Below are 57470 nucleotides of genomic sequence, written 5' to 3' on the forward strand. Positions count from 1 at the left end.
AGCATCAGATGACTGAACCAGCCAACCCGTCGGCCCCGGAAGTCCTCGGCGGCGTAATCGCCTATCTGAACGTCGACGGCGCCGTCAAAGCCGCCGAGTTCTACCAGCGCGCCTTCGGTGCCAAGGAGGTCTTCCGCCACGATGTGGATGACAAGGGCCGCACCATGCATATCCATCTCCACATCAACGGCAGCTCCGTCATGCTCAGCGATTTCTACCCCGAGCATGGCTTCGGGAAGGTCCCGTCTTCAGGCTTCTCTCTGCTGATTCCGGTGACGGATATCGACGCTTGGTTCAAGCGGGCCGTCGATGCCGGTGCCGAGGTCGTCATGCCGCCGGAAATCATGTTCTGGGGAGACAAATACGGCCAGGTCAAGGATCCCTTCGGCGTCGCCTGGGCCTTCAACCAGTCCATGTGCGGCAGTTCATGACGCGGCGGGTCGCGATTGCTGCCGGACCCGAAGCATCGGACGGGGCAATGGTCTGGCCCGCCGCTCGGCTTGACCAGCCCCCTCCTGTCACCCTAACCTTTCACCCAGAGAACCTGCGCAGCGGAGGTGTCGGATGAAGGGAGAGGACCGCGGCAATTCATTGGCATCCGCGCTCGTGCCCCTGGAGTCCCTGACGGTCGACGTCATCACCGACAATGTCAGCGACACCTATGTGACGAAGACCCTCTCTGCGGTCTCTGAATTCGCCAACGTCATCCGCGCCGGCGCCGAGATCATTTCAGGCGCCAGCCTTCTCTCGGCCAATCTCGGCTACGGACTGCGATTGACCTCCAGGGCGGACGGCGTGGAGCATCGCCTCCTCTTCGACACCGGTCCCGACGGCCCGACCTATTTGCGCAACTGCACGAATCTCGGGATCGACCTCGGCCGGATTGAGGAGATTGCCATCACCCACGGCCACTGGGATCATATGGGCGCCCTGCCCGACGCTCTGCAGGCCATTCGACTCGGCGGCGGGCGCAGCCCCACCGTCCACGTCAATCCCGGCATGTTCAACGAGCGCGCGGTGCAGCTCGGCGACGGATCGATCATCCAGGTCGCCAACGTACCCTCGCCGTCGGAAATGCAGGGCCATGGCGCAAAAGTGGTGAACGATCCCGCCCCGCGCCTGCTCCTCGATGGCCATTTCTACTATAGCGGTGAGATCCCGCGCCTCACCCCCTTCGAGAAGGGCCGCACGGACCACCTCTGCCGGCCCGGCGCGAACGATCCCTGGCAGCCGGATCCGCTGCTGATGGACGAGCGCATGGTGCTTGCCCATGTGCGCGACCTCGGACTGATCCTCTTCAGCGCCTGCTCCCATGCCGGCATCGTCAATGTCTGCACCGAGGTTCGCGCCCTCTTCCCCGATCTCCCGATCTTCGCGCTGATGGGCGGCCTTCACCTCGGCGGCGTCATGGAACGCATCATCCCGGACACCGTCGCCGGCCTTGCCCCCTTCTCCATCAGCCACATCATTTCCGGCCACTGCACCGGCTGGCGCGCCCTGCATGCCATGGCGGATGCCTTTGGTGATGCAGTCAGCGAGTCTGCCGTGGGCACGACCTACACGTTCGATCAACATCTCCGTCTGGCCGGATGACGACCGACATTCCTCGCCTCCCGGTGACCATCGTCACGGGCTTCCTCGGCAGCGGCAAGACCACGCTCCTCAACCACATCCTCGCCAATAATCGGGGTCTGCGCGCCGCTGTCCTGGTGAACGAGTTCGGCGAGATCGGCATCGACAAGGATCTCATCATAACCGCTGAAGGCGATACGGTTGAGCTGTCCAACGGCTGCATCTGTTGCTCCATCAACGACGATTTGGCTGCGGCCGTCTCGCGGGTTCTGGAGCGCGCGTTCGAACTCGATTATCTTATTGTTGAGACGACGGGCATTGCCGATCCCGTCCCCGTGGCACTGACCTTCCTGCGCCCTGAGTTCCGCGCGCGCACCCGCATCGATGCCATCATCGCCCTGGCGGATGCCCGCAACTTCGACCCCGGGATGTACGCGTTCAGGTCGGCCGAGAACCAGCTCCGTCATGCCGACATCATCCTGCTCAACAAATGCGATGGCCGCGACGAGACCGAGCTTGTGGACATCGAAACCCGCCTCCGCGAGCTCGCCCGCCATGCCCGCATCGAACGCACCGTCGGCGCCCGCGTCCCTCTGGACCTGATCCTCGGCCTTGCCACGGATGACCCGACGCACTTCACCCCTGCCGATCACGAGCACCGTCACGGTTTCGAGTCCGCATCGTTCCACAGCCCCAGCCCCATGGATCTCGATCGCTTTCAGGCCTTTCTCGACCTTCCCGTCTTGCGCAATGTCTATCGGGCCAAAGGCTTCCTGTGGATCGCCGAGACCGACCGCCGCTACCTCTTCCATCTCGTCGGCAACCGCTTCACCATCGATGATGCCCTGGAGCGGCCGCGTGAGAATCGACTTGTTTTCATCGGCCGGAAACTGGATTCTGCCGAACTGAAGCGGCAGCTGACCCTCTGTCTTCGAGCCGCCTGAGCGACCGGAAGCGACCAGGGACGCCAATGTCCGCCTACGCCCCTCGGACCCATCTCGAAACGCACGAGGTTTCGAACGTCCCGACCGATTTCGCCGGACGCAATCTCTTTGCGGTCGATCGTCCCTTCCGGGAAGCGGCCCTGCGCGAGGGGGGCGAATGGCTGCGCGAGCCGTTGATGGCCCTGGGTGAAGCCGCCGGATCGGAGCATGTTCTCGCTCTCGGCGAGGCTGCCAATCGCTATCAGCCGGAGCTCGTGAGCTTTGATCGCTACGGCCGCCGCTTGGATGAGGTCCGCTTCCACCCGGCCTATCATGAGCTGATGGAACTCGCGATGGACCATCGCATCCATGACATTGCCTGGACCTCAGGCCGCCCCGGTGGCCATGTGGCCCATCTTTCCCTTCTCGCCCTGTTCACCCAGGCGGAAGCGGGCACCATGTGCCCCGTCAACATGACCTATGCCAGCCTGCCCGCGCTGCGCATCCAGCCTGAGATCACGCAGCCATGGATCGACCGCATTCTGGGCGGCCGTTACGATTCACCCCTGGGCCCTATCGCCACCAAATCCGGCATCACTCTCGGCATGGCCATGACCGAGAAGCAGGGCGGCAGCGACGTCCGCGCCAACACGACCCGCGCCTATCCGCTCGAGTCAGCGGCTCGGTCCTTCCGCCTTGTCGGCCACAAATGGTTCTGCTCCGCGCCCATGAGCGACGGCTTTCTCACTTTGGCCTACACGGATGCCGGCTTGAGCTGCTTCCTGGTCCCCCGCATTCGGCCGGACGGCGAGCGCAATGCCATCCATGTGATGCGCCTCAAGGACAAGCTCGGCAATCGCTCCAATGCCTCCGCCGAGATCGAGTATCACGACGCCTATGCCCAACTTCTCGGCGAGGAGGGCCAGGGCGTGAGGGTGATCATCGACATGGTGCATCACACCCGCCTCGGCACCATCGGCAGCACACTCGGTTTGATGCGGGCAGCCCTCGCCCAGGCGGTCCACCACGTCTCCGGCCGCCGCGCCTTCCAGAAGACGCTGATTGATCAGCCCGCCATGCGCAACGTCATCGCCGATCTGGCTCTCGACTACGAGGCCGCCATTTGCCTTGCCATGCGGATTGCCGCTGCCTTCGATGCCCCGGATCCCGACGGCCGGGCCTTCGCACGCCTTGTCGTGGCCCTCGGCAAATACTGGCTGACCAAGCGCACCCCCAACTTCATCTACGAATGCATGGAGTGCCATGGTGGCATAGGCTACGTCGAAGAAACGCCCATGCCGCGCCTGTTTCGGGAATCCCCCGTCAATGCGATTTGGGAAGGCTCGGGCAACGTCATCGCCCTCGACATCCTCAGGACCTTGGCCCGTGAGCCCTCGGCCCTGGAGGCTTTCCGCGCAGAACTCTCCGCGACACAGGGCGCCAATCCGCATTTGGACCGATATGCCGATGATGTTTTGAGCCGCCTGTCAAAGGGAGCTCTCACTGAAGCCGACGCTCGCATCATGGCCGAGAGGATGGCTCTCCTGCTTCAGGCATCGCTCCTCGTCCGCCACACCCCTGCAGCCGTCTCCGACACTTTTTGCGCCACTCGGCTGGGCGCCAATGGCGGCCTTTGCTATGGCACACTGCCGGCCACCGCCGATATCACCGGCATCCTGGCGCGTCAGCTCCCGGGCTGACGGGCTCGAAGCCTAGAGCAAGTCCAGGATAAGTGGACACCGGTTATCCGTCCGGACTTGCGCGAAAACAAAGAGCAAGTCCAGGATAAGTGGACACCGGTTATCCGTCCGGACTTGCGCGAAAACAAAGGCCTCGAGCCAAGATCCGATTCCGTCGGGAACGGATCTGCTCTAGGCTCCCCGCACCCTCGGGAAGGGTCGATATTGATACAGCCACGTCTCCGACATCACCCTGTCGCCGACCTTGAGGTAAAGCCGCATCTCCACCGGTTCCGAACCGGACGCCGCCAAATCGAACTGCGCCCTCCAATGTCCTGCCTCGCCATTCGGGACGGCTTCCGTGAACACATAGGAGAAGGTTCCCCGCGACGCCCACAGGACCGGCTCCGGCAGCACCCCGAAAGGCAGGTCCTTCAACGGGCCGCCGCTGAATTCGACCATGAACTTCCGCACCCCGTCCGGTCGCACCGTCCCCGGCTGTCCGCCATTGCCCAGCCGCGTCGCGACGCAGCGTGCGAGCTCCGTCGGGAACGGCTCGTCGGCCTGCCAATAGAGCTTATATTTGAGCCGGAACTGCGCTCCCGCCTTCACCGGCTCAGCCGGAACCCACATGGCCACGATATTGTCGTGGATCTCGTCATCCGTTGGAATTTCCACGAGTTGAACGCTGCCGGCGCCCCACTCCTCCAGCGGCTCCACCCACAAGCTCGGCCTCAAATCGTAGCGGACCCCGTCCAGATAATGGTCGAAATTATGATCGCGCTGCAGAAGGCCGAAGCCGCGCGGATTTGTGTCGCTGAAGGCCGATGCCGTGATCTCGCGGGGATTGTTGAGGGGGCGCCAGATCCGCTCCCCCGATCCTGTCCACATCGATAGACCATCGGAATCGTGGATCTCCGGCCGCCAGTCGATGCCCTCGGCCTTGCGCGTCTCTGAATACCAGTACATCGAGGTCGCGGGCGCGATTCCGAACCGCTCGACGTCTTTCCGCAGGAACAGGGCCTGCTCCACATCCATGATCACGGCCTTGTTGCGCGTCATGGCGAACTTGTAGGCGCCCGCCAGGCTGGGCCCTTCGAGCAGGGCATAGAGCAGCACGGTGTCGCTGTCGTTCTCGGGCGTGGCGAAATAGAAATTCGTGAAGCTCGGGAATTCCTCGGCCTTGCCGGGCGCCGCCACGTCGATGGCGATCCCGCGCGCCGATAGCCCATATTGATACATGTCCCCGATGGCGCGGAAATAGCAGGCCCCCAGAAAGGCCACCCAGTCATTCTGCTTCCAATTGAGTTTCGCCTGGTCTCCCAGCCGGCTCTCCTGGTATCGGAAGCCCGCAAAGCCGCTGTTCTGCGGCAGTTTCCGCGCTGGGCTGTCCTCCGGCATGGTGAAATAGGAGGGATCGTACTCGATCTCTCGCGAGCTCTGCCCGGCCACCACATGCATGCGCACGGGGTTTTGGAAATACCGTCCCAGATGGAAGAAGGTCACCGGAAACTGTCCCGGACCATCGGCGAACAGGGCGTCATCCGCTTTGAATTTGATCTGGCCATGCGCCGCATAGTCGATCGCATTGAGGATGTCTTGCGGCAGCGGCGGCGGAGCGGCATAGGGCGCCTTCGCGATCGCCTCGGCCTGCCGCACCAAATCATCGAAGGAGAAGGCCTGCGTCTCGCCCATGCGCAGTGCTTCTCGCGCTTCCGCAGGGATGCCGATGAGGGCCAGAATGGACGCAAATGCGCCAGCCTCAAGAATTTCGCGTCGATTGATCATGGCTTTACTTTGGCTCTGTCGATTGCAACCGTTGCCTACGACCACACTTGGCCGACAATAGGGCATCTTCTCTTTTAATATTGAAAGAATGCTCAGCAAGGCAATGCGGGATAAGCGGCCAGCCTAAAGAACACGAAGCTCCTAGACCTCGTCAGACGCCGTCTTTTCTCTTGGCCTTGGCCAGGGTCTCGCGCAGCCGCTCCAGCAGCTTCTGCGGATGGAACGGCTTTCCCTCGATGGGGCCGATCTCGCACAGCTCGTTCGCCGTATTGACGCTCCGCACGATCCCGGAGGTGAGGATGACCGGCAGCTCGGGCCTGTTCCGTCTGATCCAGGTCGCGAGCCCGAAACCGTCAACGTCTCCCGGCATCTGGACATCGGAGAACACCAGGTCGATGTCTGCATCGGCTTCGATCACGGCGATGGCCTCTGCCGCACTCGCCGCCTCGATCACCTGGAACCCGCACTCCCTGAGGAAGTCCGACAGGTCCATGCGGATCAGCACCTCATCCTCTACGAGAAGGATCGTCTCGACCTTCTTCAGGTCCTCGGCCTTCACACTGAGCATATTATGATTGTGGTCCCAATGAATTGTAATCTTCCCGTCATATGCAGGAATTCGGCCACCTTTGAATCGTTCCCGATAATCGTGACTGCGGCTCATCCAGGACGCCGCAACGGCGAGCCCTGTCAGCGCGATCATGCCCCAATTCGGTAAAGAGATTGACTTCGCAGCCCTCGGTCTTGGCCCCCCACAGGCGCGCGAAGCCCGTCAAGCACCCGTTCCTGACCAATTGATTGGCGATGGGAGCCTCCATGTCCTATCTCATGCATGTGAGCGACGTCGGCGATGGCTCTCCATTGTCGATGCGTGGCCGAAAAACCAGAGGCCCGCGAACTGGGCTCGTAACCAGCACTGGAAGGGGTGGTGAATGAACAGGAATCCGATCGAAGAACTGAAGATGGGCGCCTTCGAGCCATCGGCCTTTCGCGCCATGGTCACTGCCTATGAGCAGGCCTGCAAGAGGGCGTATCCCGGTGATGATGAAACCACCCGGCTTCGCCTGGCCCATGCCATCATCGCTTTTGCCCATCAGGGAGTGACTGATTCATCCCAGCTTCGGGATCAGGCATTGGCGCAGATCTAGATCGGTGGGGCGACTGAAGCGAAACGAGTCGTCTCGGCACAACTTCGCCTCGTGATCGACTAAGTCTTGATCTGCCTGCATACTGTGGGTCACCATCTCTGCGGATAGCTTTGTCGGACTTGCCATGACTCAAAACATGTTGAAGGCGCTTGAGACCAAGGCCCTGTGGTTGTCATCTTGGACGATTCACAACGCCAATCATCTGCGAGACAAGCCGGATGGGCTGAAGGTCGGGGGCCACCAGGCCTCCTGCGCCTCCATGGTGACGTTGATGACCGGCCTCTACTTCTCGGTCCTTCGCCCCGAGGATCGGGTCGCCGTGAAGCCGCACGCCTCCCCTGTCTTCCATGCCATTCAGTATCTGCTCGGCAATCAGAGCCTGGAGAAACTGAAGTCGTTTCGCGCCCTCCATGGCGCCCAGTCCTATCCCAGCCGCACCAAGGACGTCGACGATGTCGATTTCTCCACCGGATCCGTGGGGCTGGGCGTCGCCATCACGGCCTTTGCCTCCCTTGTTCAGGATTACGTTCGCGCCAAGTCCTGGGCCAAGCCGACCGGACCCGAGGGCCGGATGATCGCCCTCGTCGGCGATGCCGAGCTTGACGAAGGCAATATCTACGAATGCCTGCAGGAAGGTTGGAAACACGGCCTTCGCAACACCTGGTGGATCATAGACTATAATCGACAGAGCCTCGACGGCGTCGTCCGCGAGGGCTTGTCCGGTCAGATCGGCGGCATTTTCGAAGCCTTTGGCTGGCAGGTGGTGCTGCTGAAATATGGCGCTCTGCAACGCGCCGCCTTTGCCGAGCCCGGCGGCGAGCGCCTGCGCGAATGGATCGATGCCTGTCCGAACCCGCTTTATTCCGCTCTCACCTTTCAGGGCGGCGCCGCTTGGCGCAAGCGCTTGATGGACGAGCTCGGCGACCAGGGCGACGTCACCGCCCTCCTCGAGCGCCGCACCGATGACGAATTGGCCGAACTCATGAACAATCTCGGCGGCCATTGCCTGGAGACCGTCGTCGACGCCTTCAACGCCATCGATCACGATCGTCCCGTCGCCTTCATCGCCTACACCATCAAGGGCTGGGGCACGCCCCTTGCTGGCCACAAGGACAACCATGCCGGCCTGATGACCGTCCCCCAGATGGAAGGCTTCCAGCGCCTGATGAAGGTTCGCCCGGGCCATGAATGGGACAAGTTCGAGGGCCTGGACGCGGACCCCGACACCCTGCAGGCCTTCCTCGACGCCGTCCCCTTCAACGCCCGCGGCACCCGCCGCTATGCCGCCTCCACCATCGAGACGCCCGGCATCCAGGTCATCGAGGATGAGGTGATCTCCACTCAGGCGGGCTTCGGCAAGATCCTCGATGCCATTGCCCGCACCGACACCGATGCCGCCCGCCGCATTGTCACCACCTCCCCCGACGTGACCGTATCGACCAATCTCGGTCCCTGGGTGAACCGCCGCGAGCTCTTCGCCCACGCCGCCATTGCCGACACCTTCCGCGACGAGCGTGTGCCGAGCGCCCAGAAATGGCGCTTCTCGCCGGCAGGGCAGCATATCGAGCTCGGCATCGCCGAGATGAACCTCTTCCTCCTCCTCGGTGCCGCCGGTCTGTCGCACTCGCTCTTCGGCGAGCGCCTGCTCCCCATCGGCACGCTGTACGACCCCTTCATCTCCCGCGGCCTCGATGCCCTGAACTATGCCTGCTATCAGGACGCCCGCTTCCTGCTGGTCGCCACGCCGTCCGGCGTTTCGCTCGCACCGGAAGGGGGCGCCCATCAATCCATTGCCTCTCCCTTGATCGGCATGTCCCAGGACGGTCTCGCCTCCTTCGAGCCGGCCTTCGTCGATGAGCTGTCCTTGATCATGGATTGGGCCTTCCACTACATGCAGCGCGACGGTGAAGGAGATCCCGACGAGCGCACCTGGCTCCGCGATGAGACCGGCGGCTCCGTCTATCTCCGCCTCACCACCCGTTCTCTGGAGCAGCCCCGCCGTCAGATCGACGATGCCTTGGGCCAGGCGATCATCGACGGCGCCTATTGGATGCGCGAGCCAGGACCGAATTGCGACGTGGTCATCGCCTATCAGGGCACGATCGCGACCGAGGCCATTGCCGCAGCCGGCATGATTGGTGAGGATCGCCGCGACGTCGGCGTCCTGGCCATCACCTCGGCCGATCGCCTCAATGCGGGCTGGCAGGCGGCCCAGCGGGCGCGCATGCGGGGCCGGGTCAATGCCCGCAGCCACATTGAGCGCCTATTGGCGAACCTGCCGCGTCATTGCACCCTCATCACGGTGATCGATGGCCACCCGGCCACGCTGTCATGGCTCGGCGGCGTCCGCGGCCATCCGACGGCGGCTCTCGGAGTGGAGCATTTTGGCCAGACCGGCACGGTCCAGGATCTCTATCGCCATTATGGCATAGACGCGGAGGGAATCGCTCACACCGCATCCGCCATGGCTCCAGGACGCCCGGTCCGGAACATCGGCACCGCTGCTTAGCGCCGCGTCTCTTGTCGCAGCTGTGAGGCGAGAGGTGCGGAAGAGACGTGTACAGCGACGCCTCTCGGGCGCCGCTGTAGCCTGCGTGATATCAACTAGCGGATAACAACAACGAATCCAGGGGGAAGGCCGACGGTCCACCACGGCTGAGCATAGTAATACCCACCATAATAATAGCCGTACCCAGGACGCTTGTATTTATACCGGGGGCCGTACTTATTGCGGTTGTAGTAAACAGTTTTGCTTCTCTTGTACCTGTTGTTTTTGTGGTAGTATTTATTGTTGTTACCGTGATATTTATTCACGGTTTTGGTCTTATATTTTTTGTTGTTGCCGTGGTATTTTTTGTTTTTATTGTTGTTCGAATGGTACTTATTTTTATTGGAATTTGAGCTCTTTTTATATTTTTTGCTATCGTCAACAAGAATTACATTATCGACGGTCTGGCTCTGTATTTCTAAATCTGGAACATGTACGGGGGCCGCCTTGGCATTCCCTGTGAAAGTCCCCAGCAAGCACCCCATAAAGGCGAGGGACAATACAACCCTTTTTATCATATTTTTCTCCAGTGATTTGCCCCCAAACCTCTAAAATACATTCTTTAATTCCTTTATCAAAGAGAGAAATCATTCGAGAATTCTAGCGGATATTTTACTCTTGAAAATCGACAGCAACCGGCACGCCTTCCCCCGAGCCACAGCAGCCTCTCCGCTGGACCGCCGGGTACCATTTCCTGATAACTTCGGTTGAAGCCTAATTCGCGAAGCATTACAGCTTCCGGAAACTGACGATGGCCTCCGCAACCGATAGCGATGCTGCAGCCCGATGACGCTCACCCAGGAAACGCCTCTCCCCACCCGCACGGGTGGCTTCAAGAAGCTCCGTGTCGTTGCGAAGGTGCGCGAGAGCCGCACCATTACCTCGTTTCATCTGGAACCCCTCGACCCCGCTGACTGGCGGCCCTTCGAAGCCGGGCAGTTCCTGGTGTTCAAGTTGCCCTCCGAGACCGGCCGGCCGATACCCCGGTCCTACAGCCTCTCATCCGCGCCCTCGGCTGAGGGCACCTACCGGATTACCGTCAAGCTGGAGATCGCCCCTGCGCCGGATCTCCCGGAAGGGCTGGGTTCGACCCACCTTCACCGGGCCATCGAGGTAGGCTCTATCGTCGAAGCATCCGCGCCGCGCGGCGAATTTATCCTGGACCGAACCAGCAGCCGCCCGGTGGTCCTGCTGAGCGGCGGCGTGGGCCTGACACCCTTGGTGTCCATGCTCCATGTCCTCAGCGAGGAAACCCACAGGAAAGTTCACTTCATCCATGCCTGCGACAACGGTGATGTGCATGCCCTGCGCGACGAAGTCCGCGCGATTGCGGCAGCCAAGCCGCACATTTCTGCCCACTTCGTCTATCGCTTTCCCTCCGAGGACGACCACGCCGCTCAGCACTTTCACAGCAGCGGTGTGATCACCCGCGAACTTCTGCAAAACCTTCTGCCGATGGACGACTATGACGTCTACATGTGCGGCCCCGCCCCCTTCATGCAGGCCGTTTTCGCCACCTTGCGCAGCCTTGGCATCCCCAAGGAACGCATTGCCTACGAATTCTTCGGGCCCGCGACACTCCTTCAGGAACATCGCGACGCCTAGCCCTCGACGGGCCGGCACCGGGCTCTAATACCCCTTGCCTATGGACAGTTCCTTCGCCCCAGATGCACACTCGTTCAGTAAATGAACCGGGAGGCGCAAAAATGCGAATGAGCTCAATGCGCGGCATGCTGGCCGCGACGGCTGTCATCTTCGGGCTGATGGGACCGGCGGCGGCTGATACGCCGAAGGACACGCTGGTCCAGGCATGGCAGATTGACGACATCATTTCCCTCGACCCTGCCGAGATCTTCGAGCTTTCGGCTGCCGAGATCGCTGGCAACACTTATGAGCGTCTGATCGGCTACGATATCCAGGACGTCTCAAAGCTCCATGGCGAGGTCGCCGAAAGCTGGACCGTCTCTGCCGATGGCAAGTCCATCACCTTCAAGATCCGCCCGGACCGGAAATTCGCCTCAGGCAACCCGATCACCGCCGGCGATGTCGCCTTCTCCCTCCAGCGCGCCGTTCTCCTCGACAAGTCGCCGGCCTTCATCATCAACCAGTTCGGCATCACCAAGGACAATGTGAAGGAGATGATCAAGGCCAATGGCGACGGCGAGCTCGTCTTCTCCATGGACAAGCCCTACGCCGTCTCCTTCGTCCTCTATTGCCTTACCTCCACCGTCGCCTCCGTCGTCGACCAGAAGCTCGCCATGGAGAACGAGAAGGATGGAGACTTCGGCTATGAATGGCTGAAGACCCACTATGCCGGCTCCGGCCCCTTCAAGATCCGCGACTGGCGGGCCAACGAGGCGGTGGTCTTGGAGCGCAACGAGAACTATTCGGGCGATGCTCCCGCCTTGGCGCGCGTGATCTATCGCCATGTCCCCGAAACCGCGACTCAGCGTCTGCTCCTGGAGAAGGGCGATATCGACGTTGCCCGCAACTTGGGGCCCGAGGAGATCGATGCTGTCGGCAAGGACGGCAAGATCCAGATCGTGAAGGCGCCCAAAGGCACCCTCTATTATTTCAGCCTGAACCAGAAGAACGAGATCCTGGCCAAGCCTCAGGTCCGCCAGGCCATGAAGTATCTGGTCGATTATGACGCCATCGCCGATACGATCATGAAGAACCTGGGCGAGACCCATCAGAACTTCCTACCCAAGGGCTTCCTCGGCGCCGTCAATGACAACGCCTTCAAGCTCGACGTGGAGAAGGCCAAGGCGCTGCTGACCGAGGCCGGCTATCCCGACGGCTTCGCGATCACCATGGACGTTCGCTCCACCCAGCCGGTCACGGGCATCGCCGAGGCCGTCCAGCAATCGCTCGCCAAGGGTGGTATCAAGATGGAGATCATTCCCGGCGACGGGAAGCAGACCCTGACGAAGTATCGGGCCCGCCAGCATGATCTCTATATCGGCCAGTGGGGCGCCGACTATCAGGACCCCCACACCAACGCCCAGACCTTTGCCTCCAATCCCGACAACGCCGATGACGGCGCGTCCAAAACTCTGGCTTGGCGCAATGCGTGGGCCACACCGGAACTGAATAAGGAAACCGATGCCGCGATCCTCGAGAGCGACACCGCCAAGCGCGCCGCCCTCTACGAGAAGATGCAGAAGGAGGTCAACGACACCGGCCCCTTCGTGATCATGTTCCAGCAGACCGAAGTGGCCGCCGTGAACGACAATGTGAAGAATTACGTGCTCGGCCCCTCCTTCGATACCAACCTCGTCGCACCGATCACGAAGGAGTGAGCACCGATTGCCGCCCTTGACTGCTCCTGGGTCATTCCACGCCCCACGTTGTCATCCCACGCCCCACGACGTCATCCTCGGGCTTGACCCGAGGATCCAGGGGCCAGGCTTTCTCCAGCCGTCCCGGATCCTCGGGTCAAGCGCGGGATCCCAACCAGAGCCTCATCCTGAGGAGCAGCCGTCAGGCTGCCTCTCGAAGCCTCATCCTGAGGAGGCCCGTAGGGCCGTCTCGAAGGATCCGCCATAGGAACCGCAGATAGCCACACCCGCCCTCACCCGCAGCGCCCGACCCACCGCCCTCGCCTTCCGCTTCGGCGCGGGCGCCCTTCGCTTCGCCATGATGCTGGCCATCACCTTGCTCGGCCTCCTGGCCATGACCTTCGTCATCGGCCGCCTGGTCCCCATCGATCCCGTGCTCGCGGTGGTCGGCGACAGGGCCTCTGCCGCCGTCTATGCCCGGGCCCGCCAGGAACTCGGCCTTGATCTCCCCCTGATTCAGCAATTCTGGATCTACTGTCAGAAGGCCGTCACCGGCGATTTCGGCCGCTCGGTCCTGACCACCAATTCTGTCCTCCAGGACATCATCCGTTTCTTCCCCGCCACCATCGAGCTCGCCACTCTCGGCACCATCCTTGGCACCCTCATCGGCGTTCCCTTGGGAGTTTTCGCCGCCGTCCGCGCCGGCAGCCTTCTTGATCATATCGTCAGGGTCATCGGTCTGGTCGGCTATTCCGTCCCCATTTTCTGGCTCGGCCTCATGGCGCTTCTGCTCTTCTACGCAAGGCTCGACTGGGTGGCCGGCCCCGGCCGCCTCGACATCTCCTATGACTATATGGTCACCCCCGTCACTGGCCTCCTCCTCGTCGACAGCCTGATGCAGGGCCAGTTCGACGTCTTCTGGAACGCCGTCTCCCACATCACCTTGCCCGCCTGCCTGCTGGGCTACTTCTCGCTCGCCTATATCAGCCGCATGACCCGCTCCTTCATGCTGAACGAGCTCTCTCAGGAGTACATCGTCACGGCACGCGTGAAAGGCCTCTCCGAACGCCGCGTCGTCTGGGGACACGCGCTTCGCAACGCCGCCGTCCCCTTGGTCACCGTCATCGTCCTGTCCTACGCGACGCTGCTCGAGGGATCCGTTCTGACCGAGACCGTCTTCGCCTGGCCCGGCCTGGGATCCTATCTCACGAACTCTCTGCAGAACGCCGACATGAACGCCGTCCTGGGCGCCACCTTGATCATCGGCGTCACCTTCGTCGCGCTGAACCTGATCTCCGATCTGCTCTATCGCATGCTCGATCCGAGGACTCGTGCCCGATGACCGATCTCGCACCCACTCGAGCCTCGACCTGGAAGGCCTGGCTGCTCTCCCCGGAACCCGCCTCCCGCAACCAGGCGCGCCTGGGCAGGCTTTACCTCGGCTGGCGCACCTTCGTCGGCAACCCTCTCGCCGTGATCGGCCTCGCCATCGTCCTGGCCCTCATCTTCGTTGCCCTCTTCGCCGATCTCCTCGCCACCCATTCCCCGACCGTCGGGGGCGACCTGCGCACGCAGCGCCTGCTCCCGCCCAGCGCGGAGTTCTGGCTTGGAACCGATGACCAGGCCCGCGACATCTATTCCCGCATCATCTACGGCTCGCGACTGACCCTCATGGTGGTGGCCCTCGTCTCGGTCATCGCCATGCCCATCGGCCTCTTCGTCGGCACCGTCGCGGGCTATTTCGGCGGCTGGATCGATTCCGCCTTCATGCGGCTGACGGACGTCTTCCTGGCCTTTCCGCGCCTCATTCTGGCCCTCGCCTTCGTCGCGGCCTTGGGGCCAGGCATCGAGAACGCCATCATTGCCATCGCCATCACCGTCTGGCCCCCCTACGCCCGCATCGCCCGGGCCGAAACCCTCACCATCCGCAACAATGACTACATCCACGCAGTCAGGCTCCAGGGCGGCTCCTCCGCGCGGATCATTCTGAAGCATGTCGTGCCCCTGTGCTCCTCCTCCGTCATCGTCCGCGTCACATTGGATATGGCTGGCATCATCCTCACCGCCGCAGGCCTCGGCTTCTTGGGGCTCGGCGCCCAGCCGCCCTCTCCCGAATGGGGCGCCATGATCGCCTCGGGTCGTCGCTTCATCATGGATCAATGGTGGGTCGCGGCCATGCCCGGCCTGGCCATCTTCATCGTCAGCCTGGGCTTCAACCTCCTCGGCGACGGCTTGCGCGATGTCCTCGATCCCAAGGCATCCCGATGACCGGCAAGCCCCTCCTCGAAGTCGAGGACCTCCGCGTCCGCTTTCATCTCCGCCGCGGCATCGTCGAAGCGGTGCGCGGCGTATCCTTCACCCTCGGCCGCGAGCGCCTCGGTATCGTGGGAGAGTCTGGCTCTGGCAAGTCCCAGGCGGGCCGCGCAATCTTGGGCCTGACCCCGCCTCCTGGTGAAGTCACCGCCAGCAAGCTCGCATTCGACGGGACCGATCTCCTCACCGCCTCTCCCAGACAGCTCCGCAACCTGCGCGGCAGCCGCATGACCATGGTCATGCAGGATCCGAAATACTCCTTGAACCCCGTCATGCCCGTCGGCCGCCAGATGATCGAGGCCTATCGCGCCCATGCCCGCGCCGCCACGGCGGAGGCGAGAGACAAGTCTCTCGCGATGCTGGAGGCCGTCAAGCTTCAGGACCCGTCGCGGGTCATGTCCCTCTATCCCCACGAGCTCTCCGGCGGTATGGGTCAGCGGGTCATGATCGCCATGATGTTGATCACCGACCCGGACCTCCTGATCGCCGACGAACCCACCTCCGCCCTCGACGTCACGGTCCAGCTCGAAGTCCTCCGCATCCTCGACGCTCTGGTGAGTAATCGCGGCATGGGCCTCATCTTCATCAGTCACGATCTGGAGCTTGTCGCCTCCTTCTGTGATCGTGTCCTCGTCATGTATGCCGGCAAAGTGGTGGAAACCCTGGACGCCAGGGACCTCCATTCTGCACGCCATCCCTACACCCGGGGCCTCATTGGCTGCCTGCCGAAGCTGAGCGGCGATCAGCATCCCCTCCCGACGCTTCACCGTGATCCGGCTTGGGCCGAGTGACATGGCCTTCCTGACCCTCGACAACATCAGCATCACCTTCGGCACCGGCTCGAAACGATTTACGGCGGTCGACAGCACGAGCCTTGAGCTCAGCCAGGGGGAATCTCTTGGCCTCGTCGGCGAATCGGGCTCGGGCAAGTCCACCATCCTCAGGGCCATCAGCGGTCTCGCACCTGTGTCTCAGGGAAGAATCCTCCTCGACGGGCGCCCGCTGCCCACACCCCGTGACATGGCCTTCTTCCGCACCGTGCAAATGGTCTTCCAGGACCCCTACGGCTCGCTCCACCCCCGCCACACCGTCGACCAGATCCTCGCCGAACCCCTTGCCATCCACCGCATCCCTGACCCTGAGACCCGGATCCTGGCTGCCCTGCGGGAAGTCGGCCTCGGCCCCGCCTTCCGCTTTCGCTATCCCCACCAGCTTTCCGGCGGTCAGCGTCAGCGCGTGGCCATTGCCCGTGCGCTCATCTTGCGGCCGAAGCTCATCCTGCTCGACGAGCCCACCTCCGCCCTCGATGCGTCAGTCCAGGCCGAGATTCTCAATCTCCTGGAAGCTTTGCGGCGCGACCATGGTTTGACCTACATCCTGGTCAGTCACGATCTCGCCGTCGTCGCCCATCTCTGCGAACGCATCATCATCATGCGCCGGGGAATCGTGGTCGACAGGACCACTGCGGACGCCCTGCGCCGCGGGGAAGTTTCAAACAGCTACACTCTTGCCATGCTTCAGGCGGAACATGGCTTCACGAGAGCCGAAACAAGGATCGAGAATGTCTGAGGAAATCACGTTCTACCACAACCCGCGTTCGCGCGCGCAGATGGCCCATTGGATGCTGGAGGAGGCCGCCGCCCCCTACAAGACGATCATCTTGGATTTCGAGAAGGGTGAGCATAAGACGCCGGAGTTCCTGGCCATCAACCCCATGGGCAAGCTGCCCACGATTGTCCATCGCGGCACGGTCGTCACCGAGACGGGAGCCATCATCGCCTATCTCGCCGACGCCTTTCCCGAAGCCGGCCTGGCTCCTGCGATGGGCGACGCGGCTCGGGGGACGTATTTCCGCTGGCTTTTCTTCGGCGCCGGCTGCCTTGAGCCCGCCATCCTGGACAAGATGCTGAAGCGCCCGGACGCCGAGCCCAAAGCGGCCATCGGCTATGGATCCTACGAAGACGTCTTGAGCACGCTGAAAGACGCCCTCACCCCCGGCCCCTATCTCCTCGGCAGCCTCTTCTCTGCCGCCGATGTCTATATCGGCTCGCAGATCAACTGGGCCGGCATGTTTGGCGCCCCCGGCCTCAAGGGCGATCCGGTCTTCGACGCATACGTCGCCCGCGTCACCGATCGCCCCGCCTATAAGCGGGCCATGGCGGGCATGTAACGGCTGCATCGCGAAGCGAACCCGTCATCCCGGACGAAGCGCAGCGCAGATCCGGGACCCCATGCCGCCGCCCACTCCCGTCATCCCGGCCGAAGCGTAGCCCTCTCTTCGTCATCCCGGCCGAAGCGCAGCGCAGAGCCGGGACCCCATGCCGCCCGGGATCCCGGGTCAAGCCCGGGATGACAGTTTAAGGTCACCGTCATCCCGGCCGAAGCGCAGCGCAGAGCCGGGAACCCCTCAGGGCTTTGCTCGGCGCCCAAGCCTGGGGCCCTCACCCCAGGCACTCTCCCCCATCCACCACAAGCGCCTGACCGGTCATGAACGACGACCGGTCCGAGGCCAGGAACAGGACCGCCTCGGCGATCTCTTCCACGCTGGCGAACCGCCCCATGGGGATCTTCGTCGCCACATAATCCAGCAACGCATCTCGCCCGCCCATCTGCCGGGTGAACGCGTCGTTGAATGGCGTGTCCACCCAGCCGGGGCAGAGCGCATTCACCCGCACATTGTGTTTCCCGTAATCCAGCGCGATCTGCTTGCACATCGCCACGACCGCATGCTTGGTCGTCGCATAGGCGATCATCTCGCGATCATAAAGCACGCCCGAATTGGATGACGTCACGATGATCGAGCCCTTTCCCTGGGCCCGCATCACCGGCATCACCAGCCGCGCCAGCTCGAAATGCGCCCGCACATTGAGCTGCCACGACCTGTCCATGCCGCCGGATTCGACCTGCTCCAGCGTTCCCTCGACCTGCACGCCGGCGTGGCTGTGCAGTATGTCGATCCGCCCGAACCGGCCCAGGGCCTCGTCCACCAGGGCCCGCAGCTGCGCGTCGTCGGTGACATCGGCCGTCACCGCCACGGCTGCTCCGCCCGCCGCCCGGATCGCCTCGGCCGCCGCTGCGGCGGAGGCACCGTCCCGGTCCGAAACCACAACGGCGGCACCCTCGCGCGCCATGATGTCCGCTCCGCCGAGGCCGATGCCGGATCCGGCGCCCGTGACCACCGCCACCCTGCCCTCGAGGATCATCTATTCCTCCCGTGCCTGCCGCGCATGCCGGATGAGGGTGATCAGCGCATAACCGCCCAGCAGAAGAACGATGGCCCCGATCGTCGACACCGTTCCCAGCACCGGAACGCCCGGCGTATATCCCGCCACCATCTTGGCATAGAGAAATTCCGGCACCGTCGTGTCCGCGCCGGTCGTATAGAGCGACAAGGGAAAATTCCCCCACGACAGCAGGAACGCGAACAGGCACCCCGAGAAGATGCCCGGGAACAGCACCGGCAGCGTCACCTCCTTGAACACCTGCCACCGCGACGCCCCGAGGTCGAAGGCGGCCTCCTCCAGCGCCGGGTCGAAACTATAGACCTGGATCGAGATCACCAGGGTGACCACCGGCACGATCCACACCAGATGCGCGAAGATCGCCGACTTCCACGACAGCTCCATCCCCAGCGCGTTGAACCAGAGCAAGAGCGCCAATCCCAGCACCGCCTGTGGAAAGAAAATCGGCAGCAGCACCAGTTTTTGATAGATCGAGCGCCCCGTCCAATCGTAGCGGGCAAAGGCCAACGCCCCGAAAAAGGCGATCACCACCGAGATCACCATGACGCACAACGCGATCGTCACCGACGTGTCCAGCAGCTGCCACGTCTGAAACGAATCGAACGTCTTCTGCCACCAGCCGAAACCCCAGCGCGGGATCGGAAACACGAAATATCGGCTGTCCGTGAGCGATGCCAAGACGATGCAGACGGTGGGAATATAGAGGAACACCACCGCCGCCAGAGTCCAGACGACGATCAGCGCATGCCGCGACCTTTGTCCTGCGCTCTTCATCGCCGCCCCAGCACCCGGTCGAGGTCGAACCGTCGCAGCACCAGCAGCACCAGCGCTCCCACCACGATCATCAGCAGCACCGAAAGCGCCGCCCCCAAGGGCCAGTTCTGGGCATAGGTGAAGGCGATCTCGATATCATGGGTGATCGGGATGATCTGTTGCCCGCCCACGACCTTGGCCTCTGCGATCGCCCCCACGGCGAGCACGAAAGTGAGGAGGAAGCCGATCATGATCCCCGGCATCGCCAGCGGCAGCTCGATCTCCTTGAACACCTGCCAGCGGCTGGCCCCCAGATCATAGGCCGCATCTCGTGCCTCATTGGGCACCATGCTCACGCCCAGCGTCATCGGAAACAGCATGAACGGGAAATAGACATAGACCATGCCGATGATGATGGCGGTCTTCGTGAACAGGATCGAGCTGAGATCCACGCCGAACAGGCTCTTCATCGTCCCCAGCAGCACGCCGTTCTTGATCAGGAACAGCACCCAGCCATAGAGCCGCACATTCTCGGAGACGAAGAGCGGAATGGTGAACAGCAGCATGAGCACCATGGCCCATTTTCCGAACACATAGGTCAGCCCGTAGGCGATCGGATAGCAGATCACCGCCAGGATGAGGACGGTGACCGTCGCGAGCCCCAGCGACCACAGGAAGGAGATGTAATTGGTGCTGTTGAAGATGACCTCGTAGTTCTGCAGCGTCGGCGCCTGCCAGATCGAGAAGCTTCGCTCCGGCATGAAGCTGAACGCGACCACCGCCAGCAGCGGCGCCACGAACCCGGCGAGCAGCAGCAAAATGATCGGCACTGCCGACCGCGGTCCCGGCCCAAACCATCTGGGAGTTCGCTCACTCATGGGTCTTGCAACGGTCCCTCATCTGCCTGCTATCGCCCGGAGACACCAAACCAAAATCCTCATCCTGAGGCGCGAGCGCCAGCGAGCCTCGAAGGATCGGCCGCAACATCCATCAATCCCCACGAGACTGGCCCCGCGTGCCTTCCAGGACGAGACCTCTTTGTTGAGCTGATGGTATCATCCCTCCCCTCATCCTGAGGTGCGAGCGCCAGCGAGCCTCGAAGGCTCATCATCAATCCCCCACCAGGATGGCATCCGCGGGATCCCAGCCGATAATGACCGCATCGTCGATCTGTCCCCCGAACGGCTGCTGTCGCAGTCTTTCCACGATGAACACCTGCTCCCCCACCCGCACCTGGTACTGGATGCGTGAGCCCAGGGCGTACTCGTTGTACACCTGCCCCGAAAGGCTGTTTGCCGCCTCCTCCCGCGACCCCAGGAACCGCAAAAACTCCGGCCTGATGACCAGATGCCCTTCGGCAAGCGAGGGTCCGCTCGCCGGTGCTGCGAAACGCGCTCCCAGGGCCGGCGCCTCCAGCATTCCATCGGCCGCGCGTTTCACAGGAATCACGTTCACGTCGCCGATGAACTCCGACACGAACCGCGTCGTCGGCGCCGTATAGATCTCGTTGGGCGATCCCACCTGCACCAGCTTCCCCGCCCGCATCACCCCGATCCGGTCGCTCATCACCATCGCTTCCTCGAGGGAGTGTGTGATGTAGACGAAGGTTTTCCCCGTCTCCTTGTGCAGGTCCTTGAGCTCCTTCTCCAGCGTCTTCCGCAGCTTGTAGTCGATCGCCGACAGCGGCTCGTCGAAGAACAGGATCTCCGGATCGAAGGCCAGCGCCCGCGCCAGCGCCACCCGTTGCCGCTCGCCGCCGGAGCATTTCATGACGTTCTTGGAATAGTAGGTCTCTGGCAGCCGCAAGAGCCGCATCAACTCAAGTGCCCTCGCCTTGCGCTGCGCCGCACCGATGCCCCGGATCTTCAGTGAAAATCCGATATTGTCGCCCACCGACTTGTGCGGAAACAGCGCAAGCGACTGGAACACGAGGCAGGTCGGCCGCTTGTTCGCCGGCACGTCATTGACGCGCACGCCCTTCAGCAGGATGTCCCCGTCGCTCGGCGTGTCCAGCCCCGCCAGCATCCTGAGCAGCGTGGTCTTGCCCGAGCCGGAGGGTCCGACGATGGTGAAGAACTCCCCATCCCCGATGTCCAGATCGACTCCGTCCACCGCCGTGAAGCTGCCGAAGGACTTCCTGACCCTGCGGAGGCTGAGAATGGGTGATGTGCTCATGAAAAAACTACGCCAGACTGCACGTGCCCTCCGTCACCCCGCCACTCCGCAGTGCCCCCACGCCGCCACCCTCGGCGCCCCAAAACCATCTATCCTCGATGCCCCTAAACCGTTATCCCCGGGCCCTCTTCCTCGTCATCCTCGGGCTTGACCCGAGGATCCAGGACCGCAGGGGAAGTGTACCCAAGCACGCCCTCAAAACCTCAACGCGATTTGCGGCACCGCCCCACTCCCCCGCAACCCCTCATCCTCGTTACACCCAAACCGTCACCCCGCGGCGCCCCCCAAACCGCATCCTCGGCGCCCCAAACCGTCATCCGCGGGCCCTCTTCCTCGTCATCCTCGGGCTTGACCCGAGGATCCAGGACCGCAGGGGAAAGCGTGCCCAAGCACACCCTCAAACCTCAACTCTATGCCACCGCCTCCCAAACCGCACCCCGGCGGGAATGCGTCCAGATGGCCGGCCGACGCGTTCCCTCAACCGCCCGAAGCCTCCCGCTTCGCCGCCGTCATGATGTCCAGCAGCTTGTCGTAATCCGGCACGATGTCGTATTCCGCCGAGCGCGCCATCTCCTCGTCCAGGCTGTCCCACTGGATCGCTTCCAGCTCGTCCTTGGTGAACAGCTTGAAGCACTCTTCATTACCCATCTGCGCGACGGGATTGAACGTCCCCTCCGCGAAGGCGACCTTGTGCGCCATCTCCGGCGCCTGGACATAGGCCAGGAACTCGGGCGCCAGCGGCGAGACATTGGGATTGTTCACCACCGACGTGATTTCGATCCACGCGATGCCGCCCTTGCCCCCCTCCATGGGCCCCTTCTTCGGCGTTACGCCACGGATGTTCATGTAGCCGTCGGCCCGTGCCGGCGAGGCGGAATAGGTGCCGCCGGTCATGTGGAAGTCGATCTCGCCGGAAACCAGCGCCTGGTTCATGGTCGCGATGTCGCCCACGGCCTTCGCGCCCTTGAACACCTTCTTTGCGGTCTCGCCGAACGTCGCCACCTCCTCGTCTGTATGCGTCTTGAACGGGTCGAACCCGGCGATGCAGCAGAGGTTGAACACGTTCCAGTCGTCGGATTCGAGGATCCCGTATTTGCCGGCATTGGCGGCGTCGTTGAACAGATCCCAGCCTTGGTCTTCCGCCGTCTCTCGGCTCACCTTGTCGGTGTTCACCACGAAGCTGTAGGGACCGAACCGCTGCGCCATGCCCAGCAGCTCCTTGCCGCTCTCGTCCATCGCCCACTTATAGGGTGGCTTGAACTGCGGCAGCATCTTGTCGAAGTACGGCTCGAACTTCGCCTTGTCCAGCGGCGTGATCAGCTTCTCCGGATACATGATCTTGCGCGCCCAGGGATTGTTCACGTTGATCAGGTCCCAGACATTGATCTCGCCGGCCCGCAGGCGGTTGATCATCGTCGGATCGTTGGTCAGTGACTCCGCTTTCACCGTGGCCCCGGTCTGCTCGCGGAACGGATCCAGCACCTGGGCCGAGTTGTAGCCTTCCCAGCACAGGATGTTGAGTTCCTTCTCGCGGGCGGCCGCGGCGGGAGAGAGGCCGCCTTTGGTCACCGCGGCGAAGGCGGCGGCCCACAGGGCGGATTGTTGCATGAAATTGCGGCGGGACAGTCCTTGGCGTGACATCGCGAACCCCCAATGTTTGACGGCTCAAACCTCTGGGCATCGTGCTGCGCCACAGATGGTGCCGTGCTCCCCTCATCATGATGATCACCTTTGCGATCGCCCGACAACCGCAAAAGTTGAACGAGGGCCTGTTGAGATTCCGGCCAGGACGAGTCGAAAATGGTGGCTTTCGAGGACCGGAGCGCAGTGTACCTAAGGGTACATGAGCACCGGAAGCGCAGAAAGCCGACATTTGCAGGCCGACATGGCCTGAATCTCAACACGCCCTAATCCAGTCCCATGATCTCTTTCAGCTCCGCTGCCGACATCACATGGCAATAGATCATGTTGATGATCTCGAGCTCCTTGAGGTGCAGCGCGTGGTCGCCGGCGGCGCAGCAATCCTCCACCACGATCACGTTGAAGCTCTCATCCGCCAGCGACCGCACCGTCGAGGAGACGCACTGATCGGTGAAGATCCCGCAGCAGACCACGTTCTTGACCCCGAGATTATGCAGCACCAGGCGCAGATTGGTCCCCGTCAACGCGCTATCGGTCGTCTTCGTGACGACGATCTCGTCGCCCAGCGGCATCAGCGCCGGCACGATCTGCGAGGCTGCCTCGTCCTTCGGCAGCAGCAGATTGTTCCAGCCCGGCTTCTTCTGCGAGAGCGAACGATCGCGTCCATCCGCCGTCAGACACGCGATCCGCGCGAACACCCGTTCGATCTTCTTCTCCCGGAACAGCCCCAGCAGCTCCGCGGTCCGCGGGATCACCTGTCCCCGCATCCGTTCGTGAAAGGGTGTCCAGGCATCGTAATTCGCCTGCTCCCGCGGCCCAAGGCTCCCCCGCTCGGGCCGCTCCAGATAGGTATTCTGCACATCGATGACGAGCAGCGCCGTCTCGGCCCAGGCGAGGTCCGGATCCTCGGGCTCCGGAGCATCCTGGTAATAGAGCGATCGATAATCCGTCTTCCAGTTCATCTGTATCCTTCCGCTTCGATATCCCTTCTCCCCTCGCGGGAGAATTCGATATCCCTTCTCCCCTCGCGGGAGAAGGAGGGGCCCATGGCGGCAGCCATGGGAGGATGAGGGGGCGGCCGACCTCTCCCGCAAGGGGAGAGGTGAATGCCCCCCTCAGAACCGATACCGGAACAACCCCCGCCGCTCGTAGACCTCCGCAGCCTCTTCCACGAACGCCGCCATTCTTCGCGCCCCGTGGACCTCGCGCAACACCCGCGCCGCGTCCATCAACGGTGCCTTCGACGCGGCCCGCCCCGGTCGCAGCAGCTCGTACACCTCCATGATGAAGTCCTGCGGCACCTCGACCAGCTCGGCGGCACGCTCGAAATTATCCGCCAGCGTCGGTCGCCCCGCATCCCGCGCGATCTCCGCCTGCAGGCCCAGGGCCAACGGCGTGATCCGCAGATCCTCCATGGTCACCGCGCCGGACTCCACCGCCTCCAAATTCAAATCCGCGATCGCCTTGCCGCCCTCCGCCTCCAGCAGCTCCGGCCGCTTTTCCGCGATGGGATAGTCCCGGATCGTCAGCTTTTCCCTCATGCCGGCACCCGCCCAAAGCTCATCATGATCTCCTCCGGCGCGGCCCCGTCCTCCGTCAGCTCCGTCTCGATCGCGTAGATCAGAGCCACCCTGGCATGATACCGCGACCCCATCGCTTCTCCCCGCGTCGGCACGACCACCGGCTCCGGCGCCAGCCCTTGGGCATACTGCGCCGCATTGTAGCCGAGCCGTCGATAATGGCTGAGCTGGGTGATCGGCGAATTGGAGAACAGTTCCAGATTGTTGTGCGGCAGCCGGTCGGCCTGATGGATGACGGCCGTCCCCTTCGCCTGCAGGCCGATCCCGATCCCCGACCCTGACAGCCGCGCAGCACTCAGCCCCAGGAACGAGGTGTCCGCCGTGTGCCGCATGCGCACGATGCGGGCGCGTCCGCCCCCCTCTTCGATCCCGGCCACCATCTCCGTCATCAGCGCCGCCAGGGGGATCCCACCCACCGTGCGGAACAGCTTCACCCCGAAGCCCGGCGACACCCCGACCACGACTTCCGCCCCGTCGGTGCCGATCTCCGCCGGCCCCATCACCTTCAGCGAAAGCTCCCGCGCCGAGCGCCGGGCAACCTCCGCCTCCTGGTTCAGCACCGTCTCCCGGTCGAGCACGTCGCGGATCGCGTTCAACTCCTGCCGGCGCGCCTCGCTCACACGGTAGCCGGTCCCCGGACCCTGATAGTCATTGGGATCGTTGATGGCGCTGAGCACCCGGCCGCCCCGCACCACCGCCGAGGTCTGCAGATAGTCCCCCGACACCCTCAGCTTCACGAGCTGCAGCAAGTTCTCCGCCTCTTCGCGAAAGCCGCGTGCCGCCAATGCCCGGATCACGTCGATCACGCTGAGGGCACGGGCCTTGATCGCCTCCGAAATCACCGCCACCTCGCCCGGCCGATAGCTCTCCGTCTCGTCCGAGCCCGACGCCACCACCACGCTGGCCAGCATCGCAGCGGACGGGCTTGCGAGGTCCAGCTCCTCGAAAACGGCCGCGATGGCGTCCGTGGCCCGCCGCCTGAGGTCGAGCGTCGCCTCTTCCGCGATCGGCGTCAGTCCGCCATCCGCCTCGAAGTCCCGCTGCAGCACCAAATAATCCTCGAGCTCCTCCCCGTTCAGCAGCGAAGGATTGAACGAATTGTCATATTTGAGGATCGATCCGAAGCCGGAGCAGATCAGGTCCGAACCCGCGATCAGATAGGGCAGGATCTTCGCCCCCACCCGGATTTCCGATTCCGTGGGGCGTGCATCGTTTCCCGAGGCGCATTCCAGATCGAGCCACACCGCGATGAGATTCTCCGCCATCAGCTCCCGGAACCCGCCCGGCATGGTCGCCGTCAGCGGCGCCCCGTCGATGCCGCCATTTTGGGTGCCTTGCACTCCCATTGCCCGCTGCAGGCACAGGCACCGCGCTTCGAGGTAAAGCAGCGACTTGCTTTCGTGAAACCCCATCAGGAGCTCCGAGCCCGCCCCCGAGGTGCAGCGCATCTTGATCCCGCGCGAGGCATAGGCGGCCGCCAGGAACGCCTTCGACCACGGCGTGTCGTCCCCGTCGATGAACGCTCTCTCGGTCCCGTACACCGACACCGTCTCGGCATAGGAGGAAAATCCCGCCATCCCGATCCTCAGCTCCTCGGCCTCCTCGCTGGAGCATTGGAACAGCACGCCCCATCGCCCCACGGCCGCGCCCACGCAGCAGGCGACCGCATTCGACCAGGCATTCCGGGACACCCGCATCGTCGTCTCGATCTCGTCGAAACCGAGTGCCACCGCCACGGCCGCATCCGCCGCCAATTGCAGCGGATCGTCCTTCGCATTCGTCACATGCGCCTGGTTTCCTGGCGTCTTCCGCGCCCGCATCTTGGAGTACGCGAAGGCGATCTCCAGCGCCGAAAGCTCGGCGACGACTTCGGCCAGCTTCGCCGGGGTCATCCCATGGGCCAGCCGCACGAGCTCGGCGCGCGGCACGTTCATGTCCACCAGCATCCGCGCGATCTGAGGCGACGGGATCGCCATCGCCTCCGGAGCCACCGCCGGGTCGATATGATATTTCGCGATGAACAGGTCGATCATGTCGAAATCGGCAGCCGGGACCCCGTCCAAGGAGGACACCTGTCCTTCGACGATGCCGACCGAAGGCTTCGGATCGCTCGGACTTGAGAACGCCGAGAATCCGCTCGCCGCATCCTCCGCCGCGAACTTGTCGAGCCGCAGCGGTCGCTCGTCCCATTCCGCGAACCGCCGCCACCGATTGGATCCCTGCACCATCATGGGCACTCCGGCGATATTGGGGTCTCGACATTGGGCAAGATTGCTGCCCGCGGTCAAGCAGCCTCGGACGACCTGGTGAGAGTGAGGCCAGGATGAGGCTTTAGCTCAGCACCGCCCGTGCGATGGCGAGACCAGCGAAAACGGCCGCGATCGACACCACCACCGACAGCCCCACATAGAGTCCGCACAGCAGGAAGTCGCCGCGCTCATAGAGGATGGACGTATCCAGTGCGAAAGCGGAGAACGTCGTGAACCCGCCGAGCACACCGGTCATCAGGAACAGCCGCAGCGACTGAGGCGTGCCTTGGCTGCTGAGCATCAGCCACCCCGCCAGCAGCCCCATCGTCAGGCAGCCCGCGATGTTCACGAACATCGTGCCGGCGGGAAACATCGGCCCCACCAGCGCCACCGCGGCCCGGTTCACCCCGTGCCGAAGCGCACTGCCGATCCCACCGCCGATAAACACCACCAGGTAAAGCCACAACCCCTGCACCGAAATCTCCCCCGACAGTTACGACGCCACCCCACACCCGTCATCCCGGCCAAGCGAAGCGCAGAGCCGGGACCCCCAAGAGCAAGAACCCCTCATCCTGAGGAGCAGCCAAAGGCTGCGTCTCGAAGGACGTCATCCCGGACGAAGCGAAGCGCAGATCCGGGACCCCATGCGGCTCGGGGATCCCGGTCAAGCCCGGGATGACAGCCAGAGGAGAGGAGGCCCCTCCCCACACCCTCATCCTGAGGAGGCCCGCAGGGCCGTCTCGAAGGATCCGCCACAGGATCCAAACCCCCTACCGCCCCAGCACTCCGCGCCCCTTGGCCAATCCGTAAAGCAGGTTCAGCACCAGGGCCGCCCCCGTATTCCCCGTGATGTTCAGCGGATCGAACGGGGGCGAGATCTCCACGATGTCCGCCCCGATGAATTTCGGACTGGCGGCGATCCGCCGGAGGGCCACCTGCAGGTCACGCGAATCCATCCCGAAGGAATTGGGTGCGGCCGTCCCGGGCGCCTGGGTCTGGTCGATGCAGTCGATGTCCACCGACACATAGATCGCATCCACGTTGCGACCGGCGATATCGAGGGCATCGTCGATGACAGGTCCGATGCCGCGCTCATAAACCTCCAGCGCGGAGATCACCTTGATCCCCTTCTCCTCCGCATACGCATCGAACTCCGGCGCATTGCAGAACTCGCCAAGTCCGATCTGCACCAGGTTGCGTCCATCGAGCAGCGTTCCCTCCAGCTCCAGCGTGCGCCGGAAGGGCACCCCACTCGACTCGGCGCCGAGATGCGCCGTCCGCAGATCGTGATGCGCGTCGAAATGGATGATCCCCAGGCGCTTTCCCGGCCCCATGGCCTCCATCACGCCGCGCAGATTGGGGAACGAGGTCGAATGATCGCCGCCCAGCATGATCGGCACGATCTTGCGCTCCACCAGCGCCCTGGTGGTATTCGAGATGCGCGCGAACGTCTCCTTCATGTCCGTCAGCACGACTTCGACATCGCCGATATCTGCAGCCCTGAGGCCCGTCATCGCCTGGCGTTCCCGGCTCGAAAACGTGGTGTAGTACATGAAGGCCTGGCGCACGGCATTCGGTCCCTGGCGCGATCCCGCCCGCACCACCGAGGCCCCGTCATAGGGAACCCCAACGATCGCACAGTCGAGATCGAGCGAACCGTCCCAGGTCAGCCAGGCACCGGCCCGATGCTCGGCCACGTCGCCCTTCATTGTGTTGACCACGATCCCGGGTGGCAGAAGTTTTAGTTCGGTCACGAAAATTCCCCTGTCTTGTAAGGCGCGCCACCTTAGCCCTGCGCCCGCGGCGGCGAAAGAGCCCACCGCGCCGGCGCCTCCCCAGGCATTATGGGCCGCAAAACCGCCGATCGCCGGCCAACATGGCGCCAAACGTCAACACAGCCTAGCCCAATCCTTCCGAATGCATTAGGACTTGCCGCCCCGACGAGGCTTCATGCCTCCGCCGCAGAAATCCGATAGCACGCCTGCATGCAACCGATCATCGACATCCGCGACCTGTCCAAGACCTATGCCACCGGCTTCCACGCGCTGAAATCCGTCAACCTGCAGATTCGCCGTGGCGAGATCTTTGCCCTGCTGGGACCCAACGGGGCCGGCAAGACCACCCTGATCTCCATCATCTGCGGTCTCGTCGGCGCCACCGGCGGCTCGGTGGCCGTCGATGGGCGCCCGCTTGAGGATTACCGTGCCGTCCGCGGCATGATCGGACTGGTCCCTCAGGAACTCACGATCGATTCCTTCGAAAGCGTCTTCGCCACCGTCTCCTTCAGCCGGGCTCTGTTCGGCAAGAAGAAGAACCCCGTATTCATCACCCAGCTCCTCAAGGATCTCTCCCTCTGGTCCAAGCGCGACAGCAAGATCATCACCCTCTCCGGGGGCATGAAGCGTCGCGTCATGATCGCCAAGGCCCTGTCCCATGAGCCCGAGATCCTGTTCCTCGACGAGCCGACGGCCGGCGTCGACGTCGAGCTGCGCAAGGACATGTGGAACCTCGTCAGATCCCTCCGGGAGAAGGGCACCACCATCATCCTGACGACCCATTACATCGACGAAGCCGAGGAAATGGCCGATCGCATCGGCGTCATCAACAAGGGCGAGTTGATTCTGGTCGAGGGCAAGACGGAACTCATGCAGAAGCTCGGCAAGAAGGAGCTCCGCCTCCAGCTGAACGAGCCCCTGGCGGCCATTCCCCTGGCTCTCCAGGGTCGCAACTTGTCCCTCAGCGAGAATGGCTGCGAATTGACCTACACTTACGACAATCGGGGTGTCCGCACCGGGATCACGACCCTCCTCCAGGATCTGAGTCAGGCCGGCATCACCTTCAAGGATCTCAACACGACCCAGAGCTCCCTCGAGGAGATCTTCGTCAGCTTGGTGCATTCGGAAACATGAACCTCACCGCCGTCGTCGCAATCTACAAATATGAGATGGCGCGGACCTTCCGCACGCTGTTCCAGAGCATCGTGTCGCCCGTGATCTCGACCTCCCTCTATTTCGTCGTCTTCGGTGCGGCCATCGGCTCGCGCATCCAGGAGGTCGAGGGCGTGAGCTATGGCGCGTTCATCGTCCCCGGCCTGATCATGCTCTCGCTCCTCACCCAGAGCATCACCAACGCCTCCTTCGGCATTTTCTTCCCGAAATTCGTGGGCTCGATCTTCGAGATCATGTCCGCCCCCATCTCATATTTCGAGATCGTCCTCGGCTATGTCGGCGCCGCCGCCACGAAATCCATCGGCATCGGCCTCATCATTCTGGCGACCGCGCATCTCTTCGTGCCGCTTCAGATCGCCCATCCCTTCTGGATGCTCACCTTCCTCTTGCTCACCGCCATCACCTTCAGCCTTTTCGGCTTCATCATCGGCATTTGGGCGACGAATTTCGAGAAGCTCCAGCTCATTCCCCTGCTGGTCATCACTCCGCTCACCTTTCTCGGCGGCAGCTTCTACTCCATCAACATGCTGCCTCCCGAATGGCACACCATTGCCCTGCTGAACCCCGTCGTTTACCTCGTATCCGGCTTCCGTTGGAGCTTCTACGAGATCGCCGACGTCGACATTTCCATCAGCATCGGCATGACCCTCTTCTTCTTGTTCCTATGCCTCGGTTTCGTCTGGTGGATCTTCAAGACCGGATACCGCCTCCGCTCCTGACGCAACTTTGTCGCCCACCAAGACTTTCTTCAGTTCCCGGTGAGTTTCCGCTACAACGGCCATCTTCGAAATCGCAGCTGGACGCTACCATGCAGAGAGAACGACCAAACCCTGTAGGCACCAGCCTGCCCAGCCACATCACCCGCGAAGATCAGGCTCACATCCTGTCCGAGGCGTTGCCCTTCATGCAGCGCTATGACGGGCAGACGGTCGTCGTGAAATATGGCGGCCACGCGATGGGCGACCAGACCCTGTCGCGCCAGTTTGCCCGCGACATTGTCCAGCTGAAGCTCAGCGGCATCAATCCCATCGTCGTCCACGGCGGCGGGCCGCAGATCGGCCGCATGCTTGAGCGCCTGAAGATCGAGTCGAGCTTCGAGGACGGCCTCCGCGTCACCGACAAGGCCACCATGGAAGTCGTCGAGATGATCCTCGCCGGCTCGATCAATAAGCAGGTCGTGGCCGACATACAGCACGAGGGCGGCCGCGCCATCGGCATCTCGGGCAAGGATGGCAACCTTCTCCTGGCCCGGCGCATCACGCGGACGAAGCGCGATCCCGACTCACATATCGAGCGCGTCGTCGATTTGGGGTTCGTCGGTGACCCCGAGACCGTCAACCCGGAGATCCTTCACACCATCGCCGCCAGCTCGGCGATCCCGGTCATCGCGCCCATCGGCACCTCCGTCGAGGGTGACACCTACAACGTCAATGCGGACACGTTCGCCGGCGCCATCGCGGTCGCCACCCGCGCCAAGCGCCTTCTGCTCCTCACCGACGTCGAAGGGGTCCTCGATAAGGACAAGAAGCTCATTCGGGAGCTGAGCCTTGCCGACGCCCGCCGCTTCATGACCGATGGAACGGCCTCCGGCGGCATGATCCCCAAGATCGAGACCTGCGTCTCGGTCGTCGAGAACGGCGTCGAAGGCGCAGTCATTCTCGATGGTCGCGTACCGCACATCGTGCTGCTGGAGCTGTTCACGCCCCATGGCGTCGGCACCCGCATCAGTCGTGGCGAGCGGGACTGAGCAGCATGTCAGGCCAGAGGACAAAGCGCGGCTTCGATCACGTCGACACCTGGATCTTTGATCTGGACAACACGCTCTATCCGGCGAGCACCCGGCTGTTCGATCAGATCGACGAGAAGATGGGGGCCTTCATCATGGACCTGCTGTCGGTCGACAAGACCGAGGCGCGCCGGATCCAGAAGGGCTTCTTCTACGAGCACGGCACGACCCTTCGCGGTCTGATGACCGAGCACGGTGTTCAGCCGAAGGACTTCCTGTCCTTCGTTCACGACATCGACCACTCCGCCATCGTCGCCGACGACCGGCTCTGCTCCGGGCTCACGCGCCTGCCCGGCCGCAAGTTCATCTTCACCAATGGCACCGTGGCGCATGCCGAGCGCGTGATGGACCGCATCGGCATCATCGCCTGCTTCGACGGCATCTTCGATATCGAGGCGGCCAATTATCTGCCCAAGCCGGACCTGACGAGCTACAGCCTCATGCTGGAAAGCCATGCCATAGAGGCCGCCGGCGCTGCCATGTTCGAGGACATTTCGCGGAATTTGGAACCGTGCCACGAGCTCGGCATGACCACGGTCCTCGTCACCTCCCCGGACAACGAGGACAGCCGCCTCCTCTCGGCGAAATACGGTCACACTGAAACCTCCCCCCATATCGATCACGTCACCAACGACCTCGCCACCTTCATCCACGCCATAGCCGACCAGCGTACCCGCTGATCCCTCCGAACTTTCACCCCGTGCCGCCCCCTCCCCACCCGAGTCATCCTGGGCGCACTGCAGCGCGAAGCGGTGCCCCTCCCCAAACCGTCATCCCGGGCGCACTGCAGCGCGAAGCGGTGCCCCTCCCCAAACTGTCATCCCGGGCGCACTGCAGCGCGAAGCGGTGCCGTGCAGACCCGGGACCCCATGCGGCTCGAGAACCCCATGCGGCCGAAACCCGCCCCCCTTACACGAAGTCGAAATCCCGCGCGCTCAGCTCGGCTGCCTCCACCATGAGATCGAAATCGCTTCGCTGGTCGCCATCATTGTCGATCGACACCTGCAGCCAACCGCAGCCCCGGTCGAGAATGCCGATCTCCGGCCGACCGCCGGTGAAGTCCTGGCCCTGCACCCAGCTCAGGCCGACATCCTTCATCGCCTCGGTCCTCTGGATGACGATCCTGTCGACACCGGCCGTGAACCCATAGATGGAATCCGGCCCCGCAGCGGCGCTCGAATCCTCCAGCGACGTGAAGATGAAGCGGTCCCGTCCTCCGCCGCCGATGAAGCCGTCCCGGCCGAGCCCGCCGATCAGGTCCTCGCTGTGCGCCGAGCCATAGAGAAAATTGTTCTTGCTGTCTCCGACGAGTGATCGCATGCCCCGCACCGCAACCACATGCTCGATTTCGATGTCCGGTCGAGCGAGTTCGAGCCGCTCCCCGCCGAGCGAGCCATCCCGTTCCAGGGTCATCGTTCCCAGATTGAAACTGAAGACACCGTCCATCCCGGACAGATCGAGGGTGATCTCCCGGTGCAGCGTCTCCCCGTCGACCTTCGCGCCCCGCACCTCCGCCTGGCCGTCGAACACCCGCTCCAGAGTTTCCCACGTCGCCCTTGGGGCCGCGTCCCGGCTGGCGCAGGGATCCGCCGGGCGGGGCACTGTACAATGATCGGGCCTGCCTTGCGTCAGGGTCGCAGTCACGGGGAACAGTCGGGGGAGATACGGGCTCTGCATAAATCAAGTCCTTTGAAAATACGGCGACGATCGCCGGGGGCAAGGACATGGGAGGAGAAGGTGCTTTTTTGATGCGACCGGTTTGGCGCTTTGTGATCCTGATGATGGAGTTTCCGAGTGGCCGGCATCGCCTGGCTCTGTGTTTCGCCCCCTCAGCGATTGACGGGTTGCGCCCCTGCTCGTTCCATCGCCTCCGGCCGCAGTTGACAGCGGCCGCTCGAACGCTAGTGTTCCGCCGCGACAGACCCATTCGGAGCCTCTATGAGCCACGATCAGATCAGAACCGTCATCGAACGGGCTTTCGACGCACGCGACAGCGTGTCCCCGGCAACCACCGGCGAGATCCGCGACGCCGTCGCCACGGCATTGAACTTGCTCGACACCGGCAAGCTCCGCGTCGCCGAACCGGGCGCTCAGGGCTGGACCGTCAATGAATGGCTCAAGAAGGCGGTCCTCCTGTCCTTCCGCCTCAACGACATGGCCCCCATTCCCGGCGGCCCCGGCGACTCGACCTGGTGGGACAAGGTCCCCTCGAAATTCGATGGCTGGGGCGCGGCCGAATTCAAGGCGGCCGGCTTCCGCGCCGTCCCCAACTGCATTGTGCGGCGCTCCGCCTATATCGCCCCCGACGTCGTGCTCATGCCCTCCTTCGTCAATCTCGGCGCCTATGTCGACAGCGGCACCATGATCGACACCTGGGCGACCGTGGGATCCTGCGCCCAGATCGGCAAGAAGTGCCATATCTCAGGGGGCGCCGGCATCGGTGGCGTGCTTGAGCCCCTTCAGGCCTCACCCGTCATCATCGAGGACAATTGCTTCATCGGCGCCCGCGCTGAAGTGGCCGAAGGCGTCATCGTCGGCACGGGCTCGGTGCTTGCCATGGGCGTCTATCTCGGCGCCTCCACCAAGATCATCGACCGCGAGACTGGTGAGGTTCATGTCGGCAAGGTCCCGCCTTATTCCGTCGTCGTCTCCGGGACCACGGGCGCAAAGCCGCTTCCGGACGGCTCCATGGGCCCCGGGCTCTATTGCGCCGTCATCGTCAAGCGCGTCGACGAGCGGACCCGGTCCAAGACGTCGATTAATGAGCTCCTGAGAACCTGATCCGGTGACCGACGCGCTTCCTCTTCTGCAGGCCTTGGTCCGCTTAGCCTCCGTGACGCCCCGCTCGGAAGGAGCATTGGATCGCGTGCAGGAATGGCTGGAGCGCGCCGGGTTCACCTGCTGGCGTTTGCCTTTCCAGGCGCCGGAGACGGCAGCCGTCGACAATCTTTTCGCCCGTCTTGGAACGACCGCGCCGCATTTTTGCTTTGCCGGTCATGTTGATGTTGTCCCCCCTGGCGATGAGAGCCGCTGGACCCATCCGCCCTTCGCCGCTGAGATCTGCGACGGCAACCTCTATGGTCGCGGTGCGGTCGACATGAAAGGCTCCGTCGCCGCCTTTTGCGCCGCCGCAACCGATTTCGCCGCGGATCACGAGGCCGGCTTTCCCGGCTCCATAAGTCTGCTCATCACTGGCGACGAGGAAGGCCCGTCCATCAACGGCACCGTCAAGGTCCTTGAATGGATGGCGGCGAACGGCCACGTCCCGACCGTCTGCCTGGTCGGTGAACCCAGCTCCTCTGAGCGTCTCGGCGATACGATCAAGATCGGCCGCCGCGGCAGCCTGAACGCGAAGCTGACGGTCTATGGAGTCCAGGGCCACGCTGCCTATCCGCACAAGGCCGACAACCCCATACCGAAGCTGGTGCGCATGCTCGACGCCCTCGCCAGCGAAGCGCTCGATCAGGGCAATGACGCCTTCGAGCCTTCCACGCTTGCCATCACCGGGATCGATACCGGCAATCCGGCGGCCAACATCATTCCCGATCGTGTCACCGCTGCCTTCAACGTCCGCTTCAACAGCGAATACACCCGCGCGTCTCTGGAGCGGTGGATCACCGATCGCTGCGACAGGGTGAGATCCGCCATGGGCGGCGAGTATCGGATCGAATTCTCCTCCAATGCGGACAGCTTCGTCACGCAGCCCGGGCCGCTGGTTGACACCGTCGTTGCCGCGGTCAGGGAGGCCACGGGGCTTGAGCCAGCCCTCACCACAGGTGGCGGCACCTCAGATGCGCGCTTCATCAAGAATTACTGTCCGGTCATCGAATTTGGACCGGTGAACCAGACCATCCACCAGACCGACGAGCACATTCCCATTGTCGAGCTTGAGGCTACGCGTCACATCTACCGATTGATCCTGGACCGCTACTTCTCTTGAAGCCGGGCCGCCTTCGCCCTCCCGGCGAACAGCCCCCGTGCCGGAACCTCCTGTTGATGATTTCGTCTGAAGAATTTTCTTCCGCCCTGCGCGGCGCTTGGCGCCTGCTGAACCGTGACCCTGGCGGCTACCAGGATTTCCAGCTCGATCGGACGGGCCTCTGGCACTCCTTCACCGCGGTCGTCATCGTGGCACCGCTCTACCTTTTCTTGATGGCAACGACCTACGGGATCCAGGCTGATCCTCCGGTGGCCTTGTCTTATCCCCATGCGCTCGTCGGCTTGCTTCTGGAATGGGCCGGCTTCGTCGCTCTGGCGATGGCAGCAACGCGGCTGATGGAAAAGCCGCACCGCTTCACGCCCCTGGTGGTCGCCTATAACTGGTCTTCGGTCTTGATCGTCACGGCCATGATCCCGGCGGCCCTTCTCTTCCGCTATGGCCTCTTCAACGCCAACAGCATGATCGCCTGGACGATCGTCATCAACCTCATCGGCCTCTATTACCGCTGGTACATTGCCCGCACCGCCCTCGGCAGCTCGGGCCAGGCCGCCGCAGCCTTCGTGGCCGCCGACGTGGCCATAAGCCTGACCATCGATTTCCTGGTTACCTAGAGCTAACCACCGACAGCGTACACCGCCTCACGGTCATCCCCGCCGGAGCACCCCCCTCTGTCATCCCGGCCGCAGCGTCCCCCCTCCCCCGTCATCCCGGCCGCAGCGTCCCCCCTCCCCCGTCATCCCGGCCGGAGCGAAGCGAAGAGCCGGGACCCCATGCCGAATGCCCCCCCATGCCGCATGCACCCCCCGCCCACCCCGCATCCCTCAGTCATACTCCACCGCGGTCAGAGCGAGCCCCCAGGGTGGAGCCACCGCCCCGCAGGCCGCCCGGTCCCGGGCATCCAACGCCCGCTCCATGTCCCCGTCCTGCCAGGCGCCTTCCCCCACGAGCTTCAGGCTCCCCACCATCGACCGGACCTGGTTGTGCAGGAATGAGCGCGCCGTCGCAGTGATCCGGATCTCCTCGCCCACGCGCTCCACGTCCAAAACGTCGAGCGTCTTCACCGGCGAGGCCGACTGGCAATGCACCGACCGGAACGTTGTGAAATCATGCCGCCCCGTGAGCACCTGTGCCGCCCGCCTCATGGCCGCCTCGTCCAAGGGACGCGCCACCAGCCAGGCCCGTCCCCGATCCAACGCGAGCGGGCTGCGGCGATTGATGATGCGATACGAATAATGTCTCCGCCGCGCCGAAAAGCGCGCGTGGAAGTCCTCTGCCGCCTCTTCGGCGGACAGAACCGAGATGGGATCCGGCTTCAGGTGAAAATTCAGGCCCGCCCGCAGTCGCTCCGCCGCCCAGCTCCGCGCCAGGTCCACATGCGCCACCTGCCCCGTGGCATGGACCCCCGAATCGGTCCGCCCGGAGCCGAACACGGTGACCGTCTCGCCGCACATCTTGAGAAGGGCGGCCTCCAGGGCGCCTTGCACGGTTGGACTGCCCAGCTGTCTTTGCCAGCCGGCGAAAGGCCCTCCGTCATATTCCACCGTAAATCTGTAACGCGGCATGCCGGCTCCCTCTCCACGGGCCTCCTCTATCGCGACGGCGCCGCCGCGTCACCTGCTTGCCACCGCCGCGCCCTCGCGCTAACCATGGAGGATGCCGGATGTTTCGCCCGCCCTGCCACGATGGCCGCTCGTCGATGGCCGCCAATCGGAAACCGCCGCCACCGTCCAGCGCGGTGTGTGCCGCCTTCTGCGCGCCTCTGGTTTTGCAGCCGTGACTGAACTGCCCCTGGCGTCGGGCCGCCGGGCCGACATCATGGCCGTGAATGAGCGCGGTGACGTCTGGATCATCGAGATCAAGTCGAGCTTGGTGGATTTTCGCACCGACCGCAAATGGCCGGAATACTGGCACTTCTGCGACCGCCTCTATTTCGCCATTCCGGCGACCATGACCCCGGACATCATGCCCATGGAGGCGGGCTTGATCGTCGCCGACAATTTCGGTGCTGAAATCATCCGCGACATCCCGGAGGTCCGCCTGGCCGGCTCCCGACGCAAGGCCGTGACCCTCCGCTTCGCCCGCGCCGCGGCCCTCCGCCTCCACAATCTCCGCGACCCCCTATGCGAAGGCCCCGGCGCCCCCGGCCCCTACGACAAACTGAGCGAAGTCGGCTGACCTCATAGCCGCGTGACCCGCCGAAGCGAAGCCCCCCCACTCGTCATTATCCCGGCGGAAGCGAAGCCCCCCACTCGTCATCCCGGCCGAAGCGCAGCGAAGAGCCGGGACCCCATCCCGCACGCTGAAACCCCTCACGCGCCGCTGCGCGCGACCGTGCCCCCGACGAAGCCCCCCGCCCAAACCTACCGCCCGCCAATATCCTGCTGCCGCCGGTCCATGCGGTTCACGGCCCGGGGATTCCATCCGTCATCTTCGCTGACGCGGTTTGAGGGGGGCGGCGCAGCGGCCCGGCCCCCGCTCGGCCGACCGCCGCCGAACAATCCCTCGAAGAAGTTCTTGATGCCCTCCCCCACCGACGGTCCCTGATAGCGGGCGACCTGGGGCTGGGTGTAATACGGCTCCTGCTCCACGGGCTCGGACGGTGCGCCCGGCAGCGGCAGTGACGGCAGGTCCTTGTGTGCCGGCCCCATCACGTCCTTCCAGATCGCCGCCGGCAATCCGCTTCCCGAAACCTTCTTGGTCGACGAATTATCGTCGTTCCCGACCCAGACCCCGCCCACCAGATGCGCGGTATAGCCGATGAACCACGCATCGCGGAAATCCTGCGTCGTGCCCGTCTTGCCCGCCGCATCCTGCCCGTCCAGCATGGCCCGCTTGGCCGTCCCGTCATGGATGGCGCTGCGCATCATGTCGTTCATCTCGCCGACGGCGCGCGCGTCCACCGCCTGCACCGTTTGCGCCGGCACCCGCTCGTAGAGCACGGTGCCGCTCTTCGTCAGGATCCTGTTGATGACGAACGGAAACGCCTCATATCCGCCATTGGCAAAGGCCGCATAGGCCCCGGTGAGCTCCAGGAGATTGACCTCCGACGTCCCCAGCCCGATGGAGCCGTTCGACGTCAAGGGCGATTTGATGCCGAGCCGCGTCGCCGTATCGGCCACCGTCTGCGGACCCACCTCCATGGTGAGCTTGGCGGCGACCGTATTGAGCGACCGGGCGAGCGCCGTCCGCAGGGTCACCGGCCCCGAATACTTTCGTGAATAATTCTCCGGCGCCCAGGTTCCGAACCGCACCGGTCCGTCCACCACCACGCTGTCGGGGGAGAATCCGTGTTCCATCGCCGCCAGATAGACGAAGGGCTTGAATGCCGATCCCGGCTGACGCTGCGCCTTGATGGCGCGGTTGTACTGGCTCTTCTTGTAGGACTTGCCGCCGACCATGGCCTTGATGCCGCCCGAGGCGTCCATGACCACCATGGCCCCCTGCTGTGCGTTCTGCTTGGCGCCTTCATTGGCAAGATGCTTGCGCACCGAGGCCTCCGCGAGGCCCTGGAGCGTGGGATCGATCGTCGTCTCCACGATGAGGCTTTCCGTATACTCCCCCACCAGGTTGGGCACCATGTCCGCCACCCAGTCGGCGATGTAGTAGCTCGCCGGCAGATAGTCCCGGGCCACCACCTCGGCCGGGCTGTTGATGGCTTTCTGCCCCTCCTCGGCGGAGATGTACTTCTCCTCCACCATCGAATTGAGCACCGTATAGGCGCGCTCTTCCGCAGCCTTCGGCTTGTTGATCGGATTGTAATTCGCCGGCGCCTTCAACAGGCCCGCCAGGATGGCCGCCTCGGCCAGCGAGACCTCACGGATCGACTTGCCGAAATAATGCTGCGCCGCCGCCTCCACCCCATAGGCGCCGCCGCCGAAATAGACCCGGTTCAGATAGAGCTGGAAGATCTCTTCCTTCGTGAACTTATGCTCCAGCCACAGCGCCAGGATCGCCTCCTGGATCTTTCGCTGCATCGTCCTGTCGGGCTGCAGGAACAGGTTCTTCGCCAGCTGCTGGGTGATGGTCGAGCCGCCCTGCACGACGCCGCCGGCCTTGAAGTTCGTCGCCACCGCCCGGATCAGGCCGAGCGGATCGATCCCGAAATGGCTGAAGAAACGCCTGTCTTCGATCGCCATCACCGCCTGCGGCACATAGTCGGGCAGTTCGTCGAAGCGGATGTCGTCGCCGAGAAATGATCCCCGTTGCGCCAGCACCTGGCCGTCATCCGAGAGCAGCACCATGCCGGGCTCGCGCTGGGGGATCTTGAACAGCGTGTCGTTGGGCAGCGCCAGGAGGAAATAGGCGGAGATGCCGCCGATGGCGATCACGCCCCAGATGGCCAGCGTCAGTGACCAATAGACGGAGCGCAACAGCCATGAACGCTTCTTCCGGGGCGTCCGGCCGCGACCGCCGCCGCCGTTCCCGCCGCCACTGCCGCCATCACCGCCGCCATCACGTCCGTTGCGCCGGCCCCCGCGCATATTTCGAGACTCGCCGTCGAGGCCGCGACGCCTGTCATCCCCGCCGAACAGCTGGGGCTCGCGGTGATCGCGCTCTGTGCGGCCCGCTTGGGACCGTGATCGGAAAACGCCCATGAACGCCGTTCGAACCCCTGCCTCGGTGTGTCAGCCGATCCTGAGTCTGACCCTATCCGGAATAGGCTTAATCCCGGGCTAATGCCCACCCGCGGGTCGAAAATGCTATTCAATGGTGTCGTATTAATGGCTGTCAGTCAGCCGTCTTTCCCCACCTGCGAGCCACGGATCAACTTTCCTTGTATCGAGAGTCATGCGTCAGACGTCGAGATTCGCGACCTGCAGCGCGTTGTCCCGGATGAAGTCGCGCCGCGGTTCGACCAGGTCGCCCATCAGCTTCGCGAACAGATCGTCTGCCTCGTCCAGCTCGCGGATATGCACCTTCAGCAGGGTCCGCTCGTTGGTGTCCAGCGTCGTCTCCCACAGCTGCTGCGGGTTCATCTCACCCAGCCCTTTGTAGCGTTGCATGGAGATGCCCTTGCGGCCGCCGGCGAACACGGCGTCCAGCAACTGCATCGGACCGCGCACCTGCGTTTCCTCGCCCTTGCGCACCAGCCTCGCCGCCTTCCCATAGACCTCCTGGAGATGTGTCGACTTCCTCGCGAGTCGCAGCGCGTCTGAAGAGGAGATCAGCTTGCCGTCGATCGTATGCACCTCCCGCACACCGCGGATCTCGCGCGAGAACTCCAGTCCGCCATCGGGCATGGGCTCCCCCACCCAGTTCCGCTCGGTCTCTTCCGAGAACATTCCAAGCCGGCGCGCCACGTAATCGGCGGCATCTCGGGCCAGCACGGCATCGTTCATCGTCTCGGGATCGAGCGCACCCGCAATCGCCGTCTGCTCCACCACGAACCGCGGATAGCGCGTGTGCAAACTGTCGAGGATGGAGCGAACCTCCAGGGCTTCGGTGACGATCTGCTTCAGATCCTCCCCGCCGCGCTCGTCGCCATTGGCGAGGATCAGCACCGCGTCGTTGATCCCTCCGTCGATGAGATAGCGCTCCAGCGCCTTCTCGTCCTTCAGATACTGCTCCGAGCTCCCGCGCTTCACCTTGAACAGCGGCGGCTGAGCGATATAGAGATGCCCGCGCTCGATCAGCTCCGGCATCTGCCGGTAGAAGAACGTCAGCAGCAATGTACGGATATGGGCGCCGTCCACGTCGGCGTCCGTCATGATGATGATCTTGTGGTAGCGCAGCTTGTCGACCGAGAAATCGTCGCGACCGATCCCTGTTCCCAGAGCGGTGATCAGCGTGCCGATCTGCTCCGACGACAGCATCTTGTCGAACCGCGCCCGCTCCACATTGAGGATCTTGCCGCGCAATGGCAACACCGCTTGGTTTTCGCGATTGCGCCCCTGCTTGGCGGAGCCACCGGCGGAGTCACCCTCGACGATGAAGAGCTCTGATTTCGCCGGATCTCGTTCCTGGCAGTCCGCCAGCTTGCCGGGCAGGTTGGAAATGTCCATCACGCCTTTGCGCCGGGTCAACTCGCGTGCCTTTCGGGCCGCCTCCCGCGCCGCCGCCGCTTCCACGACTTTGCCTACGATCTGCTTGGCCTCGGCCGGATGCTCTTCGAACCATGTGCCGAGCTGCTCGCTGATCACCCCTTCGACCACCGGCCGGACCTCCGAGGACACCAGCTTGTCCTTGGTCTGCGAGGAGAACTTTGGATCCGGCACCTTTACCGACAGCACGCAGGTCAGGCCTTCCCGGGCATCGTCTCCCGTGATGGCGACCTTCTCGCGCTTGGCGATGCCCGACGACGCCGCGTAACCGTTGATCACCCGTGTCAGCGCCCCACGGAAGCCTGCAAGATGGGTCCCCCCGTCCCGCTGCGGGATGTTGTTGGTGAAGCACAGGGTGTTTTCGTGATAGCTGTCGTTCCACCACAGGGCGCACTCGACCACCACATTGTCTTTTTCCGAATGGACCAGGAGAGGCTCCGCGAGCAGCGGTTGTTTGGCGCGGTCCAGGTAGCGTACGAAGGCCCGGAGACCCCCGTCATAATTCATGTCCTGCACCTTCGGCTCGACGCCGCGCCGGTCGGTCAGGGTGATCCGCACCCCTGAATTCAGGAAGGCGAGTTCGCGGAGCCGGTGCTCCAGTGTCCCATAGTCGAAATTGACCATGGTGAACGTGTCCGTGCTGGGCAGAAACGCCACCTGGGTCCCGGTCCGGTCCGAGGGTCCAACCACCGCCAGCGGGCTTTGCGCCACGCCATGGGCGAAAGTCATCGAATGTTCGAAGCCGCCGCGCCAGATCGTCAGCTTCAGCCACTGCGACAGCGCGTTCACCACAGAGACGCCCACTCCGTGCAGGCCACCTGACACCTTGTAGGAATTCTGGTCGAATTTCCCCCCGGCATGCAGCTGGGTCATGATCACCTCGGCGGCCGAGATACCCTCCTCGGAGTGGATGGCCGTCGGGATCCCACGCCCATTGTCCGAGACGGTCACCGATCCCTCGGGGTTCAGCGTCACCGCCACATGGTCGCAATACCCTGCCAGCGCCTCGTCGATGGCGTTGTCGACGACCTCATAGACCATGTGATGCAGGCCCGAGCCGTCGTCCGTGTCGCCGATATACATGCCCGGCCGCTTTCGGACCGCATCGAGCCCACGGAGAACCTTGATGGATTCTGCGCCGTAATCGTCAGCCGAGCCATTGGATGCGTTCGTCATGTCAATTCACCAATCCTGAACAATTAATCGACCAGCTCGAGCAGCGCACCTTCGCGAACTTCGAAGAACTGCGCCGACCCACGCAGCGGCTCGAAAAGCGCTGCGTCGGTTCCGGTCATCCACGCTTGGACCCCAAGCGTGGTAAGGCAATCGAACAAACCCTGCCGACGGGCTTCATCGAGATGCGCCGCGACTTCGTCCAGCAGCAGGATCGGCGCATAGCCGCCGAACCCGGCCGCGATGATCCGCGCATGCGCGAGGACGATACCGATCAACAGCGCCTTCTGTTCTCCCGTCGAGCAGAGCCGGGCATCGACATCCTTGGGACCATGCCGCACCATCAGATCGCTCCGATGAGGTCCGTTCAGCGTCCGCCCTGCCCCCGCATCCACTCTCCGCGAATCGTTTAACAGTCTACGATATCGCTCCTCGACATTCACCGCTGGTTCCTCGGTGATCTCGCTCTCCAGGGCCCCATCGATGGCAAATCGCCCCCACGGGAACGCACCCATGCTGGCGCGCCCTGCCGGATCCTGTGCCACGGCGGTGAGTGTATCCACCAGGCTCCTCCGTGACGCTGCGATGGCCACCGCATGTTCGGCCATGGAGGTCTCGATGCTGTCGAGCCAGACGCCGTCGACCTGCCGTTGTTCCAGCAGCCGGTTCCGGTCGCGCATCAGCTTCTCGAAGGCCTGCACGCGGCTCGCATGCTCGGGGTCGATGCCGATGACCAGCCGGTCGAGGAAGCGTCGCCGGTCGGAGGCGGGCCCCATGAACAGCCGGTCCATGGCGGGCGTGATCCACGCCATGCGCACGGCATTTCCCAGCGCCCCGGATCCCCTCTGCTCGCGGCCGTCGATCTTGACCTGGCGGCCTTGCCCGCGCCCCTCGCTGAAGCCGGGTCTCTCGCCCTGCCAGGCCGTTCCGATCCGCAGTTCGGCTTCCGGTCCGTCGAGCCGGGCCGCAATCGCCCACTGACCGCCTTCGCCCCCGTGCCGGGACAGCTCGGGATACGTGGCCGACCGCAGCCCCCGGCCGGGGCAGAGGAGGGAGAGCGCTTCCAGGAGGTTGGTCTTGCCCGCGCCGTTCGGCCCGGTGAGCACCACCAATCCGGCGCCCACATCCAGTCTCAGATGCGCGTAGTTGCGGAAGTCGGTAAGCGTCAGCCTGTTGAGCGCCAGAGCGCGGGGTTTCGACACCGTCAGCGCTCCAATTGAACTCTTAGTATGCGATGGTCTCCATCGGGCAAGCCAGCCGAGCGGCCGCCGAAATATGCCCCCGCCACCCGTCATCTATATGAGGGTTGAACCGCGGTTTTGCAAGCATTTCAGCCGGTTTGGAGCAGCCTCGGGTCTCAGACCCGCATCGGCATCAGCACATAGAGCGCACTGGCATCGTCCGCGTCCCGAATGACGGTCGGCGAACCTGCATCGGCGAGCAGCATCCGCGCATTGTCGCCGCCGAACTGCCCGGCGATATCGAGCAGGTAACGGGCATTGAATCCGATGTCGAGTTCCTCGGAATCATAGTCCGCGGCGACCTCTTCCTCGGCTGATCCGCTTTCGGGATTGTTGACGGTCAGCACCACGCGTCCGCTGCTGATATGCAGCTTCACCGCCCGGCCCTTTTCGCTCGAGATCGTCGACACCCGGTCGACCGCCTGCGCGAAGAGCTTCGTGTCGATCTCGAGAACCTTGTCATTATGCTTTGGAATGACCCGCTCGTAATCGGGAAACGTCCCGTCGATCAGCTTGGAGGTCAGCACGATGCCATCGAAACCGAAGCGGATCTTCGACGCCGACAGGGAGATCTCGACGCTCGCATTCTGGTCGTCGAGCAGCCTGTGCACCTCGAGCACCGTCTTCCGCGGGATGATCACTCCCGGCATGGCGGCCGCGCCGGCAGGCAGGGTCAGCTCGAACTGTGCCAATCGATGGCCGTCGGTCGCAACCGCGCGCAGTTTCGGACCGCCCTCCCCCTCGATGGCATGCAGATAGATGCCGTTGAGATAATAGCGGGTCTCCTCCGTCGAAATGGCGAAGCGGGTCCGCTCGATCATCTTCTTGAGTTCGGCGGCCTGCAGCGTGAAGCTGTTGCTGAAATCGCCGGCGGTCAGATCCGGGAACTCCTCCGGCGGCAGCGCCTGCAGCGCGAAGCGCGAGCGCCCCGCCACCACGGCGATGCGGCCATTGTCCGGCCCCTGCTCGATGACGAGCTGGGAGCCATCCGGCAGTTTGCGCACGATATCGTACAACATATGCGCGGGCGCGGTCGTGGCCCCGGCTTGCGCCACGTCGGCCAAGACGGTCTCCACCACCTCTACATCGAGGTCGGTGGCGCTGAGGCGAACCTCTCCCTCGCTCGCATGGATGAGAACATTCGACAGGATCGGAATGGTGTTCCGACGCTCCACGACGCTCTGCACGTGGTTCAGCGCTTTGAGAAAGGCCGCCCGTTCGATGGTGACCTTCATGGTCGCAACTCCGCTCTTCTAATTCTGCATACTCCGCTTGCCTTCCGCGGCTTTCGCATCCGCCGCAGCGAATCACGATCCGCTGTCGCCAGATTTCCCGATTATTGGAGGACAAGGAGGAGTCTCGGCAATCTGCCCGGTAGACTTTGTACCGGATTTACGGTCGCGGCAAGCCCCGGTGAGTGACTGCGGGATCAATCCGGGGGCTTGGGCGTCGTAACCGTCCTAGGGCTGCTCCAGCAACTTCGTCAGCAGGACCACCTCGCGCTGGAGCTGCTCGTCCTTCTGCAGCAGTTCTTCGACCTTCCGCACCGCATGGAGCACGGTCGAATGGTCCCGCCCCCCGAACCTCCGCCCGATCTCCGGCAGCGATCGTGACGTGAGCCGCTTCGCCAGATACATGCCCACCTGCCGTGGCCGCACGATGGATCGCGCCCGGCGCGGCGAGAGCAGGTCCGACTTCGCCACATTGTAGTGCCGGCCGACGATGCGCATGATGTCGTCGATCTTGATGCGTTGCAGGTCCACAGGTTGCACCAGGTCGCGCAGCGCCGATGCGGCGAGACCGACCGACATCGTCTCCTGGACCACCTGCTGATGCGCGATCACGCGGATGAGTGCACCTTCAAGTTCCCGTCCGCCGCCATTGACCCTGTTGGCGATGAATTCCACCACGTCTTCCGGGACGGCGACGCTGGGATCGCGCTTCACGGCATGCAGAAGGCGCATCGCCAGCATCTGCTTCTTCAGGCCGAGCTCTGGGGGCTGGATATCGACCACGAGCCCTCCCGCCAGCCGCGACCGCATCCGCGCATCGATGCTGTCGAGCTGTGTCGGCGGCACATCGGCGGCCACGATCACCTGGCGTTTCGCATCCACCAGAGAATTGAACGTATGCAGGAATTCCTGCAGCATGGACTTGCCCTGCAGGAACTGGAAGTCATCGATCAGCAGCACGTCGATCGACTGGAAGAAGTCCTTGAACGGGATGACATCGCGGGCGCGCAGGGCCGAGATGAAATGATACATGAACCGTTCGGCGCTGAGGAACTGGACCCGGCGTGACGGCTGTTCGGTCCGGATCCGCCAGGCGATCGCATTCAGGAGATGCGTCTTTCCCAACCCCGAGAGCGAATGGATGTAGAGCGGGTTGAAACTGACTGGCGCATCCGCCGCAGCATCCGCCACGCGCATCGCGGCGGCATGTGCCAAGGCATTCGACCGCCCCATGATGAAGCTTTCGAACGTGAGCGCGGGATCGAGGGGAGTCCCTCTGTCGGTTGGGTCCTTTGCCGGCGGTCTGGCGCGGCTCGCCATCGGGGTCTCCGCCACCCGTGGAGCCTCGCGGACCGGTTCCGGCCGCACCACGTCGACGGCCCCTTCTCGGCGCGCCGGCTTTGCAGCACCCCGGCTGCGCACTTTGATCACCACTTCCTGCACGTCGCTGAATTCGGCGGCCGCGAGCTTGACCAGCTTGTCGAGATAGTGGGACTGGACCCAGTTCTTCAGGAACCGCGTCGGCACCGAGACATGAAGCTGTCCAGGATCCCGGCCCTCCACATCCATTCTCGCGAACCAGCTGGAGAACAGGTCTTCGCCCAACTCGCCTTTCAGTCGATCGGCTATGCGTCTCCAAGCTGTCGCCAACTCGGCAGAATTCTCCCGTTCGAACGCCACTCCCGTGTTCCCCTCATATTCGCCGCCTACCGACGCGACAGACCCCCGTGCTGAGTAAGCCAGGACAGGGCGCACATATTTTTCGGCGTAAATTTCGAAACGCTTCGCAGTCGCCGGTTCGTGAACGCCGCATACGGCCTCTTCACGCCCGCGTCCCGCGACCCGCACCAACCCGATACTCTTCATCTAGACCCCCGTTGCGCCACCGGGTCGTGGCACATCTCACCAATGCAGGCGCGATGGTCTCGGCACCTGCGGCAATAGATGTTGGCTGCGTGCTAAAGCGCCGCGGCGAACCCGCGTGGATCCCTGGCGATCGCCATGTCCATGGCGAGAGGGAATTCTGGTTTCGTGTCGGCTGGCATGAGGGATAGGCTTGGAAGGGGACGCGCCCCGCAGACCGCTGGCCTCCGCCCCATCACAGCTGCATGCCCGAGGACAGACCTTAAATTGACGGCAGAGTTTAAATCGCTCCGCTCCCCCTTGTACCCAATGTCCCGCATCAAACTAACCTTTCGAGATGGCACAAAAATCCTCACTCGAGAACCGCAAGGGCACCCAAGGCACAACAACCAAAACGCGCATTTGATGTGGCGGACAAACGGCTAAAAAGTCTTAAATCTAAGCTGCCGCATGTCCTCCGCCACAGGTTGACACCACTTCCAAAGGAGCCAAGGCCCTGAAATTTGACCGCCCCTCTGAAGCGCCGGCAAACATTACACGGCACCGCCGGTCATGACAACAGGCAAGGGGATATACATCCGTACACGGATTAATATTTGCTGATACTGGCGCGAACCCTCTCACTTGCTGGATCTTAACAAGTTATTGAGTCATCGAATGAATCCGCGGCCGTCTGAACATTTGCGAAAAAGCCGCAGAATTCTGCGTTTTGCTCGTTCTGTGATTTTTGTGCAGCATCGTGACGGGCTCGGCGCGGCAGCCGTCAAACTCGGTCCCGGTAACCATTTGTTCTGACGCGGGAAAACACAATCATTCTGTGTACGGACTATTAGGGTAAAATAAAGGGCGCGCCGGTCACCCAGCGCGCCCATAAATTCATGACAGCTAGATGTCAGGCGGAAAGGGCCTTGACCCTTTTTGTCAGGCGGGAAATCTTCCTGGACGCGGTGTTCCTGTGCAACACGCCCTTCTTGGCCCCGCGCACAATTTCAGGTTGCGCGTTCTTCATGGCCAACTCGGCTGCGGCGGCATCGCCGCTGGCGATGGCTTCCTCGACTTTGACGATGAAAGTCCGAACCCGGCTCCGACGCGAGGTATTGACCTCGGTGCGCCTCTCGGTCTGGCGAATGGCCTTCTTAGCCGAACGGGTGTTGGCCATGGCGACAGCTACCTCTTGATCCTGTAAATGGGTTGGGGAGCGCCAACCCGCAGGCCCGGCGCTCTCCACAGGCGGCGCTTATACCCATTGAGCCGCCCAGCGTCAACTCGCCGGCCGCCAAAATATGCGCGCCGACCTCCATCTTATCGGTTCTTGAAGTTGGGCGACCGCTTTTCGACGAAAGCCGTCATGCCTTCTTTTTGGTCCTCGGACGCGAACATGGATTGGAAAACGCGCCGCTCGAAGCGGACGCCCTCCGTCAGCGTCGTCTCATAGGCCCTGTTCACCGTCTCCTTTGCCAGCATCACGATCGGCAGCGAGAACGAGGCGATCTTCTCCGCCGTCTTCAGGGCTTCGGCCATCAGCTCCCCCGCAGGAACCACCCGGCTGACCAAGCCGGACCGCTCGGCTTCCGCAGCGTCCATCATCCGCCCGGTCAGCACCATCTCCATCGCCTTCGACTTGCCGACGAACCGCGTGAGCCTTTGCGTGCCGCCCGCTCCTGGCATGACCCCGAGAGTGATCTCAGGCTGCCCGAACTTCGCCGTATCCGAAGCGATGATGAAGTCGCACATCATGGCGAGCTCGCAGCCACCGCCCAGCGCGTAGCCGGAAACGGCCGCGATGATCGGCTTTCTCGCCTGCGAGACCCGGTCCCAGGAGGTGAGAAAGTCGCCGAGATAGGCATCCATGTAGGACTTCGACTGCATCTCCTTGATGTCGGCGCCGGCCGCGAACGCCTTCTCGCTGCCGGTCAAGACCACGCAGCCGATCTCCTCGTCGCCATCGAAGCCGCTGAGTGCTGTGAAAACCTCTCCCATCAGGGCTGAGTTCAGTGCGTTCAGCGCCTTGGGCCGGTTGAGCGTGATGACGCCTACGCGGCCGCGGGTTTCGACGATGATGTTGTCATAAGCCATGCGGATGTCCTCGTCCTGGGAAGCGGCGCCACTCTACTGAAGATCCATTCATGCGCAACCCACCGATCGGAAACCGCTTGAACCTCCGGCGGGATGAGCGGGGTGGAACGAAGGAAAGCGCGATATCCCGCCGGCACAGGATTACTACACGGCTCCTAGCGTTGGCAGGTGCCGCAGTAAAAGGTCGACCGCCCGCTTTGGACCACGCGCTCGACGAAGCCCCGGCATCCCTCTCGCCGGCAGGGTTTTCCATCCCGGTCATAGACGTCGAAACTGTGCTGGAAATAGCCGAGCTCGCCGTCTGCCTGGGCAAAATCGCGCAGCGACGAGCCCCCCGCGCTGATCGCTTCCCTGAGTACACTTTTGATGCTGTCGATGAGCAGCCGCGTTCGCGCCGTCGCTTTGCCGTCCTTGGCAATCGTGCCTGCCAGCCTGAGCGGCGAGAGCTTGGCCCTGAACAGCGCCTCGCAGACATAGATGTTCCCCAGTCCGGCGACCAGTCTCTGGTCCAGCAGGGCGGCCTTGAGGGGCGCCTTCTTCCCCTCCAGCTTCCGCGCCAGATAGGCGGCGTCGAACCCCTCGTCCAGCGGTTCGATCCCGATGCCCTTCAGCAGCCAGTGCTCGCTGAGCTCCGCCTCCGCCACCAGGTCCATGAACCCGAAGCGCCTTGGATCCGCATAGACGATGCGCGTCCCTTCATCCGTCTCGAAGACGACATGGTCGTGCGGGCCATTGCCTGCTCCTGCGGTCGACGGGTGATAGAAGATCCCCGGCCGCTGTGCCACGCCCTCCGCCGGCAGCACGGTGAACCGGCCTGACATGCCCAGATGCATGATCAGCACCTCGTTCCGGTCCGTATGGCCGAGAATATACTTCGCCCTGCGGTCCAAAGCCTCCACGCGGGCGCCCTGGAGCCTCTCGGCAAAGCCGTGCGGCAGCGGAAATCTCAGATCCGGCCGGCGGAGCAAGACCCGGGTGATCCTGTGTCCCACCAGGGCATCCGTGAGCCCTCGACGAACGGTCTCCACCTCGGGCAGTTCAGGCATCGAGACCGTTCCACGTTGAATTGACCAAGATTGCAGCAATACGCGAGCGCGGTCGGCGGTGCCAATAGCCTTGTGCGCCTGCCTGCGCTATGGTCCCGCCCCATGATCCGCGATACCGACCAAACCGATCCCACCGCCCCCTTTGGCTACCGCACCGTCGCCGCTGCCGACAAGCAGGGCCTGGTCAATGATGTCTTCGCCAAAGTGGCCCATCGCTACGACGTGATGAATGATCTGATGTCTGGAGGCCTCCATCGCCTCTGGAAGGATGACATGGTCACCTGGCTGAACCCCCCGACCAATGCTCGGCCCTATCATGTGCTCGACGTGGCCGGCGGGACCGGCGACATCGCACAGCGCATCTTGAAGCGCGGCGGAACGGGCTGCCGCGTCACCCTCGCCGACATCTCTCCCGAAATGGCGATCGAGGGGCGCCGGCGTGCCCGCGAGCATCTGCCCGATGCGCAGCTTCGCTTCACGGTCGGCAACGCCGAGGCCCTGCCTTTCCCCGACCGCTCCTTCGATGCCTATACGATTGCCTTCGGGATCCGCAACGTCACCAACATCTCCAAGGCGCTGGCCGAGGCCTATCGCGTCTTGAAGCCGGGGGGCCGCTTCCTCTGCCTTGAGTTCTCGGAAGTCGACATTCCCGGGATCTCCGCCCTCTACGACGCCTATTCCTTCACGGCCATTCCCGCCATCGGCAAGGTCGTGACGGGAGATGGCGCCCCCTATCGCTATCTCGTCGAGAGCATCCGCACCTTTCCGAACCAGGAAGCGTTTAAGGTCCTGATCTCCGCCAGTGGCTTCTCCCAGGTGAAGTACCGCAATTACTCCGGCGGTATCGTGGCGGTTCACTCCGCTTGGCGCTTGTAAGCCGGGATGCCAAACTGAATGGCGACCCGCATCGGCCATATCATGACCCTGTTCGGCACCATGTGGGTCCTTGCCCGCCACGATGCCTTTGCAGGCATGGACGAGCTGCCGGACCTTCCTGCCCCCGCCCGCACCGGACTGAGGCTGATGCGCCGCCTCGCGCGCAAGAAGAAGAGCAGGCACAAGGGTCTCGCCCCGGCCATCGTCGAGCTCGGCCCCAGTTACATCAAGCTGGGCCAGTTCCTCGCCACGCGCGCCGACATCGTAGGGACTGAACGGGCCGCCGAACTCTCGGAGCTTCAGGATAGGCTCCCTCCCTTCTCCCGCAAGCGCGCACTTCAGGAGATCCGCCAGAGCCTCGGCTCCGATCCCGCTCTGATCTTCGAGGAGATCGGCCCTCCCATCGCCGCGGCCTCCATTGCCCAGGTCCACAAGGCGACCATCCGCGAGTTCGACGGGACCACCCGAGAGGTCGCGGTGAAGGTGCTCCGCCCCGGAATCGAGGGCCGCTTCGCCCGCGACCTCGATTCCTTCTTCTTCGCCGCGCGTTGGCTCGAGCGCCACAGCCCTCCGGCCCGACGCCTCCGCCCCGTCCAGACCGTCGAGACCCTCGCCCAGTCGGTCAAGCTCGAGATGGACCTCCGCATGGAGGCCGCCGCCATCTCCGAAATCGCCGAGAACACGGTCGGGGACCCGGGCTTCCGCGTACCCCGGATCGACTGGGAGCGGACCGGCCGGCGCGTGCTGACCACCGAATGGATCGACGGCACGCCCCTGAGCGACATCGCGGCGCTGCGGGAGCGGGGCGTGGACTTCGTCGCCTTGGGCGAGACCATCATCCAGAGCTTCTTGCGCCACGCGATCCGGGACGGGTTCTTCCATGCCGACATGCATCAGGGGAACCTCTTCGTAGATCATGACGGTCTTCTCGTTGCCGTCGACTTCGGCATCACGGGCCGCCTCAGCCTCAAGGACCGCCGCTTCCTTGCCGAAATCTTGTGGGGCTTCATCAATCGCAACTATCGGCGCGTGGCCGAGGTCCATTTCGAGGCCGGCTACGTCCCTGCCGACCAGTCCACCGACCTCTTCGCCCAGGCCCTGCGGGCGATCGGCGAACCGCTCATGGGCAAGCAGGCCGATCAGATTTCCATGGCGCGGGTGCTCGGCCAGCTGTTCACCGTCACCGAGCAGTTCAACATGGCCACCCAGCCGCAGCTCCTGCTCTTGCAGAAGACGATGGTCGTCGTCGAGGGCGTCGCGCGCAGCTTCAACCCGCAACTCAACATGTGGGACACTGCGGAGCCTGTGGTCCGCCGCTGGGCAGAGGAGCATCTCGGCCCCAGCGCCTATCTTCACGACGCAGCCGAAGGAGCCGCTCTTCTTGGACGCGTCTTCGGCAACCTGCCCGAACTTTTCAACGACGCCGAGCGCACCGCGAGGATGCTCTCCGCCATGGCCGACGCCGGCGGCATAAAGCTCGACAGGACGACCAGTGAATCTCTTGCAGCGGCAGGCAGCCGTCACGATCTGACCACCAGGATGGCGATCTGGATCGGCGCGCTTGCGCTCGTGGCCCTCGCCGTCAGTCAATTTGTGTAGGACTTCCATCTCATGCTCGACGGAAAGCGCATCCTGCTCGTCATCGGCGGCGGCATCGCGGCGTACAAGACCCTGACCCTGATCCGCCGCCTTCGGGAACGGGGGGCCTCGGTGCGCGCGATCCTCACCAGGGCGGGCGCCGAGTTCGTCACGCCTCTGTCCGTCGCCAGCCTGACGGAAAGCAAGGTCTTCACCGACCTGTTCAGCCTGACCGACGAAGCCGAGATGGGGCACATCCAGCTCTCCCGCTCCGCCGATCTGATCGTCGTCGCCCCTGCCACGGCAGACCTCATGGCCAAGATGGCCACCGGCCAGGCGGACGATCTGGCGACCACCACACTGCTCGCCACCGATGCCCCCGTGCTCATCGCTCCGGCAATGAACGTCCGCATGTGGGACCATCCCGCCACCCGTCGCAATCTGGCCCAGCTGCGTGCCGACGGCATCCTCACCGTCGGACCGGAGCAAGGAGACATGGCCTGCGGCGAGTATGGCTACGGCCGGATGTCGGAGCCGGAAGCCATCATCGCAGTGGCGGAAAATCATTTCGCACCCGAAATGAGTGGCCCTTTGCGCGGCCTGAAGGTGCTGATCACCGCTGGCCCGACCCATGAGCCCATCGATCCCGTGCGCTACATCGCCAACCGCTCCTCCGGCCAGCAGGGCTATGCCCTCGCCGCCGCGAGTCATCGTGCAGGGGCGGAGACGGTTCTCGTGACCGGCCCCACCAATCTCGAGATTCCCGCCGGCGTCACCGTCCACCGGGTCGAGTCCGCCCGCGAGATGCTGGCCGCCTGCGAGGCCGAGCTCCCCTGCGACGTCGCCATTTTCGCCGCAGCGGTTGCCGACTGGCGCGTCGATCACGCGGCCGCGCAGAAGATCAAGAAGCACAATGGCGAGACGCCGCACCTTGACCTGATCGAGAACCCCGACATTCTCCGCACCCTCGCCACCTCCGATCGGCGCCCCCGCCTGGTCGTCGGCTTCGCTGCCGAAACCGAGAATGTGGTCGATAACGCGCGCACGAAGCTGGCGAAGAAGGGCTGCGACTGGATCGTCGCCAATGATGTCTCGCCGGGGACGGGCATCATGGGGGGCGCGAACAACACCGTTCACCTCGTCACGGCGGATTCGGTGGAGGATTGGCCGAATCTGCCCAAGATCCGGGTGGCGGAGCGCCTGGTCGCAAGAATTGCCGGCGCCTTGTCGGATGTCGAACCGTGACGGTCGCCATTGCGGTCCGCCGCCTCGACCATGGCGCAGACCTGCCCTTGCCGGCATACGAAACGGACCAGGCCGCCGGCATGGATCTGCGGGCCGCCATCACCGCACCGCTCACCCTCTCTCCGGGCGAGCGCAGCCTCGTCCCCTCTGGCCTGGCGATCGCCCTGCCCCCGGGATACGAGGCCCAGATCCGCCCGCGCTCCGGGCTGGCCCTGAAGCACGGGGTCACCTGCCTCAACACCCCCGGCACGATCGACGCCGATTACCGTGGCGAGATCAAGGTGCTGCTCATCAATCTCGGCCGGGAGCCGCTGACCATCGAGCGCGGCGATCGCATTGCACAGATGATCGTGAGCCCCGTCTCCCGTGCCTCCTGGCGGGAGGTCGCGAGCCTCGACGACACCAGTCGCGGAGCGGGCGGATTTGGATCCTCGGGGCGGGCATGAGGCTCACCGATGACGAGTTGGAGCGCTATTCCCGACACATCCTGCTGAAGGAGGTCGGCGGCCCCGGCCAGCAGCGGCTGAAATCGGCCCAGGTTCTGGTGATCGGCGCCGGCGGCCTGGGGGCCCCGGTCCTGCTTTACCTTGCCGCAGCCGGCATCGGGACGCTGGGGATCGTCGACGATGACACCGTTTCTCTGTCCAACCTGCAGCGCCAGATCATCCATGATACCCCGGGACTTGGCAGTGCGAAGACCGAAAGCGCAGCCGCCGCGATCCGCCGGCTGAACCCCGGCGTCGCCGTTCGCTCCCACCGGCAGAGGCTCACGGCCGATAATGCTCTGGCGCTGGTCACGGACTATCACATCGTCGCCGATGGCTCGGACAATTTCGAGACCCGCAGCCTCGTCGCCGATGCCTGCGAGCAAGCCCGCATCCCTCTGGTCTCCGCCGCCGTCGGCCGCTTCGATGGCCAGATCACCACCTTCAAGCCTCATGAACGCCGCCCCGATGGCTCGCCCTACCCCACCTATCGCAGCCTCTACCCCGAGGCCCCCGCTCCCGGGTCCATGCCCAGCTGCGACGAGGTCGGCATCATCGGCGCGTTGACGGGCATCATCGGCTCGATGCAGGCCCTCGAGGTGATCAAGGAAATCCTGGGGATCGGCGACAGCCTCGCCGGCCGGCTCCTGATGTACGACGCCCTCGGCCCCCGCATCTACGAAGCCAGGATCTAAGCCCCACCCTCGTCATCCTGGCCGGAGCGCAGCGCAGAGCCGGGACCCCATTCGGCTCGGGGACCCCATGCCGCGCCCGAGCCCGTGAGCACCGGAAGTGACCCGCGCCAAAACGGCCGGCAGGAGTGAGATGGCTCAGATCATGTTGGGCAGCACGCGATCGGGAGGCGTATGCCCGTCGATGAAGGTCTTGATGTTGATGATGACCTTTTCGCCCATGTCGACACGGCCCTCGATCGTCGCCGAACCCATATGGGGCAGCAGCACCGCCCGCGGATTCTTGATCAGCCGAGGATTGACTGCCGGCTCGTGCTCGAACACGTCAAGCCCGGCGCCGCCCAGTTCGCCCGCCTCCAGCATCCGCGCCAGCGCATTCTCGTCGATCACCTCGCCGCGCGAGGTGTTGACGATGATCGCGCTCGGCTTCATGAGCCGCAATCGCCGCGCATTCAGCAGATGGTAGGTGCCGGGCGTATGGGGGCAGTTCACCGAGATCACGTCCATGCGGGCGAGCATCTGGTCGAGGCTCTCCCAATAGGTCGCCTCCAACTCCTCTTCCAGCCGCGCGCTCACCGGTCGCCGATTGTGATAGTGGATCTGCAGTCCGAACGCCTTCGCCCGCCGCGCCACCGCCGAGCCGATGCGTCCCATGCCGACGATGCCAAGCCGCTTTCCGTAGATGCGATGCCCCAGCATCCAGGTGGGCGACCAGCCGGTCCAGGCGGTATCGCTGCCGATCACGGCCGCGCCTTCGGTCAACCGCCGGGCGACGGCGAGAATCAGCGCCATCGTCATGTCTGCGGTGTCTTCCGTCAGCACCCCGGGCGTATTGGTGACGATGATTCCGCGCATGTTCGCGGTTTCCACGTCGATATTGTCCACCCCTGTGCCGAAATTGGCGATCAGCTTCAGCTGAGGCCCTGCCTGCGACAATACGGCCTTGTCGATCCGGTCCGTCACGGTGGGCACCAGCACGTCGGCAGTCTTCACCGCCTCGACGAGATCGGCATGTCCCACCGGATGGTCGTCGAGATTGAGCCGCGTATTGAAGAGCTCGCGCATACGCGTCTCCACCACGTCGGGCAGCTTGCGCGTTACAATTACCAGCGGCTTACGCTTCGTCATTGAAGCCCCTCCTCGACGCGGCACGGGGTGCGGCGTTCCCGCTCAGCCCTCCATAAGGCTGAGGCACACTCTTTAAGTCGGGACCGGGCTTGTGTAAACTCCGCACGCATCGGAGCAGACCTTTCGACCAGCCCGTCTCCACAAGAGGGCGAAATCGGCTTTGGGAGCGATTTCAAGGTTTTGGCGCCCGGACATTGGATTGAAGAGACTGGGTGATTCGCTGATGTTCCAGAAACGAATTCACGCGGGAAATCTCGCGTTCGTTTCGCTCATCCTGATGATGGCTTGCGTCGGGGCCGCGTTGGGCCCCCGCGGTAACGCAATTGCGAACGAAGATCAGCAGGCGGCGGCCGCCGCTGGCCGGGATGTCGGCCCCAGTGGCCTGCCGGTGCCGCGGTTCGTCAGCCTGAAATCGGATAAGGTGAATGTCCGTCGGGGCCCCAGCAGCGAGCATCAGGTCGCCTGGGTCTACGAGCGTCGCAGTCTGCCGGTGGAGATCATCGCCGAGTTTGAGAACTGGCGCCGGATCCGGGACAGTGACGGCGAGGAGGGTTGGGTCTATCACAGCCTGCTGTCGAGCACGCGCACCGCTGTCGTCTCGCCCTGGAAGCATGGGACTTCGGCATTGCTTTACCAACAGCCGAACAACGGTAGTCGTGCAGTGGCGAAGGTCGAGTCGGGTGTGCTCGCGAATGTGAGTCGCTGTTCAGGCACTTGGTGTCAGCTGGAGATCAGCGGGTATAGCGGCTGGCTTGAGCAGAATACGCTCTGGGGCGTCTATCCCGGCGAAAGGATCGATCCCTGAGGCGATCGTCCTGATCTGGCGAGGAACGCCGGGTCGCACCCTTGATGATGCGAAGATTTACGGCCCGTGTCGAAGATGGACCGTCTTATCCTTCGTCGGAAAGGCGAATGATCACGTCGATCCGTGTGATCGAGGTTCCGTCCGGAGCCTCCGGGATGCCGACCACCTGCAGGTCTTCACTTTCGATGTCGAGCAGGGTGCCCGTGCTCTCGATGAAGAAATGATAATGGTTTGAGGTATTGGTGTCGAAATAGGTCTTGGCACCCTCCACCGCGACTTCGCGCAGCAGACCGGCCCGGGTGAACTGGTTCAACGTGTTGTAGACGGTGGCCAGGGACACGGGCACCCGGGCGAACACTGCCTCTTCATGGAGCTCTTCGGCCGTGACATGGCGATCGCCGACGCTGAAGAGGATCCGGGCGA

At 63.5% G+C, this 57470-nt stretch carries 52 protein-coding genes (1 of these 52 cut by a window edge); 27 read left to right on the plus strand and 25 right to left on the minus strand.

The features are described from left to right. The first annotated feature begins 8 nt into the window (after positions 1 to 8). The 4 genes from FKM97_RS00295 to FKM97_RS00310 all read left to right on the plus strand — a co-directional run bounded on the left by FKM97_RS00295 (position 9) and on the right by FKM97_RS00310 (position 4195). Positions 9 to 431: a VOC family protein gene (locus tag FKM97_RS00295; RefSeq protein ID WP_143957150.1), complete on the plus strand. Its 423-nt coding sequence runs from the start codon at positions 9 to 11 to the stop codon at positions 429 to 431. 133 nt (positions 432 to 564) lie between these two features. Beyond that, on the plus strand, positions 565 to 1593 hold the full coding sequence (locus FKM97_RS00300) for an MBL fold metallo-hydrolase (protein ID WP_143957151.1): 1029 nt from the start codon (positions 565 to 567) through the stop codon (positions 1591 to 1593). Further along, the gene (locus FKM97_RS00305; protein WP_143957152.1) at positions 1590 to 2516 is read left to right on the plus strand and encodes a CobW family GTP-binding protein; all 927 of its coding nucleotides are present in this window, start codon (positions 1590 to 1592) and stop codon (positions 2514 to 2516) included. The genes FKM97_RS00300 and FKM97_RS00305 overlap by 4 nt, the downstream gene beginning before the upstream one ends. A 26-nt stretch (positions 2517 to 2542) precedes the next feature. Then, on the plus strand, positions 2543 to 4195 hold the full coding sequence (locus tag FKM97_RS00310) for an acyl-CoA dehydrogenase family protein (RefSeq protein ID WP_143957153.1): 1653 nt from the start codon (positions 2543 to 2545) through the stop codon (positions 4193 to 4195). Positions 4196 to 4366: 171 nt separating this feature from the next. Here FKM97_RS00310 and FKM97_RS00315 read toward each other — a convergent pair whose 3' ends face one another. Together FKM97_RS00315 and FKM97_RS00320 are read right to left on the minus strand one after the other, a co-directional pair. Continuing rightward, on the minus strand, positions 4367 to 5962 hold the full coding sequence (locus FKM97_RS00315) for an OpgD/OpgG family glucan biosynthesis protein (RefSeq protein WP_143957154.1): 1596 nt from the start codon (positions 5960 to 5962) through the stop codon (positions 4367 to 4369). A 151-nt stretch (positions 5963 to 6113) separates the two neighbouring features. Next, entirely contained in the window at positions 6114 to 6665 is a 552-nt protein-coding gene (locus FKM97_RS00320; protein ID WP_246104876.1) for a response regulator, read from the minus strand. 229 nt (positions 6666 to 6894) lie between these two features. On the opposite strand from FKM97_RS00320, the gene FKM97_RS00325 reads away from it, so the two are divergent. Then, positions 6895 to 7110, plus strand: coding sequence for a hypothetical protein (locus tag FKM97_RS00325; RefSeq protein WP_143957155.1), 216 nt, complete (start codon positions 6895 to 6897; stop codon positions 7108 to 7110). Positions 7111 to 7234: 124 nt separating this feature from the next. Beyond that, the gene (locus tag FKM97_RS00330; RefSeq protein ID WP_143957156.1) at positions 7235 to 9619 is read left to right on the plus strand and encodes a transketolase-like TK C-terminal-containing protein; all 2385 of its coding nucleotides are present in this window, start codon (positions 7235 to 7237) and stop codon (positions 9617 to 9619) included. A 95-nt stretch (positions 9620 to 9714) separates the two neighbouring features. Here the strand turns inward: FKM97_RS00330 and FKM97_RS00335 are convergent, their stop codons facing one another. Beyond that, entirely contained in the window at positions 9715 to 10176 is a 462-nt protein-coding gene (locus FKM97_RS00335) for a hypothetical protein (protein WP_143957157.1), read from the minus strand. Positions 10177 to 10444: 268 nt separating this feature from the next. Between FKM97_RS00335 and FKM97_RS00340 the strand changes: the two genes are divergently transcribed. The 7 genes from FKM97_RS00340 to FKM97_RS00370 all read left to right on the plus strand — a co-directional run bounded on the left by FKM97_RS00340 (position 10445) and on the right by FKM97_RS00370 (position 17422). Next, a complete protein-coding gene (locus tag FKM97_RS00340; RefSeq protein ID WP_143957158.1) occupies positions 10445 to 11263 on the plus strand; it encodes an FAD-binding oxidoreductase in 819 nt (272 codons plus the stop codon). Positions 11264 to 11364: 101 nt separating this feature from the next. After that, a complete protein-coding gene (locus FKM97_RS00345) occupies positions 11365 to 12960 on the plus strand; it encodes an ABC transporter substrate-binding protein (RefSeq protein ID WP_143957159.1) in 1596 nt (531 codons plus the stop codon). Positions 12961 to 13297: 337 nt separating this feature from the next. After that, on the plus strand, positions 13298 to 14281 hold the full coding sequence (locus FKM97_RS00350) for an ABC transporter permease (protein WP_143957160.1): 984 nt from the start codon (positions 13298 to 13300) through the stop codon (positions 14279 to 14281). Beyond that, positions 14278 to 15207, plus strand: coding sequence for an ABC transporter permease (locus FKM97_RS00355; protein ID WP_143957161.1), 930 nt, complete (start codon positions 14278 to 14280; stop codon positions 15205 to 15207). Before FKM97_RS00350 ends, FKM97_RS00355 begins: the two co-directional genes overlap by 4 nt. Then, on the plus strand, positions 15204 to 16043 hold the full coding sequence (locus tag FKM97_RS00360; protein WP_143957162.1) for an ABC transporter ATP-binding protein: 840 nt from the start codon (positions 15204 to 15206) through the stop codon (positions 16041 to 16043). The genes FKM97_RS00355 and FKM97_RS00360 overlap by 4 nt, the downstream gene beginning before the upstream one ends. Position 16044: 1 nt before the next feature. Beyond that, positions 16045 to 16821, plus strand: a complete 777-nt coding sequence (locus FKM97_RS00365) for an ABC transporter ATP-binding protein (protein ID WP_143957163.1) — start codon at positions 16045 to 16047, stop codon at positions 16819 to 16821. After that, positions 16814 to 17422: a glutathione S-transferase family protein gene (locus tag FKM97_RS00370; protein WP_143957164.1), complete on the plus strand. Its 609-nt coding sequence runs from the start codon at positions 16814 to 16816 to the stop codon at positions 17420 to 17422. The genes FKM97_RS00365 and FKM97_RS00370 overlap by 8 nt, the downstream gene beginning before the upstream one ends. A gap of 271 nt (positions 17423 to 17693) precedes the next feature. Here the strand turns inward: FKM97_RS00370 and FKM97_RS00375 are convergent, their stop codons facing one another. From FKM97_RS00375 to FKM97_RS00420, 10 genes are all read right to left on the minus strand, one after another. Beyond that, a complete protein-coding gene (locus tag FKM97_RS00375; protein ID WP_143957165.1) occupies positions 17694 to 18455 on the minus strand; it encodes an SDR family NAD(P)-dependent oxidoreductase in 762 nt (253 codons plus the stop codon). Further along, positions 18456 to 19268: an ABC transporter permease gene (locus FKM97_RS00380; protein WP_143957166.1), complete on the minus strand. Its 813-nt coding sequence runs from the start codon at positions 19266 to 19268 to the stop codon at positions 18456 to 18458. Further along, entirely contained in the window at positions 19265 to 20077 is an 813-nt protein-coding gene (locus FKM97_RS00385) for an ABC transporter permease (RefSeq protein ID WP_246104877.1), read from the minus strand. Before FKM97_RS00385 ends, FKM97_RS00380 begins: the two co-directional genes overlap by 4 nt. Positions 20078 to 20357: 280 nt before the next feature. Then, positions 20358 to 21422 (minus strand): ABC transporter ATP-binding protein, encoded by a 1065-nt coding sequence (locus tag FKM97_RS00390; protein ID WP_143957168.1) that lies wholly within the window; start codon positions 21420 to 21422, stop codon positions 20358 to 20360. A gap of 477 nt (positions 21423 to 21899) precedes the next feature. Beyond that, the gene (locus tag FKM97_RS00395) at positions 21900 to 23063 is read right to left on the minus strand and encodes an ABC transporter substrate-binding protein (RefSeq protein WP_205014626.1); all 1164 of its coding nucleotides are present in this window, start codon (positions 23061 to 23063) and stop codon (positions 21900 to 21902) included. A gap of 266 nt (positions 23064 to 23329) precedes the next feature. Next, positions 23330 to 24025, minus strand: coding sequence for a cysteine hydrolase family protein (locus FKM97_RS00400; protein ID WP_143957169.1), 696 nt, complete (start codon positions 24023 to 24025; stop codon positions 23330 to 23332). A gap of 153 nt (positions 24026 to 24178) precedes the next feature. Continuing rightward, on the minus strand, positions 24179 to 24604 hold the full coding sequence (locus tag FKM97_RS00405; protein ID WP_143957170.1) for a diol dehydratase small subunit: 426 nt from the start codon (positions 24602 to 24604) through the stop codon (positions 24179 to 24181). After that, positions 24601 to 26874: a propanediol/glycerol family dehydratase large subunit gene (locus tag FKM97_RS00410; RefSeq protein WP_246104878.1), complete on the minus strand. Its 2274-nt coding sequence runs from the start codon at positions 26872 to 26874 to the stop codon at positions 24601 to 24603. Before FKM97_RS00410 ends, FKM97_RS00405 begins: the two co-directional genes overlap by 4 nt. A 100-nt stretch (positions 26875 to 26974) precedes the next feature. Beyond that, positions 26975 to 27367, minus strand: a complete 393-nt coding sequence (gene crcB / locus FKM97_RS00415; RefSeq protein ID WP_205014627.1) for a fluoride efflux transporter CrcB — start codon at positions 27365 to 27367, stop codon at positions 26975 to 26977. Between the two features lie 295 nt (positions 27368 to 27662). Continuing rightward, positions 27663 to 28646 carry an agmatinase family protein gene (locus FKM97_RS00420; protein WP_143957171.1) on the minus strand — a complete coding sequence of 328 codons (984 nt, stop codon included), beginning with the start codon at positions 28644 to 28646 and terminating at the stop codon, positions 27663 to 27665. A gap of 231 nt (positions 28647 to 28877) precedes the next feature. Here FKM97_RS00420 and FKM97_RS00425 point away from each other — a divergent pair, with 231 nt between their 5' ends. The 4 genes from FKM97_RS00425 to FKM97_RS00440 all read left to right on the plus strand — a co-directional run bounded on the left by FKM97_RS00425 (position 28878) and on the right by FKM97_RS00440 (position 32306). Continuing rightward, entirely contained in the window at positions 28878 to 29801 is a 924-nt protein-coding gene (locus FKM97_RS00425) for an ABC transporter ATP-binding protein (RefSeq protein WP_143957172.1), read from the plus strand. Beyond that, positions 29798 to 30559 carry an ABC transporter permease gene (locus FKM97_RS00430; RefSeq protein WP_143957173.1) on the plus strand — a complete coding sequence of 254 codons (762 nt, stop codon included), beginning with the start codon at positions 29798 to 29800 and terminating at the stop codon, positions 30557 to 30559. Before FKM97_RS00425 ends, FKM97_RS00430 begins: the two co-directional genes overlap by 4 nt. 89 nt (positions 30560 to 30648) lie before the next feature. Beyond that, complete coding sequence (gene argB, locus FKM97_RS00435) at positions 30649 to 31587, plus strand: acetylglutamate kinase (RefSeq protein ID WP_143957174.1); 939 nt, start codon at positions 30649 to 30651, stop codon at positions 31585 to 31587. A gap of 5 nt (positions 31588 to 31592) precedes the next feature. Further along, on the plus strand, positions 31593 to 32306 hold the full coding sequence (locus tag FKM97_RS00440) for a pyrimidine 5'-nucleotidase (protein ID WP_143957175.1): 714 nt from the start codon (positions 31593 to 31595) through the stop codon (positions 32304 to 32306). Between the two features lie 229 nt (positions 32307 to 32535). Here FKM97_RS00440 and FKM97_RS00445 read toward each other — a convergent pair whose 3' ends face one another. Beyond that, positions 32536 to 33303 (minus strand): M10 family metallopeptidase C-terminal domain-containing protein, encoded by a 768-nt coding sequence (locus tag FKM97_RS00445; protein WP_143957176.1) that lies wholly within the window; start codon positions 33301 to 33303, stop codon positions 32536 to 32538. Between the two features lie 261 nt (positions 33304 to 33564). Here FKM97_RS00445 and dapD point away from each other — a divergent pair, with 261 nt between their 5' ends. The 3 genes from dapD to FKM97_RS00460 are packed head-to-tail and all read left to right on the plus strand — an operon-like array spanning position 33565 to position 36177. Continuing rightward, positions 33565 to 34407 (plus strand): 2,3,4,5-tetrahydropyridine-2,6-dicarboxylate N-succinyltransferase, encoded by an 843-nt coding sequence (dapD, locus tag FKM97_RS00450; RefSeq protein WP_143957177.1) that lies wholly within the window; start codon positions 33565 to 33567, stop codon positions 34405 to 34407. A 4-nt stretch (positions 34408 to 34411) separates the two neighbouring features. Next, positions 34412 to 35566 (plus strand): succinyl-diaminopimelate desuccinylase, encoded by a 1155-nt coding sequence (gene dapE / locus FKM97_RS00455; RefSeq protein WP_143957178.1) that lies wholly within the window; start codon positions 34412 to 34414, stop codon positions 35564 to 35566. A 56-nt stretch (positions 35567 to 35622) separates the two neighbouring features. Next, the gene (locus FKM97_RS00460; protein WP_143957179.1) at positions 35623 to 36177 is read left to right on the plus strand and encodes a hypothetical protein; all 555 of its coding nucleotides are present in this window, start codon (positions 35623 to 35625) and stop codon (positions 36175 to 36177) included. A gap of 210 nt (positions 36178 to 36387) precedes the next feature. On the opposite strand, the gene truA is transcribed toward FKM97_RS00460, so the two are convergent. After that, the gene (truA, locus tag FKM97_RS00465) at positions 36388 to 37128 is read right to left on the minus strand and encodes a tRNA pseudouridine(38-40) synthase TruA (protein WP_143957180.1); all 741 of its coding nucleotides are present in this window, start codon (positions 37126 to 37128) and stop codon (positions 36388 to 36390) included. Between the two features lie 91 nt (positions 37129 to 37219). On the opposite strand from truA, the gene FKM97_RS00470 reads away from it, so the two are divergent. Further along, a complete protein-coding gene (locus FKM97_RS00470) occupies positions 37220 to 37741 on the plus strand; it encodes an MmcB family DNA repair protein (protein ID WP_143957181.1) in 522 nt (173 codons plus the stop codon). A 185-nt stretch (positions 37742 to 37926) separates the two neighbouring features. On the opposite strand, the gene FKM97_RS00475 is transcribed toward FKM97_RS00470, so the two are convergent. From FKM97_RS00475 to mutM, 8 genes are all read right to left on the minus strand, one after another. Beyond that, positions 37927 to 40161 (minus strand): transglycosylase domain-containing protein, encoded by a 2235-nt coding sequence (locus FKM97_RS00475; RefSeq protein ID WP_143957182.1) that lies wholly within the window; start codon positions 40159 to 40161, stop codon positions 37927 to 37929. Positions 40162 to 40359: 198 nt separating this feature from the next. Next, positions 40360 to 42783 (minus strand): DNA topoisomerase (ATP-hydrolyzing) subunit B, encoded by a 2424-nt coding sequence (gene gyrB / locus FKM97_RS00480; protein WP_143957183.1) that lies wholly within the window; start codon positions 42781 to 42783, stop codon positions 40360 to 40362. 23 nt (positions 42784 to 42806) lie between these two features. Next, positions 42807 to 43982, minus strand: a complete 1176-nt coding sequence (recF, locus tag FKM97_RS00485) for a DNA replication/repair protein RecF (protein WP_246104879.1) — start codon at positions 43980 to 43982, stop codon at positions 42807 to 42809. A 155-nt stretch (positions 43983 to 44137) separates the two neighbouring features. Continuing rightward, the gene (dnaN, locus tag FKM97_RS00490; RefSeq protein ID WP_143957185.1) at positions 44138 to 45256 is read right to left on the minus strand and encodes a DNA polymerase III subunit beta; all 1119 of its coding nucleotides are present in this window, start codon (positions 45254 to 45256) and stop codon (positions 44138 to 44140) included. Positions 45257 to 45481: 225 nt separating this feature from the next. Next, on the minus strand, positions 45482 to 47119 hold the full coding sequence (gene dnaA, locus FKM97_RS00495; RefSeq protein WP_143957186.1) for a chromosomal replication initiator protein DnaA: 1638 nt from the start codon (positions 47117 to 47119) through the stop codon (positions 45482 to 45484). 889 nt (positions 47120 to 48008) lie between these two features. Further along, the gene (gene rpsT / locus FKM97_RS00500; protein ID WP_143957187.1) at positions 48009 to 48275 is read right to left on the minus strand and encodes a 30S ribosomal protein S20; all 267 of its coding nucleotides are present in this window, start codon (positions 48273 to 48275) and stop codon (positions 48009 to 48011) included. A 143-nt stretch (positions 48276 to 48418) separates the two neighbouring features. Next, positions 48419 to 49192, minus strand: a complete 774-nt coding sequence (locus FKM97_RS00505) for an enoyl-CoA hydratase (RefSeq protein WP_143957188.1) — start codon at positions 49190 to 49192, stop codon at positions 48419 to 48421. 155 nt (positions 49193 to 49347) lie between these two features. Then, complete coding sequence (mutM, locus tag FKM97_RS00510; RefSeq protein ID WP_143957189.1) at positions 49348 to 50238, minus strand: bifunctional DNA-formamidopyrimidine glycosylase/DNA-(apurinic or apyrimidinic site) lyase; 891 nt, start codon at positions 50236 to 50238, stop codon at positions 49348 to 49350. A 102-nt stretch (positions 50239 to 50340) separates the two neighbouring features. Between mutM and ubiE the strand changes: the two genes are divergently transcribed. The 5 genes from ubiE to FKM97_RS00535 are packed head-to-tail and all read left to right on the plus strand — an operon-like array spanning position 50341 to position 55117. Next, the gene (gene ubiE, locus FKM97_RS00515; protein WP_143957190.1) at positions 50341 to 51114 is read left to right on the plus strand and encodes a bifunctional demethylmenaquinone methyltransferase/2-methoxy-6-polyprenyl-1,4-benzoquinol methylase UbiE; all 774 of its coding nucleotides are present in this window, start codon (positions 50341 to 50343) and stop codon (positions 51112 to 51114) included. An 18-nt stretch (positions 51115 to 51132) separates the two neighbouring features. Beyond that, entirely contained in the window at positions 51133 to 52713 is a 1581-nt protein-coding gene (ubiB, locus tag FKM97_RS00520; protein WP_143957191.1) for a 2-polyprenylphenol 6-hydroxylase, read from the plus strand. A 12-nt stretch (positions 52714 to 52725) separates the two neighbouring features. Continuing rightward, complete coding sequence (gene coaBC, locus FKM97_RS00525) at positions 52726 to 53937, plus strand: bifunctional phosphopantothenoylcysteine decarboxylase/phosphopantothenate--cysteine ligase CoaBC (RefSeq protein ID WP_143957192.1); 1212 nt, start codon at positions 52726 to 52728, stop codon at positions 53935 to 53937. Next, entirely contained in the window at positions 53934 to 54383 is a 450-nt protein-coding gene (gene dut / locus FKM97_RS00530) for a dUTP diphosphatase (RefSeq protein WP_143957193.1), read from the plus strand. The genes coaBC and dut overlap by 4 nt, the downstream gene beginning before the upstream one ends. After that, a complete protein-coding gene (locus FKM97_RS00535) occupies positions 54380 to 55117 on the plus strand; it encodes a HesA/MoeB/ThiF family protein (protein WP_143957194.1) in 738 nt (245 codons plus the stop codon). The genes dut and FKM97_RS00535 overlap by 4 nt, the downstream gene beginning before the upstream one ends. 135 nt (positions 55118 to 55252) lie before the next feature. On the opposite strand, the gene FKM97_RS00540 is transcribed toward FKM97_RS00535, so the two are convergent. Then, the gene (locus FKM97_RS00540) at positions 55253 to 56242 is read right to left on the minus strand and encodes a 2-hydroxyacid dehydrogenase (protein WP_143957195.1); all 990 of its coding nucleotides are present in this window, start codon (positions 56240 to 56242) and stop codon (positions 55253 to 55255) included. A 223-nt stretch (positions 56243 to 56465) separates the two neighbouring features. On the opposite strand from FKM97_RS00540, the gene FKM97_RS00545 reads away from it, so the two are divergent. Then, a complete protein-coding gene (locus tag FKM97_RS00545; RefSeq protein ID WP_205014633.1) occupies positions 56466 to 57047 on the plus strand; it encodes an SH3 domain-containing protein in 582 nt (193 codons plus the stop codon). Between the two features lie 85 nt (positions 57048 to 57132). On the opposite strand, the gene irrA is transcribed toward FKM97_RS00545, so the two are convergent. Next, positions 57133 to 57470, minus strand: the 3' portion of a protein-coding gene (gene irrA / locus FKM97_RS00550; protein WP_281290052.1) for an iron response transcriptional regulator IrrA. 91 nt of this gene lie beyond the right edge of the window; only the last 338 of its 429 coding nucleotides appear in the window; its start codon lies off the right edge, out of view; it ends in the stop codon at positions 57133 to 57135.

The organism is Rhodoligotrophos appendicifer (genome assembly GCF_007474605.1).
GTDB classification, from domain to species: Bacteria; Pseudomonadota; Alphaproteobacteria; order Rhizobiales; family Im1; genus Rhodoligotrophos; species Rhodoligotrophos appendicifer.

Bases quoted from the DNA above. Each gene is read 5' to 3' on its own strand.
- FKM97_RS00340 (WP_143957158.1), top strand. From the start codon at position 10,445: ATGACGCTCACCCAGGAAACGCCTCTCCCCACCCGCACGGGTGGCTTC.
- FKM97_RS00405 (WP_143957170.1), bottom strand. From the start codon at position 24,604: ATGAGGGAAAAGCTGACGATCCGGGACTATCCCATCGCGGAAAAGCGG.
- FKM97_RS00365 (WP_143957163.1), top strand. From the start codon at position 16,045: ATGGCCTTCCTGACCCTCGACAACATCAGCATCACCTTCGGCACCGGC.
- truA (WP_143957180.1), bottom strand. From the start codon at position 37,128: ATGCCGCGTTACAGATTTACGGTGGAATATGACGGAGGGCCTTTCGCC.
- FKM97_RS00310 (WP_143957153.1), top strand. From the start codon at position 2,543: ATGTCCGCCTACGCCCCTCGGACCCATCTCGAAACGCACGAGGTTTCG.
- FKM97_RS00475 (WP_143957182.1), bottom strand. From the start codon at position 40,161: ATGGGCGTTTTCCGATCACGGTCCCAAGCGGGCCGCACAGAGCGCGAT.
- FKM97_RS00325 (WP_143957155.1), top strand. From the start codon at position 6,895: ATGAACAGGAATCCGATCGAAGAACTGAAGATGGGCGCCTTCGAGCCA.
- FKM97_RS00395 (WP_205014626.1), bottom strand. From the start codon at position 23,063: ATGTCACGCCAAGGACTGTCCCGCCGCAATTTCATGCAACAATCCGCC.
- FKM97_RS00320 (WP_246104876.1), bottom strand. From the start codon at position 6,665: ATGATCGCGCTGACAGGGCTCGCCGTTGCGGCGTCCTGGATGAGCCGC.
- FKM97_RS00440 (WP_143957175.1), top strand. From the start codon at position 31,593: ATGTCAGGCCAGAGGACAAAGCGCGGCTTCGATCACGTCGACACCTGG.
- FKM97_RS00390 (WP_143957168.1), bottom strand. From the start codon at position 21,422: ATGAGCACATCACCCATTCTCAGCCTCCGCAGGGTCAGGAAGTCCTTC.
- FKM97_RS00335 (WP_143957157.1), bottom strand. From the start codon at position 10,176: ATGATAAAAAGGGTTGTATTGTCCCTCGCCTTTATGGGGTGCTTGCTG.
- FKM97_RS00350 (WP_143957160.1), top strand. From the start codon at position 13,298: ATGATGCTGGCCATCACCTTGCTCGGCCTCCTGGCCATGACCTTCGTC.
- dnaN (WP_143957185.1), bottom strand. From the start codon at position 45,256: ATGAAGGTCACCATCGAACGGGCGGCCTTTCTCAAAGCGCTGAACCAC.
- mutM (WP_143957189.1), bottom strand. From the start codon at position 50,238: ATGCCTGAACTGCCCGAGGTGGAGACCGTTCGTCGAGGGCTCACGGAT.
- FKM97_RS00445 (WP_143957176.1), bottom strand. From the start codon at position 33,303: ATGCAGAGCCCGTATCTCCCCCGACTGTTCCCCGTGACTGCGACCCTG.
- ubiE (WP_143957190.1), top strand. From the start codon at position 50,341: ATGATCCGCGATACCGACCAAACCGATCCCACCGCCCCCTTTGGCTAC.
- FKM97_RS00430 (WP_143957173.1), top strand. From the start codon at position 29,798: ATGAACCTCACCGCCGTCGTCGCAATCTACAAATATGAGATGGCGCGG.
- FKM97_RS00400 (WP_143957169.1), bottom strand. From the start codon at position 24,025: ATGAACTGGAAGACGGATTATCGATCGCTCTATTACCAGGATGCTCCG.
- FKM97_RS00505 (WP_143957188.1), bottom strand. From the start codon at position 49,192: ATGGCTTATGACAACATCATCGTCGAAACCCGCGGCCGCGTAGGCGTC.
- FKM97_RS00460 (WP_143957179.1), top strand. From the start codon at position 35,623: ATGATTTCGTCTGAAGAATTTTCTTCCGCCCTGCGCGGCGCTTGGCGC.
- FKM97_RS00380 (WP_143957166.1), bottom strand. From the start codon at position 19,268: ATGAAGAGCGCAGGACAAAGGTCGCGGCATGCGCTGATCGTCGTCTGG.
- FKM97_RS00470 (WP_143957181.1), top strand. From the start codon at position 37,220: ATGCCGGATGTTTCGCCCGCCCTGCCACGATGGCCGCTCGTCGATGGC.
- dnaA (WP_143957186.1), bottom strand. From the start codon at position 47,119: ATGAAGAGTATCGGGTTGGTGCGGGTCGCGGGACGCGGGCGTGAAGAG.
- FKM97_RS00545 (WP_205014633.1), top strand. From the start codon at position 56,466: ATGTTCCAGAAACGAATTCACGCGGGAAATCTCGCGTTCGTTTCGCTC.
- FKM97_RS00295 (WP_143957150.1), top strand. From the start codon at position 9: ATGACTGAACCAGCCAACCCGTCGGCCCCGGAAGTCCTCGGCGGCGTA.
- FKM97_RS00305 (WP_143957152.1), top strand. From the start codon at position 1,590: ATGACGACCGACATTCCTCGCCTCCCGGTGACCATCGTCACGGGCTTC.
- FKM97_RS00410 (WP_246104878.1), bottom strand. From the start codon at position 26,874: ATGATGGTGCAGGGATCCAATCGGTGGCGGCGGTTCGCGGAATGGGAC.
- FKM97_RS00360 (WP_143957162.1), top strand. From the start codon at position 15,204: ATGACCGGCAAGCCCCTCCTCGAAGTCGAGGACCTCCGCGTCCGCTTT.
- dapD (WP_143957177.1), top strand. From the start codon at position 33,565: ATGAGCCACGATCAGATCAGAACCGTCATCGAACGGGCTTTCGACGCA.
- FKM97_RS00535 (WP_143957194.1), top strand. From the start codon at position 54,380: ATGAGGCTCACCGATGACGAGTTGGAGCGCTATTCCCGACACATCCTG.
- argB (WP_143957174.1), top strand. From the start codon at position 30,649: ATGCAGAGAGAACGACCAAACCCTGTAGGCACCAGCCTGCCCAGCCAC.
- FKM97_RS00370 (WP_143957164.1), top strand. From the start codon at position 16,814: ATGTCTGAGGAAATCACGTTCTACCACAACCCGCGTTCGCGCGCGCAG.
- FKM97_RS00355 (WP_143957161.1), top strand. From the start codon at position 14,278: ATGACCGATCTCGCACCCACTCGAGCCTCGACCTGGAAGGCCTGGCTG.
- FKM97_RS00540 (WP_143957195.1), bottom strand. From the start codon at position 56,242: ATGACGAAGCGTAAGCCGCTGGTAATTGTAACGCGCAAGCTGCCCGAC.
- coaBC (WP_143957192.1), top strand. From the start codon at position 52,726: ATGCTCGACGGAAAGCGCATCCTGCTCGTCATCGGCGGCGGCATCGCG.
- gyrB (WP_143957183.1), bottom strand. From the start codon at position 42,783: ATGACGAACGCATCCAATGGCTCGGCTGACGATTACGGCGCAGAATCC.
- FKM97_RS00315 (WP_143957154.1), bottom strand. From the start codon at position 5,962: ATGATCAATCGACGCGAAATTCTTGAGGCTGGCGCATTTGCGTCCATT.
- ubiB (WP_143957191.1), top strand. From the start codon at position 51,133: ATGGCGACCCGCATCGGCCATATCATGACCCTGTTCGGCACCATGTGG.
- FKM97_RS00375 (WP_143957165.1), bottom strand. From the start codon at position 18,455: ATGATCCTCGAGGGCAGGGTGGCGGTGGTCACGGGCGCCGGATCCGGC.
- FKM97_RS00345 (WP_143957159.1), top strand. From the start codon at position 11,365: ATGCGAATGAGCTCAATGCGCGGCATGCTGGCCGCGACGGCTGTCATC.
- FKM97_RS00330 (WP_143957156.1), top strand. From the start codon at position 7,235: ATGACTCAAAACATGTTGAAGGCGCTTGAGACCAAGGCCCTGTGGTTG.
- FKM97_RS00425 (WP_143957172.1), top strand. From the start codon at position 28,878: ATGCAACCGATCATCGACATCCGCGACCTGTCCAAGACCTATGCCACC.
- rpsT (WP_143957187.1), bottom strand. From the start codon at position 48,275: ATGGCCAACACCCGTTCGGCTAAGAAGGCCATTCGCCAGACCGAGAGG.
- FKM97_RS00300 (WP_143957151.1), top strand. From the start codon at position 565: ATGAAGGGAGAGGACCGCGGCAATTCATTGGCATCCGCGCTCGTGCCC.